Source organism: Caulobacter sp. GW822-FHT07D08, from assembly GCF_058798735.1.
The window spans coordinates 1-55,926 of sequence record NZ_JBXAKU010000011.1; the positions used below are offsets into that span (position 1 = coordinate 1).

At 67.1% G+C, this 55,926-nt stretch carries 51 protein-coding genes, 1 tRNA gene and 1 pseudogene (1 of these 53 only partly in view); 17 read left to right on the plus strand and 36 right to left on the minus strand.

Features of this window, described 5'->3' with window-relative positions; translation table 11 throughout:
* Positions 1–905: 905 nt before the first annotated feature.
* Positions 906–980 (minus strand) — tRNA-Lys (locus AC1RJ9_RS19225).
* 127 nt (positions 981–1,107) lie between these two features.
* Between AC1RJ9_RS19225 and AC1RJ9_RS19230 the strand changes: the two genes are divergently transcribed.
* Positions 1,108–1,845 (plus strand): hypothetical protein, encoded by a 738-nt coding sequence (locus tag AC1RJ9_RS19230; RefSeq protein WP_492839690.1) that lies wholly within the window; start codon positions 1,108–1,110, stop codon positions 1,843–1,845.
* Positions 1,846–1,867: 22 nt separating this feature from the next.
* Here AC1RJ9_RS19230 and tgt read toward each other — a convergent pair whose 3' ends face one another.
* Both tgt and queA read right to left on the minus strand, forming a co-directional pair.
* On the minus strand, positions 1,868–2,986 hold the full coding sequence (tgt, locus tag AC1RJ9_RS19235; protein ID WP_492839699.1) for a tRNA guanosine(34) transglycosylase Tgt: 1,119 nt from the start codon (positions 2,984–2,986) through the stop codon (positions 1,868–1,870).
* Positions 2,983–4,083, minus strand: a complete 1,101-nt coding sequence (gene queA, locus AC1RJ9_RS19240) for a tRNA preQ1(34) S-adenosylmethionine ribosyltransferase-isomerase QueA (protein ID WP_492839689.1) — start codon at positions 4,081–4,083, stop codon at positions 2,983–2,985. Before queA ends, tgt begins: the two co-directional genes overlap by 4 nt.
* A 125-nt stretch (positions 4,084–4,208) precedes the next feature.
* Between queA and AC1RJ9_RS19245 the strand changes: the two genes are divergently transcribed.
* Positions 4,209–5,192 (plus strand): endonuclease/exonuclease/phosphatase family protein, encoded by a 984-nt coding sequence (locus AC1RJ9_RS19245; RefSeq protein ID WP_492839688.1) that lies wholly within the window; start codon positions 4,209–4,211, stop codon positions 5,190–5,192.
* 53 nt (positions 5,193–5,245) lie between these two features.
* Here AC1RJ9_RS19245 and AC1RJ9_RS19250 read toward each other — a convergent pair whose 3' ends face one another.
* From AC1RJ9_RS19250 to gyrA, 6 genes are all read right to left on the minus strand, one after another.
* The gene (locus AC1RJ9_RS19250) at positions 5,246–5,713 is read right to left on the minus strand and encodes a peptidylprolyl isomerase (RefSeq protein WP_492839687.1); all 468 of its coding nucleotides are present in this window, start codon (positions 5,711–5,713) and stop codon (positions 5,246–5,248) included.
* Between the two features lie 93 nt (positions 5,714–5,806).
* Positions 5,807–6,658: a peptidylprolyl isomerase gene (locus AC1RJ9_RS19255; protein WP_492839686.1), complete on the minus strand. Its 852-nt coding sequence runs from the start codon at positions 6,656–6,658 to the stop codon at positions 5,807–5,809.
* Between the two features lies 1 nt (position 6,659).
* On the minus strand, positions 6,660–7,490 hold the full coding sequence (locus tag AC1RJ9_RS19260; RefSeq protein ID WP_492839685.1) for a peptidylprolyl isomerase: 831 nt from the start codon (positions 7,488–7,490) through the stop codon (positions 6,660–6,662).
* Positions 7,491–7,597: 107 nt separating this feature from the next.
* Positions 7,598–8,248: a glutathione S-transferase family protein gene (locus AC1RJ9_RS19265; RefSeq protein ID WP_492839684.1), complete on the minus strand. Its 651-nt coding sequence runs from the start codon at positions 8,246–8,248 to the stop codon at positions 7,598–7,600.
* 81 nt (positions 8,249–8,329) lie between these two features.
* A complete protein-coding gene (coaD, locus tag AC1RJ9_RS19270) occupies positions 8,330–8,821 on the minus strand; it encodes a pantetheine-phosphate adenylyltransferase (protein ID WP_125157476.1) in 492 nt (163 codons plus the stop codon).
* Between the two features lie 30 nt (positions 8,822–8,851).
* A complete protein-coding gene (gyrA, locus tag AC1RJ9_RS19275; RefSeq protein WP_492839683.1) occupies positions 8,852–11,611 on the minus strand; it encodes a DNA gyrase subunit A in 2,760 nt (919 codons plus the stop codon).
* Positions 11,612–11,735: 124 nt separating this feature from the next.
* On the opposite strand from gyrA, the gene sodC reads away from it, so the two are divergent.
* Positions 11,736–12,272, plus strand: coding sequence for a superoxide dismutase[Cu-Zn] (sodC, locus tag AC1RJ9_RS19280; protein ID WP_492839682.1), 537 nt, complete (start codon positions 11,736–11,738; stop codon positions 12,270–12,272).
* A gap of 156 nt (positions 12,273–12,428) precedes the next feature.
* Positions 12,429–12,920: a hypothetical protein gene (locus AC1RJ9_RS19285; protein ID WP_492839681.1), complete on the plus strand. Its 492-nt coding sequence runs from the start codon at positions 12,429–12,431 to the stop codon at positions 12,918–12,920.
* Here AC1RJ9_RS19285 and AC1RJ9_RS19290 read toward each other — a convergent pair.
* Positions 12,910–13,856: pseudogene (locus AC1RJ9_RS19290) on the minus strand (DMT family transporter). The gene AC1RJ9_RS19285 and the pseudogene AC1RJ9_RS19290 overlap by 11 nt on opposite strands.
* Positions 13,853–15,115: an adenosylmethionine--8-amino-7-oxononanoate transaminase gene (locus AC1RJ9_RS19295; protein WP_492839680.1), complete on the minus strand. Its 1,263-nt coding sequence runs from the start codon at positions 15,113–15,115 to the stop codon at positions 13,853–13,855. The pseudogene AC1RJ9_RS19290 and the gene AC1RJ9_RS19295 overlap by 4 nt, the downstream one beginning before the upstream one ends.
* Before the next feature lie 71 nt (positions 15,116–15,186).
* Here AC1RJ9_RS19295 and bioF point away from each other — a divergent pair, with 71 nt between their 5' ends.
* Positions 15,187–16,329: an 8-amino-7-oxononanoate synthase gene (gene bioF, locus AC1RJ9_RS19300; protein WP_492839679.1), complete on the plus strand. Its 1,143-nt coding sequence runs from the start codon at positions 15,187–15,189 to the stop codon at positions 16,327–16,329.
* On the plus strand, positions 16,326–16,982 hold the full coding sequence (gene bioD, locus AC1RJ9_RS19305) for a dethiobiotin synthase (protein ID WP_492839678.1): 657 nt from the start codon (positions 16,326–16,328) through the stop codon (positions 16,980–16,982). Before bioF ends, bioD begins: the two co-directional genes overlap by 4 nt.
* Here the strand turns inward: bioD and AC1RJ9_RS19310 are convergent.
* Positions 16,971–17,927, minus strand: coding sequence for an NAD(P)-dependent oxidoreductase (locus tag AC1RJ9_RS19310; protein ID WP_492839698.1), 957 nt, complete (start codon positions 17,925–17,927; stop codon positions 16,971–16,973). The two genes, bioD and AC1RJ9_RS19310, sit on opposite strands and share 12 nt — an antisense overlap.
* A gap of 11 nt (positions 17,928–17,938) precedes the next feature.
* On the opposite strand from AC1RJ9_RS19310, the gene AC1RJ9_RS19315 reads away from it, so the two are divergent.
* From AC1RJ9_RS19315 to AC1RJ9_RS19325, 3 genes are all read left to right on the plus strand, one after another.
* A complete protein-coding gene (locus tag AC1RJ9_RS19315; RefSeq protein ID WP_492839677.1) occupies positions 17,939–18,838 on the plus strand; it encodes a flagellar motor protein MotB in 900 nt (299 codons plus the stop codon).
* Between the two features lie 102 nt (positions 18,839–18,940).
* The gene (locus tag AC1RJ9_RS19320; RefSeq protein WP_492839676.1) at positions 18,941–19,780 is read left to right on the plus strand and encodes an arginyltransferase; all 840 of its coding nucleotides are present in this window, start codon (positions 18,941–18,943) and stop codon (positions 19,778–19,780) included.
* A gap of 214 nt (positions 19,781–19,994) precedes the next feature.
* Complete coding sequence (locus AC1RJ9_RS19325; protein ID WP_492870916.1) at positions 19,995–21,419, plus strand: methyl-accepting chemotaxis protein; 1,425 nt, start codon at positions 19,995–19,997, stop codon at positions 21,417–21,419.
* A 147-nt stretch (positions 21,420–21,566) separates the two neighbouring features.
* Here the strand turns inward: AC1RJ9_RS19325 and AC1RJ9_RS19330 are convergent, their stop codons facing one another.
* The 4 genes from AC1RJ9_RS19330 to AC1RJ9_RS19345 are packed head-to-tail and all read right to left on the minus strand — an operon-like array spanning position 21,567 to position 25,620.
* Positions 21,567–22,334: an SDR family NAD(P)-dependent oxidoreductase gene (locus AC1RJ9_RS19330; RefSeq protein WP_492839674.1), complete on the minus strand. Its 768-nt coding sequence runs from the start codon at positions 22,332–22,334 to the stop codon at positions 21,567–21,569.
* A gap of 10 nt (positions 22,335–22,344) precedes the next feature.
* Complete coding sequence (locus AC1RJ9_RS19335; RefSeq protein WP_492839673.1) at positions 22,345–23,280, minus strand: NAD(P)H-dependent flavin oxidoreductase; 936 nt, start codon at positions 23,278–23,280, stop codon at positions 22,345–22,347.
* Positions 23,281–23,288: 8 nt separating this feature from the next.
* The gene (locus AC1RJ9_RS19340; RefSeq protein WP_492839672.1) at positions 23,289–24,251 is read right to left on the minus strand and encodes a quinone oxidoreductase family protein; all 963 of its coding nucleotides are present in this window, start codon (positions 24,249–24,251) and stop codon (positions 23,289–23,291) included.
* Between the two features lie 40 nt (positions 24,252–24,291).
* Entirely contained in the window at positions 24,292–25,620 is a 1,329-nt protein-coding gene (locus AC1RJ9_RS19345; protein ID WP_492839671.1) for a serine hydrolase domain-containing protein, read from the minus strand.
* Between the two features lie 202 nt (positions 25,621–25,822).
* On the opposite strand from AC1RJ9_RS19345, the gene AC1RJ9_RS19350 reads away from it, so the two are divergent.
* Positions 25,823–27,262: a hypothetical protein gene (locus AC1RJ9_RS19350; protein ID WP_492839670.1), complete on the plus strand. Its 1,440-nt coding sequence runs from the start codon at positions 25,823–25,825 to the stop codon at positions 27,260–27,262.
* A 61-nt stretch (positions 27,263–27,323) separates the two neighbouring features.
* Here the strand turns inward: AC1RJ9_RS19350 and AC1RJ9_RS19355 are convergent, their stop codons facing one another.
* From AC1RJ9_RS19355 to AC1RJ9_RS19400, 10 genes are all read right to left on the minus strand, one after another.
* Positions 27,324–28,721 carry a serine hydrolase domain-containing protein gene (locus tag AC1RJ9_RS19355; protein WP_492839669.1) on the minus strand — a complete coding sequence of 466 codons (1,398 nt, stop codon included), beginning with the start codon at positions 28,719–28,721 and terminating at the stop codon, positions 27,324–27,326.
* The gene (gene parC / locus AC1RJ9_RS19360; RefSeq protein WP_492839668.1) at positions 28,718–30,997 is read right to left on the minus strand and encodes a DNA topoisomerase IV subunit A; all 2,280 of its coding nucleotides are present in this window, start codon (positions 30,995–30,997) and stop codon (positions 28,718–28,720) included. The genes AC1RJ9_RS19355 and parC overlap by 4 nt, the downstream gene beginning before the upstream one ends.
* 141 nt (positions 30,998–31,138) lie before the next feature.
* On the minus strand, positions 31,139–31,921 hold the full coding sequence (recO, locus tag AC1RJ9_RS19365; protein WP_492839667.1) for a DNA repair protein RecO: 783 nt from the start codon (positions 31,919–31,921) through the stop codon (positions 31,139–31,141).
* Complete coding sequence (locus AC1RJ9_RS19370; protein WP_492839666.1) at positions 31,873–32,724, minus strand: arylamine N-acetyltransferase family protein; 852 nt, start codon at positions 32,722–32,724, stop codon at positions 31,873–31,875. Before AC1RJ9_RS19370 ends, recO begins: the two co-directional genes overlap by 49 nt.
* Positions 32,717–33,691 carry a GTPase Era gene (gene era / locus AC1RJ9_RS19375; RefSeq protein ID WP_492839665.1) on the minus strand — a complete coding sequence of 325 codons (975 nt, stop codon included), beginning with the start codon at positions 33,689–33,691 and terminating at the stop codon, positions 32,717–32,719. The genes AC1RJ9_RS19370 and era overlap by 8 nt, the downstream gene beginning before the upstream one ends.
* Positions 33,692–33,760: 69 nt before the next feature.
* Positions 33,761–34,363, minus strand: coding sequence for a DsbA family protein (locus AC1RJ9_RS19380; protein ID WP_492839664.1), 603 nt, complete (start codon positions 34,361–34,363; stop codon positions 33,761–33,763).
* A gap of 645 nt (positions 34,364–35,008) precedes the next feature.
* Positions 35,009–35,704, minus strand: a complete 696-nt coding sequence (rnc, locus tag AC1RJ9_RS19385; RefSeq protein WP_492839663.1) for a ribonuclease III — start codon at positions 35,702–35,704, stop codon at positions 35,009–35,011.
* A gap of 21 nt (positions 35,705–35,725) precedes the next feature.
* Positions 35,726–36,571, minus strand: coding sequence for a signal peptidase I (gene lepB, locus AC1RJ9_RS19390; protein WP_492839662.1), 846 nt, complete (start codon positions 36,569–36,571; stop codon positions 35,726–35,728).
* Between the two features lie 186 nt (positions 36,572–36,757).
* Positions 36,758–37,159 carry a holo-ACP synthase gene (acpS, locus tag AC1RJ9_RS19395; protein WP_492839661.1) on the minus strand — a complete coding sequence of 134 codons (402 nt, stop codon included), beginning with the start codon at positions 37,157–37,159 and terminating at the stop codon, positions 36,758–36,760.
* A gap of 63 nt (positions 37,160–37,222) precedes the next feature.
* The gene (locus AC1RJ9_RS19400; protein ID WP_492839660.1) at positions 37,223–38,002 is read right to left on the minus strand and encodes a pyridoxine 5'-phosphate synthase; all 780 of its coding nucleotides are present in this window, start codon (positions 38,000–38,002) and stop codon (positions 37,223–37,225) included.
* Between the two features lie 169 nt (positions 38,003–38,171).
* Between AC1RJ9_RS19400 and AC1RJ9_RS19405 the strand changes: the two genes are divergently transcribed.
* A complete protein-coding gene (locus AC1RJ9_RS19405) occupies positions 38,172–39,788 on the plus strand; it encodes a M20 family metallopeptidase (protein ID WP_492839697.1) in 1,617 nt (538 codons plus the stop codon).
* 109 nt (positions 39,789–39,897) lie between these two features.
* Here AC1RJ9_RS19405 and pyrE read toward each other — a convergent pair whose 3' ends face one another.
* Positions 39,898–40,479: an orotate phosphoribosyltransferase gene (gene pyrE, locus AC1RJ9_RS19410; RefSeq protein ID WP_492839659.1), complete on the minus strand. Its 582-nt coding sequence runs from the start codon at positions 40,477–40,479 to the stop codon at positions 39,898–39,900.
* Between the two features lie 81 nt (positions 40,480–40,560).
* On the opposite strand from pyrE, the gene AC1RJ9_RS19415 reads away from it, so the two are divergent.
* On the plus strand, positions 40,561–40,968 hold the full coding sequence (locus AC1RJ9_RS19415; protein WP_492839658.1) for an NUDIX domain-containing protein: 408 nt from the start codon (positions 40,561–40,563) through the stop codon (positions 40,966–40,968).
* Here AC1RJ9_RS19415 and AC1RJ9_RS19420 read toward each other — a convergent pair.
* The 5 genes from AC1RJ9_RS19420 to folK form a co-directional block, all read right to left on the minus strand.
* A complete protein-coding gene (locus tag AC1RJ9_RS19420; protein ID WP_492839657.1) occupies positions 40,965–42,005 on the minus strand; it encodes an alpha/beta hydrolase in 1,041 nt (346 codons plus the stop codon). The genes AC1RJ9_RS19415 and AC1RJ9_RS19420 overlap by 4 nt on opposite strands.
* Positions 42,006–42,075: 70 nt before the next feature.
* Positions 42,076–44,310, minus strand: a complete 2,235-nt coding sequence (locus tag AC1RJ9_RS19425) for a RelA/SpoT family protein (RefSeq protein WP_492839656.1) — start codon at positions 44,308–44,310, stop codon at positions 42,076–42,078.
* A gap of 110 nt (positions 44,311–44,420) precedes the next feature.
* Positions 44,421–44,780: a DNA-directed RNA polymerase subunit omega gene (gene rpoZ, locus AC1RJ9_RS19430; RefSeq protein ID WP_099577049.1), complete on the minus strand. Its 360-nt coding sequence runs from the start codon at positions 44,778–44,780 to the stop codon at positions 44,421–44,423.
* Positions 44,781–44,915: 135 nt separating this feature from the next.
* Complete coding sequence (locus AC1RJ9_RS19435; protein WP_492839655.1) at positions 44,916–46,973, minus strand: M13 family metallopeptidase; 2,058 nt, start codon at positions 46,971–46,973, stop codon at positions 44,916–44,918.
* Between the two features lie 93 nt (positions 46,974–47,066).
* Positions 47,067–47,555, minus strand: coding sequence for a 2-amino-4-hydroxy-6-hydroxymethyldihydropteridine diphosphokinase (gene folK, locus AC1RJ9_RS19440; RefSeq protein WP_492839696.1), 489 nt, complete (start codon positions 47,553–47,555; stop codon positions 47,067–47,069).
* A 48-nt stretch (positions 47,556–47,603) separates the two neighbouring features.
* On the opposite strand from folK, the gene AC1RJ9_RS19445 reads away from it, so the two are divergent.
* Together AC1RJ9_RS19445 and AC1RJ9_RS19450 are read left to right on the plus strand one after the other, a co-directional pair.
* Complete coding sequence (locus tag AC1RJ9_RS19445; protein ID WP_492839654.1) at positions 47,604–48,200, plus strand: LabA-like NYN domain-containing protein; 597 nt, start codon at positions 47,604–47,606, stop codon at positions 48,198–48,200.
* 1 nt (position 48,201) lies between these two features.
* Complete coding sequence (locus tag AC1RJ9_RS19450) at positions 48,202–48,879, plus strand: uracil-DNA glycosylase (RefSeq protein ID WP_492839653.1); 678 nt, start codon at positions 48,202–48,204, stop codon at positions 48,877–48,879.
* Here the strand turns inward: AC1RJ9_RS19450 and AC1RJ9_RS19455 are convergent.
* The 3 genes from AC1RJ9_RS19455 to glpK all read right to left on the minus strand — a co-directional run bounded on the left by AC1RJ9_RS19455 (position 48,876) and on the right by glpK (position 52,603).
* Positions 48,876–50,087 (minus strand): Gfo/Idh/MocA family protein, encoded by a 1,212-nt coding sequence (locus AC1RJ9_RS19455; protein WP_492839695.1) that lies wholly within the window; start codon positions 50,085–50,087, stop codon positions 48,876–48,878. The two genes, AC1RJ9_RS19450 and AC1RJ9_RS19455, sit on opposite strands and share 4 nt — an antisense overlap.
* A complete protein-coding gene (locus AC1RJ9_RS19460) occupies positions 49,994–51,028 on the minus strand; it encodes an SMP-30/gluconolactonase/LRE family protein (RefSeq protein ID WP_492839652.1) in 1,035 nt (344 codons plus the stop codon). Before AC1RJ9_RS19460 ends, AC1RJ9_RS19455 begins: the two co-directional genes overlap by 94 nt.
* Before the next feature lie 84 nt (positions 51,029–51,112).
* Complete coding sequence (glpK, locus tag AC1RJ9_RS19465) at positions 51,113–52,603, minus strand: glycerol kinase GlpK (RefSeq protein ID WP_492839651.1); 1,491 nt, start codon at positions 52,601–52,603, stop codon at positions 51,113–51,115.
* Between the two features lie 162 nt (positions 52,604–52,765).
* Between glpK and AC1RJ9_RS19470 the strand changes: the two genes are divergently transcribed.
* From AC1RJ9_RS19470 to AC1RJ9_RS19480, 3 genes are all read left to right on the plus strand, one after another.
* Positions 52,766–53,854, plus strand: coding sequence for a DUF2336 domain-containing protein (locus AC1RJ9_RS19470; RefSeq protein WP_492839650.1), 1,089 nt, complete (start codon positions 52,766–52,768; stop codon positions 53,852–53,854).
* Between the two features lie 57 nt (positions 53,855–53,911).
* A complete protein-coding gene (locus AC1RJ9_RS19475; RefSeq protein ID WP_492839649.1) occupies positions 53,912–54,694 on the plus strand; it encodes an NAD kinase in 783 nt (260 codons plus the stop codon).
* 104 nt (positions 54,695–54,798) lie between these two features.
* Positions 54,799–55,287 (plus strand): Hpt domain-containing protein, encoded by a 489-nt coding sequence (locus AC1RJ9_RS19480; protein WP_492839648.1) that lies wholly within the window; start codon positions 54,799–54,801, stop codon positions 55,285–55,287.
* On the opposite strand, the gene AC1RJ9_RS19485 is transcribed toward AC1RJ9_RS19480, so the two are convergent.
* Positions 55,284–55,926, minus strand: partial view of a D-arabinono-1,4-lactone oxidase gene (locus tag AC1RJ9_RS19485; protein WP_492839647.1) — the 3' end only. 767 nt of this gene lie beyond the right edge of the window; the window shows 643 of its 1,410 coding nt (coding positions 768–1,410); the start codon falls outside the window, past its right edge — the gene reads right to left on this strand; the stop codon is at positions 55,284–55,286. The two genes, AC1RJ9_RS19480 and AC1RJ9_RS19485, sit on opposite strands and share 4 nt — an antisense overlap.

The following is a 55,926-nucleotide window of genomic DNA, read 5'->3' on the forward strand; positions in this document are numbered from 1 at the left end:
AACGAAGCGCTTCATCTAAGCCCCCGGAGATTAACCTCCGAGAATCATAGCCTAAATCGACGTTTTCACACAGCCTCGACCCTTAGCTGACGCCATAATGGTCCGCTTCGGGACGGGAAGCTCGGGCCGCAGTTAGTGCCCGCGAATGGCCGCCCGCGACCCATCGCGGTCTAGGGCCGCAGTTCATCAGCCTCGCCCGCCCGATTTCAGTTTAGGCCCGCCGTCTCTGACGACGGGCCCGGCGGACGAATTCAGTCGCAAGTGCCGAACACAGAGTCCTCGGAATAGCCGGACCGCTGCCCGAACGACCTCACAGTCCCGTCGCAATAGTAGCGATCCCATCCCACTTCTACTCGCTCCCCAGTCGAGGGAGAATGCCCCGGTGACGCCTCATATAGATACTCATAGTAGATCGTCTCCCGGTAAAAACGGGGAAGCGCGGTCGAAACCGCGGGGATAGAGGAAATGGCCAGAGCGACTATCAGCGAGGCTCGAACGAAGCGCTTCATACGTAGTCTCCTCAATGGGCGGAAGTGCCCCGCCGGAACCTCACCATAGGTTGTGCGCTTTCGCAAACGCGGGGTTGATCTCTTGCGGTTGAGTCGCTTGCGCTGGCGGCCTACGCGCGATCGGGTGTTCCGAGCTAGGCCGCCACGCCGACAGCGGCTTTCCCCCCCTGCCGAAGTTGGGAAGGTCCGCTAGGTGGCGATGCCGCCGAATGTCCGAATGCTGGAGCGATGCTCCCGGCGATGAACGACCCATAGCGGTCATTTATGCGGGCCGCTTAGGAGCGCGCAGGGTCTTCAAACTGTCGGGAAAAAGCGGTGAGAACGGACCGGGGCGTCAACCCCACACTGTCAAACCTCAAATAAGTCACTGTTTTATTTAGTGAATATTCGAAATTTTGGTAGGCCGGGTGGGGTTCGAACCCACGACCATTCGATTAAAAGTCGAATGCTCTACCACTGAGCTACCGGCCCGCTAACGTCCGGCGGGAGCCGGTTGGAAGCGGCGCGGACCATAGGCGGGGGACTTGCGTGTCGCAAGCATGGTTTCGCCGTTTTTCCGATGGATGACGGCAAAGCTGTGGGCGGGTTAGGGTGAATCATGCGTGGAACCTTGCTTTTGGCGGTCTTTTGCGGCGCGGCGCTGGCGGGAACAGTCCATGCGCGCCAGCGACAAGAGGCTCCGCCGCTGTTGGGCGCTGCTCCCCCGCAGCAGGAAACGCCGGTCGAGCCGACCGACGACGGACGAATCAGGTCGACGTCCGAGGCGAACCGGGAGGGCATCTCCGGCGCCATGAGCGCGCCGCTGCGCGATGTGAACATCGTCCGCACCAAGATCCCGCGCGTGCTGCTGGAGGCGATGGACGATCCCTATCAGCGCCCGGCCCGGGCCGACTGCGTCAGCCTGATCGCCCTCGTCACACCGCTCGACAGCGCCCTGGGCGAGGACATCGACCGCAATCCGCCGGTCGACGGCGAGGATCTGATGGATCGGGGACGCAAGGCGGCCGGCCAGGCGGCGCTGGGCGCGCTCGCCAGCACGGCCCAGGACATGATTCCGATGCGCGGCTGGGTGCGGAAACTGACCGGGGCCGAGCGTCACGACCGCCTGGTCCAGAGCGCCATCACCTCGGGCAATGTCCGCCGGGCCTATCTGAAGGGCCTGGGCGAGGCGCGCGGCTGCAATCCGCCGGCCACGCCGCAGCACAGGCCGCCGGCCGCGCCCGTGGTCGTCGATCCGGGCATGCCGCCGCCGCGCGATCCTTACGGCCCGCTCAAACCCCGCTTCCCGATCGTCAAGGAAGAGGCGCCCACGGTTCCGCAAGGCCCCCGAGACTAGGCTCCAGCGCCGAACCGGGCGGCTAGCCTTCGCTCAGGTGGCGGGCGCGGAAGTCGCGGCGGAACTGTTCGAACCGCCCCTCGGCGATCGCGGCGCGCATGGCCGCCGTCAGCGCCTGGAAGAAGGCGATGTTGTGCCAGGACAGCAGCACCTGGCCCAGGATCTCCTCGGCCTTGAACAGGTGGCGCAGATAGGCCTTCGAATAGTCGCGGCTGGCCGGGCAGTCGCTGTCCGGGTCGAGCGGCGTCTCGTCCTCGGCGAACTTGGCGTTCTTCAGGTTGATGGCGCCGTCCCAGGTCCAGGCCTGGCCGTGGCGGCCCGAGCGTGTCGGTAGCACGCAGTCGAACATGTCGACGCCGCGCGCCACGGCCTCGACCAGGTCGATCGGCTTGCCGACCCCCATCAGGTAGCGCGGACGATCCTGCGGCAACAGGCCCGGGGCGTAGTCCAGCACCTCGCACATCGCCTCATGCCCCTCGCCGACCGCCAGGCCGCCGATGGCGTAGCCGTCGAAGCCGATCTCGCGCAGGCGGTCCGACGACTCGCGGCGCAGGTTTTCGAAGGTCGAGCCCTGCTGGATGCCGAACAGCACCTGGCTGTCGCGCGTCCCGAAGGCGTCCTTAGAGCGCTGGGCCCAGCGGGCGGAGAGCTCCATGCCCGTGCGCGCCCTGGCCTCCTCGGCCGGCCAGGCGACGCATTCGTCCAGCTGCATGACGATGTCGCTGCCCAGCAGGTCGGCCTGGATCTCGATCGAGCGCTCGGGGGTCAGCACGTGCTTGGAGCCGTCGACGTGGCTGGAGAAGGTCACCGCCTCCTCGGTCAGCTTGCTGATCCCCGACAGCGACATGACCTGGAAGCCGCCGCTGTCGGTCAGGATCGGCTTGTCCCAGCGCATGAACTTGTGCAGGCCGCCCAGGCGCGCCACCCGCTCGGCCGAGGGCCGCAGCATCAGATGGTAGGTGTTGCCCAGGATGATGTCGGCGCCGGTGTCCTTGACCTGGTCGACGGTCAGGGCCTTGACGGTCGCGGCGGTGCCCACGGGCATGAAGGCGGGCGTGCGGATGTCGCCGCGCGGCGTCTTGAGAACACCCGTACGCGCCTTGCCGTCGGTGGCGTTGATCTCGAAGGGAAACGCCATCAGCGGGCCTCGTCCTTGAACAGCAGGCTGCCATCCCCGTAGGAATAGAAGCGGTAGCCCGTGGATATGGCGTGTTCGTAGGCCGCGCGCATGGTCGCCTGGCCGGCGAAGGCGCTGACCAGCATGAACAGGGTCGACCTGGGCAGGTGGAAGTTGGTCATCAGCACGTCGGCGGCGCGAAAGCGATATCCCGGCGTGATGAAGATGGCCGTCTCGTCGGCGAACGGCCGCACGATCCCGTCCTCGCCAGTGGCGCTCTCCAGCAGGCGCAGGGACGTCGTGCCGACACAGATGATGCGGCCGCCGGCGGCATGAACGGCGTTCAGTGCGTCGGCGACCTGAGCGCTCACCTCGCCGAACTCGGCGTGCATCTTGTGCTCGGAAACCTCGTCGGTCTTGACCGGCAAGAAGGTCCCCGCGCCCACGTGCAGGGTCACGAAGTGCAGCGAGACGCCTTTTTCCTTCAGCCTTTCAAGCAGGTCGGGCGTGAAGTGCAGGCCAGCGGTCGGGGCGGCCACCGAACCGTCCTCGCGAGCATAGACGGTCTGGTAGTCGGCGCGATCGCGCTCGTCCTCGCCCCGCTTGGCGGCGATGTAAGGCGGCAGCGGCATGTCGCCGTGCTTGGCGATGCCTATATCCAGGTCCGGGCCGGAGATGTCGAAGGCCAGCACGACCTCGCCGCCCTCGTGCTTTTCGGCGACGGTGGCGTCGAGACGATCACCCTCGCAGGCGCGGTCTTCCTGGGAACCGAACGCCACACGGTCGCCGACCTTCAGCCGCTTGCCCGGGCGCATGAAAGCGCTCCAGCGGCTGGGCGAGACACGGCGGTGCAGAGTCGCCTCGACGGCCACGGGCGTGCCGTCGGCGCCGCCGGTCGTCCGGCCTTCGCGCAGGCCGGACAGACGCGCGGGGATCACGCGAGTGTCGTTGAAGACCAGGGCGTCGCCAGGGCGCAGGAAGTCGGGCAATTCGCGGACAATGTGGTCGGCGAGCTCTTCCCCCGGACGGACCACCAGCAGGCGCGCGGCGTCACGCGGCTCGGCCGGACGCAGGGCGATATGGTTCTCGGGCAGGTCGAAATCGAAGTCGGAAAGGCGCATGGGCGGGCTTCAAGCGCACGATGGATCGACAAGGTCAAGACATACGCGATTTCGAACACGGCTTCTTCTACCCTTCCGGCGCGTAGGGCGAGGCATCCATGGCAGAGCCGTGCTATGGGCGACCCATGCGCCTGATCGTTCAGCTTCTCAGCCTTCTCGTCCGCGGCACGGCCTTGATGTTGGGCCTCGTCGGCCTGGGTTTCGCGGGCGCGTGCCTGGGCGGCGCCTGGAGCGATCGGCTGGACGCCTTCACCCATGCCGCCCCGCTGTGGCTGATGATGGGCGTCGGCGCGGTGGTGCTGGGCGGGATCTTCGCGCGCGGCGGCGAGCGCTGGGTGATGCTCGGTCTGGGTGTGGCGACGCTGCTAGCCTGCTCGGTGCTGATGCTGCCCGAGCTGTGGGCTTCGTGGCGCTTCAAGCCGGCGACCCCGGCCGCGAGCGACCTGAAGATCGTGCAGTTCAACATCTGGCACGATAACAAGACGCCCGAAAAGAGCCTCGCCTGGGTCATGGCCCAGGACGCCGACGTCGTGATCGTCGAGGAAGGCGCCGGCGACGCCTGGCCCGCCATCCAGGCGCTGAAGACCGCTTACCCGTTCGCCTCGTGCGACAAGGTCTCCAAGTGCGAGACCTGGATCTTCTCGCGCAAGAAGATGATCGCGCGTGGCGGCATGCCGACGGATCGCCCCTATCTCTCGGGCGCCTGGGCCACCCTGGCCGACGCCAAGGGACCGTTCACGGTCGTGGGCGTCCACTACACATGGCCCGTACCGGCCGGCATCCAGCAGAGCCAGAGCCGCAAGCTGGTCAGGTTCGCCTCCGACTTCGACAAGAAGAGCACGATCATCACGGGGGACTTCAACTCGACACCCTGGTCGTTCACCCTGAAACGTCAGGACAAGGCCCTGGGCCTGCGCCGCTGGACCCGCGCCATGCCCTCGTGGCCGGCCAGCAAGTTCTCGCGGGTCATGGTCGCCCCCGCCCCGTTCCTGCCCATCGATCATGTCTATGCCGGCAGCGATTGGTACGCGGTGAATGTCGAGCGCGGCCCGGCCCTGGGTTCCGACCACCGGCCTATCCTGATCACCCTGCGCCGCGGCCCGAAATAGAAACGGCCCCGGACGGGGTCCGAGGCCGTTTCTTCAGGTTCTGCAAGCGGGCCTTAGGCGTCCGCGGCGATCTTGGCGCTGATGATCTTGCCTGGGGCGCGCGGCGGCTCACCCTTCGGCAGGGCGTCGACATGTTCCATGCCTTCAACCACTTGGCCCCAGACGGTGTATTGCTTGTCCAGGAAGGTGGCGTCGTCGAACACGATGAAGAACTGGCTGTTGGCCGAGTCCGGGTTCGGGGTGCGGGCCATCGAGACCACGCCGCGCACGTGCGGCTCGTCATTGAACTCGGCCTTCAGGTCCGGCTTGTCCGAACCGCCGCGGCCGGTGCCCGACGGATCGCCGCCTTGGGCCATGAAGCCCGGGATCACGCGGTGGAAGACGACGCCGTCATAGAAACCTTCGCGCACCAGCTCCTTGATCCGCGCCACGTGGCCCGGGGCCAGGTCGGGACGAAGCTTGATCGTGACCGGACCGCTCTCGAGGGTCAGGATCAGGGTGTTTTCGAGATCGGCCGACATGGTCTTCCCTTGGATGACAAGTGTTGTGAACGCGCTTCTAGCGCGGTTCACGCCCACCTGTGAACCAAGTTGAGCCCAGAAACCGGTAAGGCCTCAGCGAACCTCGACCGGAAGATCGATGTCGCAGACCGAGAAATCGGCGCCTTTCAGCGCGCGAAGACGTTTGGTCTCGGCGGCGAACCAGGCGCCCTTCGGGTCGATCACCCGCACCTGGGGCCGCTGGCTTTCGGGAATGTCCGACAGCAGACGAACCTTCTGCATCTGGTCCTGCGGGGCCGGAACGGGCTCACCGGTCTTGATGGCGCGCACGGCGTCGAGGCCGCTGATCACGCGGCCGAAGGCGGTGTAGCGCTTATCCAGCGACGGATAGGGCTGGCGCATCAGGAAGAACTGGCTGTTGGCCGAGTTGTTGTCCTCGTCGCGGGCCATGCCGATCACGCCGGGACAGTAGGTTCCCCAGGCCGAGACCTTCTTGTCGGCGGTCATGTCGCTCCAGGTCCAGGCCTGGCTGACGACCGGCAGCGATTTCAGGTAGCCAACCTCCAGGCCCGCCGGCGCGGCCATCGCCACGAATGGCGTCTCGCCGCCGCGGCGGAAGGTGAATTCGGCCTTCAGGTTCGGCTTGTCGGAGCCGCCCTCGCCCGTATTGGTCGGGTCGCCCGTCTGGGCCATGAACTTGTCGATGACCCGGAAGAAGGTGCGGCCGTCATAGACGCCCGCCCGGGTCAGTTCCTGCAGGCGCGCCACGTGGTTCGGAGCGACATCCGGGACCAGTTCGACCAGCACACGCCCTTTGTTGGTGTCGATCACCATAACCGTGTCCGGAGCCGGCATCCGCCAGTCCTGCTCGGAAGGCTTGGCCGAAGCCGAGGGCGTCGCCGCCAGGGCCGGACCGGTGATCGCCGCCAGGCAGAGCCCGGCCAGGAGCGTGCGCGAGAAGATCATGTCACTTAATTTGCACGGGGACGTCGACGTCGCAATTGGTGAAGCTAGGGCCCATCTCGGCCTGGCGCTTGGTCACCAGAGCCTTGAAGGCGGCGCCACGGGTATCCATTACCTGGATCGAAGGACGCTTGTCGGCCGGCAGGTCGGCCAGCATCTTCACGCTGATCATCTTGTCCTGCGGATCCGGCACAGGCTCGCCGGCCTTGATGCTGCGCACGACGTCCAGGCCCGACAGCACCCGACCGAAGGCGGTGTAGGTCTTGTCCAGCGAGGCGTTGGGCTGGCGCATGAAGAAGAACTGGCTGTTGGCGCTGTTGGGATCGCCGGCGCGAGCCATGCCAAGCACGCCCGAGCAGAAGTTCCCCCAGCTGGCCACCTTGCGGTCGGCGGTCATCACGGCCAGGGCCGAGTTCTGGCTGGACACCGGCATCGCGCCGATCCAGCCCAGTTCGCCGCTGCCGACCTTGAAGCCCGCGCCCAGCGGCTGGTCCATGCCGCGGCGGAAGGTGAACTCGGCCGTCAGGTTGGGCAGGTCCGAGCCGCCCTCGCCCGTATTCTTGGGGTCACCCGTCTGGGCCATGAAGTCGCTGATAACCCTGAAGAAGGTCAGGCCGTCATAGAAGCCGCTCTTTACCAGGCCACGCACGCGCTCGACATGGTTGGGCGCGGCGATCGGATCGAGCTCGGCGATGATCCGCCCCTTGTTGGTCTCGACGACGATCACGTTGTTCGGATCAGGCGTGCGCCAGTCGGCGGTCTGGGCCGAGGCCGCCGAAACAGAGGCCGTCGTAGCGACAAGCGCCAGGGCGGCGGCGGTCATGGCGAGCTTCATAGAAATCCCCGAACAGAATAGTCGGGGGTCGGCGTAGAACGCCACGGTCGCCCCGACAAGTGCGGCGACTGTTCAACCGCACGATTCCGGCCGGAACGGGGCGACGACTACGCTTCCGACGCGGCCTTGAAGACCGCCAATTGGTCGTCGAAGGCGCGTTGAAAGGCGGGACGGGCCTCGGCCCGCGCGACATAGGCCAAGAGGCTCGGATAGTCGTTCAGGATCCCGGACGCGCCCAGACGGCGAAGCACCACCACCATCATCAGGTCGCCGGCGCTGAAGTCGCCGTCCAGCCAGTCGGCGTCGCCGAGACGATTGGCGAGCTGGTCCAGACGTGTGCGAACGGCCTGTTCCAGCATCGGTTGGCGCGCCTCGAACCAGGGCTTGTCGCGCTCCAGGATCGTGGCCATGCCGAACTCCACGATCGGCGGTTGCACGGTGCTGGCCGCGGCGAACATCCAGGTCAACGCCCGCGCCCGGGCGTTGGCGTCGTCCGGCAGCAAGCCGGCATGGCGCTCGGCGATGTGGAAGACGATAGCGCCGGATTCGAACAGGACCAGATCGCCGTCCTCATAGGTCGGAATCTGGCCGAAGGGCTGCACCGCCAGATGGTCGGGCGCCTTCATCTGGGGAAAGGTGACCAGGCGGACGTCGTAGGGCTGGCCCACTTCCTCCAGCGCCCAGCGGACCGCCATGTCGCGCGCCAGGCCTCTGCCGCGATCGGGCGATTGCTTGAAGGCGGTGATGGTCGGGCTCATGAGGCGGCCTCCGGGCTGTCGCTGTCCCGAGGAACGAACGGCCGGGCGGCGTTCCGACACCGCCCGGCCGAAAATCGTCGATCAGGCCCTGCCGACCTTGGCCAGCAGTTGCTCGGCCACGCCCGCCGGCACGAACTTGGTGATATCGCCGCCCAGGGCCGCGATCTCCTTGACCAGACGCGAGGCGATCGCCTGGTGGCGCGGGTCGGCCATCAGGAAGACGGTCTCGATCTCGCGATCCAGCTGCTGGTTCATCGCCGTCATCTGGAATTCGTATTCGAAGTCAGCCACGGCCCGCAGGCCGCGCACGATCATCTGAGCATGCACGTCGCGGGCGAAGTGCATCAGCAGGCTCTCGAACGGCCGGACCTCGATCTGGGCGATCTTAGTCAGGTGCGCCGTTTCCTTCTCCAGGATGGCGACCCGCTCATCCAGCGAGAACAGCGGCCCCTTGCCGATGTTCACCGCCACGCCGATCACCAGCTTGTCGACCAGCTTCACGGCCCGACCGATGATGTCGAGGTGACCGTTGGTGACCGGATCGAAGGTCCCCGGATAAAGCCCAACCCGCATGCAGCCCCCTTACTCTAAGGGTTCGAGGGTTTACAGGGTCTCATCCGCCCCGCTGTCCTCGCCCTGGTTGTCGTCTCCGCCGGAATCGGCAAGGCGCTCGACGCTGACGACATGCTCGTCCTGCGCGGTGCGGAAGATGGTTACGCCCTGAGTATTCCGCGCTGCAACACGAATTTGCGAGACCGGCACCCGGATAAGCTGACCCTGGTCGGTCACCAGCAGGATCTGGTCGCTCTCATCGATCGGGAACGAACCCACCAAACGGCCGCCACGCTTGCTGAGATCCTGCGCGGCCAGACCCTGGCCGCCGCGGCCGGTGCGGCGGAAGTCATAGGCGCTGGTGCGCTTGCCGAAGCCTTCCGACGACACGGTCAGCAGGATTTCCTCGGCCGCGCCCAGTTCGGCGATGCGTTCCGGCGTCAGGGAGGCTTCCCCGACCTCGTCCTCGCCGTCCTCGACCGGCGCCGAGGCGTCTTCCCCTTCGTCGCCGTCGGCGGCGCGCAGCATGGCGCGCTGGTGCTTGAGATAGGCGGCGCGTTCGGCGGGTGTGGCGTCGACGCTACGCAGGACGGCCATCGAGATGACGGTGTCGTCGCCGGCCAGCTTAACGCCGCGCACGCCGGTCGAATCGCGGCTGGCGAACACGCGCACCTCGTCGACCGAGAAGCGGATGCAGCGTCCGGCCGCCGTGGTCAGCAGCACGTCCTGGTCGCTGTTGCAGACGGCGACGCCGACGATGCCGTCGCCTTCGTCCAGCTTCATGGCGATCTTGCCGTTGCGGCGGACGTCCACGAAGTCGCTGAGCTTGTTGCGGCGCACGCTGCCCGAACGGGTGGCGAACATCACGTCCAGGCCGCCCCAGGTGGCCTCGTCCTCCGGCAGGGTCAGGATCGAGGTGATCGTCTCGCCCGGTTCGATTGGCAGCAGGTTGACGAACGCCTTGCCGCGCGAGTTGGCGGCGCCTTGCGGCAGGCGCCACACCTTCATCTTGTAGACCTTGCCGCCCGAGGTGAAGAACAGCAGCGGCGCGTGGGTCGAGGCCGAGAACACGCGCGTGACGGCGTCCTCGGTCTTGGTCGCCATACCCGACTTGCCTTTGCCGCCCCGGTGCTGGGTGCGGTAGTTCGCCAGCGGCGTGCGCTTGACGTAGCCGCTCATGGTGACGGTGATGACCATGTCCTCGCGGACGATCAGGTCCTCGTCTTCCATGTCGGCGTCGCCGTCGACGATCTGGCAGCGGCGCGGAATGGCGAACTTCTCGCGGACCTCGACCAGTTCCTCGCGGACCACGGCCATGATGTTGGCGCGGTCGGACAGCAAATCGAGATAGCCGCGGATGGCTTCGGCCAGGGCGGTGGCTTCGTTGCCGATTTCCTCGCGGCCCAGACCCGTCAGGCGCGACAGCGTCAAAGCCAGGATGGCGCGGGCCTGCTCGTCGGTCAGGCGGATCAGGCCGCCATCTTCCTGCAGGGTGCGAGGATCCGCGATCAGCTCGACCAGGGGCAGCATGTCGCCGGCCGGCCACGCCTTGGCCACCAGGCGTTCGCGAGCCTCGGTCGGGTCCTTGGACGAGCGGATGATGTGAATGAACTCGTCGATATTGGCGACGGCGATGGTCAGGCCGACCAGCACGTGGCCACGATCACGGGCCTTGCCCAGTTCGAACTTCGTCCGACGGACGACGACTTCCTCGCGGAAAGTGACGAACAGCTGCAGCAGCTTGTGCAGGCCCATCTGCTCGGGGCGGCCGCGGTTCAGGGCCAGCATGTTGACGCCGAACGAGCTCTGCAGCGCCGTGAAGCGGTACAGCTGGTTCAGGATCACCTCGCCCGAGGCGTCGCGCTTCAGCTCGACCACGATGCGCATCCCGTCGCGGTTCGACTCGTCGCGGATGTCGGCGACGCCCTCGATCCGCTTATCGCGGACCATTTCGGCGATGTACTCGACGAGGTTGGACTTGTTCACCTGATAGGGAATGGCGGTGATGACGATGGCTTCGCGGCCGGCGCGGATCTCTTCCACCGTGGCTAGGCCGCGCATGATGACCGAGCCACGGCCCGTCAGCAGCGCCTGGCGCGGGCCCGCGCGACCGATGATCTCGCCGCCGGTCGGGAAGTCGGGACCAGGCACCAGGTCCAGCAGTTGGTCGGTGGTGACGTCCGGCTCGTCGATCAGCAGCAGGCAGGCGTCGATGATTTCGCCGAGGTTGTGCGGCGGGATGTTGGTCGCCATGCCGACGGCGATGCCGCCCGCGCCATTGACCAGCAGGTTCGGGATCCGCGACGGCAGGACGGTCGGTTCCTGCTCCTTGCCGTCGTAGTTGTCGGCGAAGTCGACCGTGTCCTTGTCCAGGTCGGCCAGCAGCGACATGGCCGGCGGGGCCATGCGGCATTCCGTGTAACGCATGGCGGCGGGCATATCGCCGTCGACCGAACCGAAGTTGCCCTGACCGTCGATCAGCACCAGGCCCATCGAGAAGGACTGGGTCATGCGGACCAGGGTGAAGTAGATCGAGGCGTCGCCGTGCGGGTGATACTTACCCATCACGTCACCGACCACGCGGGCGGACTTGACGTACGGACGGTCCGGAGTCTGACCCTGCTCATGCATCGAGAACAGCACGCGGCGGTGCACGGGCTTTAGACCATCGCGCGCGTCCGGCAGGGCGCGGCTGACAATCACGCTCATCGCATAGTCGAGATACGAACGACGTAGTTCGTCTTCGATGTTGATGGGCGCTACGTCCCCGCCCGAAGCATCAGGGGGGAGAGTTTTTTGATCGTCGCTCAAGGGGATTTTTCGCCGTCAGAATCGGACACGGAACCGTCGAAAACAGTTAGCATTCAGATGGGGAAGGCGCCACCTTTCCGGGCGCTGCATCCCGCCCGTTTGCTTGAATCCGAAGGAAAAACGCATGATCCGCCTCCCCGCCGCGACCACCCTCGCCCTCGCCGCTCTGATCGCCGCTTCGTCCGGCGTCGGCGCCGCTTGGGCCCAGACCGCCGCGACCGCCGTGGTGAAGACCGGTGACGGCAAGGACGCCGGCGTGGTCACGCTGACCGAGGCCCCGCACGGGGTGCTGCTGAAGCTGGAACTGAAGGGCCTGACTCCGGGCTGGCATGCGGTGCACTTCCACGAAAAAGGCGACTGCGGCGCGCCGGACTTCAAGTCGGCCGGCGCTCACGTCCACACGTCCGCCACTACGGTGCACGGCCTGCTGAACCCGGACGCCAACGACAGCGGCGACCTGCCGAACGTCTTCGCCAACGCCGACGGCTCGGCGACGGCCGAGGCCTACTCCCCCCTGGTGTCGCTGAAGGGCGCCGGCGGCCGCCCCGCCTTGCTGGACACCGACGGCTCGTCGATCGTCGTCCACGCCAGCCCGGACGACCACAAGAGCCAACCGATCGGCGGCGCCGGCGCGCGCGCGGCTTGCGGCGTGTTCAAGTAAAGCTGTAGAGCGTGGCAGCCGAAAGTGTGAGCGGTTTCGGCGCCTGCCACGCTCTAAGTACTTGAGATAGAGCCTGTTTATCCGTTTCTGATGCTTCCATCAGAAACGGACAGGCTCTAGGCTTCCGCCACGGTTCTATTCGTGGCGGGAAATCCCATGCGTATCTGGCGGCTGTCGCTTCTCGCCGTTCTGCTGGCCGCGACGGCCGCCTGCCACGACTCCAGGACGTCCAAGGAGGCCAAGCCGGCGGAAAAAGCGGCCGCCGCCACGCCCTCGCCATCGACACAGCTCGTCTCGCTGGCCTGGAGGCCGACGAATGGCGACCAGAACCTCCAGTCCTTCGAGCTTCAACTGACGGGGGCCGAGATCGTTTCGGTCTGCAACAAGCCGCCCGGCTGGATCGTCGAAGGCTCGGGCGACAAGATCAAAGGCTATGCGACGGTCGGCGCGGGCTTCGTCGGCGTCGAGCATCTGGACGACCTCGACGGCCTTTTCCTGATCAAGACCCATGCCGGCGAGACGCTAGGCGTCAGCGGCAAGCTGCTGACGGGTGTCTATGCCGACGACGGCGGCCAGAGCGAGATCGCGGCGACATCGGCGCTCCTGAGGCGCGAACCCGCCGCCGAATGTCCACCCCCTAAGGGCTAGCGCTTTCGACCAGGGCCTCGGCGGCTTTGGCGCGCTTCTCGGTCAGGGCCACCAGGGCCACGCCGACCATGGTCGCGCCGCCGCCGATCAGCAGCTGGGTCGTCAGCTTGTCGCCCAGGAAGAGCACGCCGATCGAGCACGAGACCAACGGCGTCAGCAGGAAGTATGGCGTAACCCGCCCGGCCTCGCGGCGCTGGACCAGCCAGAACAGCAGGGCGCTGGCCCCGATGGTCGAGACCACGCCGGCGAACAGCACGCACAGCCAGGCGATCGGCGGCGCGGTCTGCATCCTTGCGACCTGGTTCGTCTCGAACAGGGCCGACAGGATCAGCAGCACGGGCGCGGCGACCAGCGCCGTCATGCCCTGCAGCTTCAACGGCTTGATCCCCGGCGTCTTGCGCACCAGCACAGTAGCCACGGCCCAGCAGGCGCTGGAGAAAACGATCAGCAGGATCGCCGGCAGGTCTCCCGCCCCGTGCGGATCCAGGCTCATCCACGCCACGCCGATGAACGCCACCGCCAGGCCCGCCACGGCCGGCGGCCGCATGGTCTCGCCCAGCATCCGCCAGGCGAAGATGGCGGTGAACGGGATCCAGAGCTGGCTGGCCACGACCAGCGGACTCAGAGCGTCGGCCATGCTGAAGGCGATATAGATCACGCCGAAATGGATCGGCCCCGTCAGCAGTACGATGGTCAGCAGCTTCCTCGGCTCGGGAAACGGCGGCTTGATGAACGGGAACAGGAAGGCCAGCGCCGAGGCGAACCTCAGCCCCCCCATCAGCATCGGCGGCAGGTAGTGCGTCGCCACCTTGGCGGCGGCGTTGTTGATCCCCCAGGTCAGGATGATCCCCAGGATGGCGAGATATTCCAGACCGGTCAGTGGGGACGACTTGGAGGACATGAGGGGCTTGGACCAGACCAGGCCCTCCGGGTCAATAAACGCCGACCACCTCGTGGATGGCCGAGGTCAACCGCTCGATATCCCCGTCCGGCGTGGTGAAGGCCGGCGTGAGATAGACGACCTTGCCCATCGGCCGGATCCAGACGCCCAGCTCGGCGAAGCGCGCGCAGAGATCACCGACCGCCACGGGCGCATCGAACTCGACGACGCCGATCGCCCCCAGAATCCGGACATCGACGACGCCACGCTTCGCTCGGCAAGGCTCCAGCCCGTCGGCCAAGGCCGTGGAAACCCGCGCCACATTGGCCGCCCAGGTCCCATCCTCGAACAGGTCCAGCGAGGCGTTGGCCGCCGCGCAGGCCAGCGGATTGGCCATGTAGGTCGGGCCGTGCATCAGGGCCGCGCCCGGATCGTCGGACCAGAAGGCTGCGAACACCTTGCGCGACGCCACCGCCGCCGACAGCGGCAAAGTTCCGCCGGTCAGCGCCTTGGAGAGGGTGACGATGTCCGGCTCGATCCCCGCCGCCTGCATGGCGAACAGGGTCCCGGTTCGGCCAAAGCCCGTGAATATCTCGTCGAAGATCAGCAGCACGCCGTGCTTGTCAGCCAGCCGACGCAGGGTCCGCAGCACGTTCGGCGAATGCAGCAACATGCCGCCCGCGCCCTGGACCAACGGCTCGACCAGGATCGCCGCGATCTCGTGGCCACGCCGGGCCAGCAGGGCGTCGAGCGTCGCCTCGCTGGCCGCATCGCGCGGCAGGTCGGCGATCACCTGCTCGGGCATGACGCCGGCGAACAGGCTGTGCATCCCCTCCTCCGGGTCGCAGACCGTCATCGTCGCCAAGGTGTCGCCGTGATAGCCGCCCCGGAAGGCCAGGAACTTGGTGCGACCTCGAACGCCGCGATTGATCTGGAACTGCAGCGCCATCTTCATGGCGATCTCGACCGAGACCGAGCCGCTTTCGGCGAAGAATACGTGGTCCAGCTCGCCCGGCAGCAGCCGGGCCAGCCGCGCCGCTAGCCGATAGGCCGGCTCGTGCGCCAGCCCCCCGAACATCACGTGCGGCATGATCTCGATCTGCGCTCGCAACGCGTCGGCGATGTGCGGGTGGTTGTAGCCGTGGCAGGCCGTCCACCAGGAGGCCAAGCCGTCGACCAGCTCTCGCCCATCGGCCAGCACCAGCCGCGAGCCCCGCGTGGCCACCACCGGCAGCGGCGGTCGCGCCGTCTTCATCTGGCAGTACGGACGCCAGACGTGCGGCGCGCCAGCGGTCAGCCAGGCTGGATCGGACATGACGGTTTCCGTTTGCGGACTCGGGGCGCTCTGCCTATTCCCGCCCACCAGCCACGGCAAAGGGAAACGACATGCAAAGCCTCGACGCCTTCGCTGGCGAGAAGCTGGCCGCCCTGGACGCCAAGAGCCTGCGCCGCCGCCTCAAGCCCACCCGCCGCCATGACGGCGCCGTGGTCGAGCGCGATGGCAAGCGGCTGATCTCGTTCTCGTGCAATGACTATCTGGGCCTGTCGCACCATCCTCTCGTTCGCGCGGCGGCGGCCGAAGCGGCGCTGAACTACGGCGCCGGCGCGGCGGCCTCCCGCCTGGTGACCGGCGATCATCCGCTGCTGAGTGATCTGGAAAAGCGCCTGGCCCGCTTGAAGGGAACGGAGGCCGCCTGCGTGTTCGGCTCGGGCTATCTGGCCAATACCGGCACGATCCCGACCCTGGTCGGTCCCGGCGACGCGGTTTTCGTCGACGCCCTGGCCCACGCCTGCATCTGGAGCGGCGCGCAGCTGTCCGGCGCCAGGATCGTCAAGTTCGCCCACAACGACGTCGAGGATCTGGCGCGCCTGCTGAAAGCCGAACGCCCGCTGGCCCGCCATGCCCTGGTCGCCACCGACGGCGTGTTCTCGATGGACGGCGACATCGCGCCGCTCGATCAGTTGTCCGCGCTGTGCGCCGAGCACGACGCCTGGCTGCTGAGCGACGACGCCCACGGAGTCGGGGTGTTGGCGCAAGGCCGAGGTTCGGCCGCTCTGTTCCCGGATGCGGACATCCCCTTGCAGATGGGAACCCTGTCAAAGGCCCTGGGCTCTTACGGCGGCTATGTCTGCGGCTCTCAGGCGGTGATCGATCTGCTGAAGACCCGCGCCCGCACGCTGGTCTACGCCACGGGCCTGCCGCCGGCCTCGGCCGCCGCGGCCCTGGCGGCGCTGGACCTCATCGAAGCCGAGCCCGAACTGACCGAGCGGCCATTGGCCAAGGCGCGCCTGTTCACCCGCCGCCTCGGCCTGCCCGATGCCCAGAGCCCGATTGTGCCGGTGATCATGGGCGGCGCCGAGGCCGCCCTCACCGCCTCGACCGCGCTGGAGGCGCGGGGCTTCCTGGTCGTCGCCATCCGCCCGCCGACAGTGCCGGAGGGTACGGCCCGCCTGCGCGTGGCCTTCAGCGCCGAGCACGACGACGCCGACGTAATCCGCCTGGCCGACGCCGTGGCGGCGCTGCGATGAAAGCCCTTTTTGTCGCCGGAACGGGAACCGACCTCGGCAAGACCCATGTCGCGTGCGCCCTGCTCCGGGCCGCTCGGACACGCGGCCTCCGCGTCGACGCCTTCAAGCCCGTCGTCAGCGGCTTCGATCCCGAAGCGCCCGAGACCAGCGATCCCGCCCGTCTCGCCATCGCGATCGGCCGTCCCGAGGCCTGGGCCGAGATCTCGCCCCGCCGCTATCGCGCACCGCTGGCCCCGAACCTGGCGGCGAGATTGGAGGACGACACCCTGGTCATGGCCGACCTGGTCGCCGACTGCCGAACCTGGCTGGACGGCCGCGACACCGACCTTGCCCTCGTCGAAGGCGCTGGCGGGGTGATGTCACCGATGACCGACGACGCCACAAATCTCGACCTGATGGTCGCGCTAGGCTTGCCCGTCCTGCTGGTCGCCGGCAGCTATCTTGGCACGGCCAGCCACCTGTTGACGGCTCTGGAGGTGCTGCGGGCGCGGGATCTGACGGTAACCGCGATCGTGGTCAGCGAGAGCCTCGACGCCCCCGACCTCGATCAGACCGTCGAGATGACGCGGGTCTTTGAGCAGACCGCCCCGATCGTGGTCGCGCCGCGCGATCCGGACTGGAGCGCGGCCGAACTCGCCGACCTACTTCTCTAGCCGCGCGACCAGGCTGGACGTGTCCCAGCGGTTGCCGCCCATGGCCTGCACCTCGGCGTAGAACTGGTCGATCAGGGCGGTGGCCGGCAGTTGGGCGCCGTTCGAGCGGGCTTCGTCCAGGGCGATGCCGAGGTCCTTGCGCATCCAGTCGACCGCGAAGCCGAAGTCGAACTTGCCTTCGGACATGGTCGGCCAACGGTTCTCCATCTGCCAAGACTGGGCCGCGCCCTTGGAGATGGCGGCCAGCACGTCCTCGGTCGGCAGGCCCGAGCGTTTGGCGAAGTGCAGCGCCTCGGCCACGCCCTGGACGACGCCGGCGATGGCGATCTGGTTGCACATCTTGGTCAGCTGTCCCGAACCGACCTCGCCCATCCGGCGCACGGCCTTGGCGTACACCCCGATCACCGGCAGCACGCGGTCATAAGACGCCTGGTCGGCGCCCACCATGATGGTCAGCTGGCCGTTCTCGGCGCCCGCCTGGCCACCGGAAACCGGTGCGTCGACGAAGGCGCAGCCGCGCGTCGCCAGCAGTTCGGCCATTTCGCGAGCGACCTTGGCCGAGGTGGTGGTGTGGTCGACAACCGTCACGCCTTTCTCGAGCGCCGGAAGGGCCTGCGCCACGACGTCGCGGAGGTCGTCGTCATTGCCGACGCACAGCAGCACCACCTCGGCGCCGGCCACGGCCTCGGGAATGATCTCAAAGGCCGCGCCGCCGTGCTTTTCCGCCCATTTGCGGGTCTTTTCGGCGGTGCGATTGTAGACGGCGACCTCGTGGCCGGCGGCCTTCAGGTGGCCCGCCATCGGAAAGCCCATCACACCCAGACCGATAAACGCCGTCTTCATGCCGCTGCTCCACTTATAGAGGCTGGGATTACGCGCCCGACGGCGGCTTCGGCAACCCCATCTTAACGTCCTTTGGGCACGTTGCGGCGCATGGTTAAGCAGGCTTAAGCACGATGGCGGTCAACAGCGAACAGCCGATCATCATCAAGAAGATCAAGAAGGGCGGCGGCGCCGGGCACCACGGCGGCGCCTGGAAGGTCGCCTATGCGGACTTCGTGACGGCCATGATGGCCTTCTTCCTGCTGATGTGGCTGCTGAACACGACCAGCCCCGAGCAGAAGCAGGGCATCGCCGACTATTTCGCGCCGGCCTCGATCTCGTCCACGACCAGCGGGTCGGGCGGCATCCTGGGCGGCACCTCGCTGGGCGACGACGGCGCCAAGGCCGACGGCAAGTTGTCGGTCATTCAGCAAATGGCGCCCGAAGCCCCCGACAATGTCAGCAAGGATGGCCAGAGCTCGGAACAGGCCTCCCTCGCCTCCGCCAGCGAGCAGGCCCTGCGCGACGCCCTGGCCAAGAAGGAACAGGACGCCTTCGCCTCGGCCGCCCAGTCCCTGCGCCAGTCGCTGCAGGACATGCCCGAACTGGCCGAGCTGTCGAAACAGATCATGATCGACCAGACCCCGGAAGGCCTGCGCATCCAGCTGGTCGACCAGGAAGGCCGGTCGATGTTCAAGGAAAACTCCCGCGAGCCGAACGACCGCGCCAGGATCCTGCTGCGCGCCGTGGCCAAGGTGATCAACCAACTGCCCAACCGCGTGACCATCTCGGGCCACACCAGCGCCAACGCCTATGGCAAGAAGCAAGACGGCGACTGGGCGCTCTCGGCCGCGCGCGCCGACGCCTCGCGCGTGGTGCTGCGCGGCGCCGGGGTCGACGACGACCGGATCTATCAGGTGTCGGGCAAGGCCAATTCCGAACCGCTGTACGCCGACGACCCGACCTTGGCGGGTAACCGACGCATCTCGATCATCCTGCTGCGTGAAAAGCCGGTCCTGCCGGACAACCTGTGACCGTTCGACGCGCAAGCGCTCCGTGAAGCTTGCGCAACTGAACTCTATGCCCCCTAATCCCGTTCTGGGCGGCAGACGCGCTGAAGGGGACAGGGCCTACAAGTGACGCAGCATTTTCCGACGCGACAGCTTCGGTTCTTTCTGACGGCGCCCACGCCTTGCCCGTACCTGCCCGGCCGCGAGGAACGGAAGGTGTTCGCCCACCTGCCCCTGTCCGACGGCCCGACGGTCAATGACAGCCTGACTCAGGTCGGCTTCCGTCGCTCGCAGAACATCGCCTACCGTCCCGCTTGCGAGACCTGCCGCGCCTGCCAGTCGGCTCGCGCGCCCGCCGCCGACTACGTGCTGTCGCGTTCGGAGCGGAAGGTCCTGAACCGTAACGACGACCTCGAGCGCCACTTGGTCGAGGCCGAGGCGACTCTGGAGCAGTTCGAACTGCTGCGCCGCTATTTGCTGGCTCGCCACGCCGACGGCGGCATGGCCGAGATGACCTGGCCCGATTACGTGGCCATGGTCGAGGACACCGCCGTCCGCACCCACCTGATCGAATATCGCCGCAAGTCACAGGACCGCGGCCCGGGCGACCTGATCGCCTGCGTGCTGGTCGACGTGCTCGCCGACGGCCTGTCGCTGGTCTACAGCTTCTACAATCCCGATCTCGACCGTCGGAGCCTGGGCTCCTTCGTCATCCTGGACCACATCGTCCAAGCTCAGCAGGGCGGCCTGCCCTACGTCTATCTGGGCTACTGGGTCCCGGGCAGCGAGAAGATGGCCTACAAGGCGCGCTATTCGCCGCTGGAAATCCTGAAGCCCGGCGGCTGGTCGCTGATGTCGGCCCGCGAACGCGGCGCTCGTCCGCCCAGTTCGCGACCCAACTCACATGACACCTGCGACCTCGACCTCAGCGACGCCGAGCCGGCTTCGCTGGACGACCTGCCGTAGCGGAACGTTTCCGAAGACACCTCGGAATACACGTCTTCCAACGGCAATAACCTCAAGACACGCAAAAGTGGAACGCGTGAACTTGGCAAGAATGTCAAAAGATCGCGGTCAGATGAATTGAATCTGCACCTTGGTTAACACCCAAGAAACCACTTCATCCCAAATTTAGTGAAACGCTTCGGTGAACGCGGCGACAGTTAGGGGGATGTGGATTATGTTTTTCTCGGAACGCAAGACGGGCGAGATCAATCTCCTCAAGAAGCAACTGGCGGACCTGAAGGAACGATCCGAACTGCTGGATCAGGCCTGTGGCATCGGCCTGTGGGAAGCCGTGCTGCATGACGCCGACGCCCTGCACCCCAAGAGCGTCTGGACCTGGTCGCCGGAATTTCGCCGGCTGATCGGCTACACCAGCGAGGCCGACTTTCCGAATGTCTGCCGCTCCTGGTCGGACAGGCTGCACCCCGACGATGTGGAACCCACGTTCGCCGCCTTCGCCGCCCACCTGACCGACAAGACCGGCGCCGCGCGATACAATGTCACCTATCGCCTGATGACCCGGCAAGGCGTCTATCGCTGGTACCGCGCTACCGGTGGGTGCATTCACACAGAAGGCGGCCTGATCCGCGCATGCGGCTCGCTGACCGATATTCACGAGCAGACGCTGATCGAGCAAAAGGCGCGCGACGAAGCCGCCGAGAACCAAATCGCGCTGGACGCCCTGGCGGACGGCCTGAAGGCCCTGGCCGAGGGAGACCTGACCCACAAGATCGATGCGGCCTTCTCGGCCAGGGCCCAGCCGGTCAAGGACAATTTCAACCACTCCGTAAGCCGCCTGCGCGACGCGCTCGTCAACATCGCCTCGACCGCGGGCTCCATCCGGGGAGGCTCGGCCGAAATCGCCAGCGCGTCTGACGACCTGTCGCATCGCACGGAGCAGCAGGCCGCCAGTCTGGAAGAGACCGCCGCGGCCCTCGACCAGATCACCTCGACGGTCAATCGCAGCGCGGAGGGCGCCATCCAGGCCTCGAACGCCGCCGCCTCGGCGAAAATCGACGCCGAGCGTTCGGGCGAAGTGGTGCGCGACGCGGTCGCGGCCATGGGGGAGATCGAACAGAGCTCGGGGCAGATCACCCAGATCATCGGCGTTATCGACGAGATCGCCTTCCAGACCAACCTTCTGGCCCTGAACGCCGGGGTCGAAGCGGCCCGTGCGGGCGAGGCCGGCCGGGGCTTCGCGGTCGTGGCGCAAGAGGTGCGGGCCTTGGCTCAACGCTCGGCCGACGCCGCCAAGGAGATCAAGACGCTGATCGCCAGCAGCACCGCCCAGGTCGAGCGCGGCGTGAAGCTGGTCGGTCAGACCGGCGAGGCCCTCAGCGGCATCGTCGGCAAGGTGACCGAGATCACCGACCAGATCACCGAAATCGCCCGCTCGTCGCGCGAACAGGCCACCGGTCTCAACCAGGTCAACACCGCGGTCAATCAAATGGACCAAGTCACCCAGCAGAACGCCGCGATGGTCGAGGAAGCCACCGCCGCGGCCAGCAATCTGCGCGGCGAGGCCAATGAATTGACGCGGCTGGTCGGCCGTTTCCGCATCGGAGACGACCAGAACCCGTCGGTCGCCCGGGCGGCCTAGCCTCCGCCATAGCCCCCAGGTCCCGGAAGCCTCGCGAAGGCTCTCCCGGGATCTGGGGCCAGCGCGGCGCGGTTGGTCTCAAGTCCAGCGCGGCCGCTTCGCCCCGGCCGGTAGACCGGCCTTGGCGTTTCTGACTGAATGGACCTCCTAACGCGCGAAGCTGACCCCGCCGTCCACCGTGACGGCGCCGCCCATCACATAGTCCCCGGCCCGCGAGGCCAGGTAGATGGCCGCGCCGGCCATGTCCTCTTCCGAACCGATACGGCCGGCCGGGATGGCCTTCGACACCGCGTCGGCGTGGTCGCGGGCGACCTTGTTCATGTCCGAGGCGAAGGCGCCGGGCGCGATGGCGCTGACGGCGATGTTGTCGGCCGCCAGGCGCAGGGCCATGCGCTTGGTCATGTGCAGCAGGCCGGCCTTGGACGCGCCGTAGGGATAGGTCTCTTCCTTGCTCACCGACTGGCCGTCGATCGAGCAGATGTTGATGACCTTGGCGACGCGATCCTTGGCGGCGGCGCGCAGCGGGCCGATCAGGGCCTGGGTCAGGAAGAACGGCGTCTTCATGTTGAGGTCGACGGTCTTGTCCCAGCCGCTTTCCGGGAACTCGTCGAAGGCCGCGCCCCAGGCCGCGCCGGCGTTGTTGACCAGGATGTCGAGCTTTTCCTCGCGTTCCTTGATCCGGTCGGCCAGGCCCTGAATGCCTTCCATGGTCGAGATGTCGCCCGGCAGGGAGACGCAATCACCGTACTGGCTGAGTTCCTCGGCCGTCGCGTCGCAGGCGGCGGCCTTGCGGGCGGTGATATACACGCGCTTGGCGCCGTAGGTCAGGAAGCCCTTGACGATCATCGCGCCGATGCCGCGCGAACCGCCGGTAACCAGGGCCACGCGGCCCTCGAGGGAAAACAGGTCTTGCATTTTGTAGCTCCTAGAAGGCGCGGGCGGCGGCCAAAGCCCCCAGCCGGCCAGTGATGTCGTGGAATTGGGCGACGGTCTCGTCGATGATCTGTTGGGCGGTCTTGATCTCGTCGATCAGACCCACGGTCTGGCCGGCCAAGGCGGGCGCGGCCTCCATGTCACCGCCGAAATAGACGTCGAGGATGTTCTTCAGCACATCGGGCGGCATGACCCCCGCGTCGTAGATCTCTTTGGTAAGGTCGGACTTGATGGCGCGGATGCAGGGGCTGGCCTTTTTGTTCAGCACCCAGGTGCCGGTTTCCTTGGCCCCGGTGATCGCCGCCTTGTAGTTGGCGTGGACCGGGCTCTCGGCCGAACTGACGAAGCGAGTGCCCATCTGAACCGCCTCGGCGCCTAGGGCGAACGCCGCCGCCATGCCGCGCCCATCGCAGATGCCGCCGGCGGCGACGATGGGCACGTCGACCCGCGCGCGGATCGCTTGTAGCAGGACCAGGGTCGACACCTCCTCCGGATTCTTGAAGCCGCCGCCCTCGGCGCCCTCGACCACCAGGCCGTCGACGCCCGCCTCGACGCATTTGACCGCCGCGTCCACCGTCGGCACGGCGTGGTAGACGACGATGCCGGCGTCCTTCAGCGGTCCGACGAACTTGGCCGGGCTGCCGGCCGAGGTGGTGACGAACTTGACCCCGCTCTCGCAGACAAAGCGCAGCATGGCGTCGTCGCGCAGAAACATGATCGGCAGGTTCACTCCGAACGGCAGGCCGCTGGCCGCCATCTTGGTGATCTCGGCCTTGCAGGTCTCGGTCTCGCCGGACGAAGTCTCGATGACGCCAAGCCCGCCAGCCCTGGAGACAGCCGAGGCTAGCGGAAAGCGAGCGATCCAGCCCATCGGAGCCTGGATGATTGGATATTTCGCGCCCGTATGGGCCAGGACACGGTTGGTCATTCTGGCCATCAGGGGATCAGCAGCACGCGGCCGACAGCCTGGCGGCTCTCGATATAGGCATGGGCGGCGGCGGCTTCGGACAGCGGGAAGGTCTTGTCGATCACGACCTCCAGCTCGCCCTTGGCGGCGCGGTCGATCATTTCCTGGATCATGTCGTGGACGCGGTCGGTCATGATCTCCGCGCCCAGAAAGACGCCGGTCAGCGATCGATTTCCGCCCATCAACGACGACACGTCCACCTTCATGGGCTCGCGCCCGGCGTTGCCGACCAGCGAGATGCGTCCACGATAACCCAGCGCGCCGAGGCTGCCTTGCAAGGTCGCGCCGCCGACCGGGTCGACCACCAGATCGACGCCCTTGCCGCCGGTCAGCTTCATCACCTGCTCGACCAGGTCGTCACGGCGGTAGTTGACGCCGTGATCCATGCCGAACGCCTTCAGGCGTTCCAGCCGCTCGTCGCTGGAGGCCGAGGCCAGCACCGTCGCGCCGGCCTGCTTGGCCAGTTGGATAGCGGCCAGGCCCACGGCGCCCGCTCCGGCCTGGACCAGGACGGTTTCGCCCGCCTTCAGACGGCCCGCGCCGAACAGGCACTCGTGCGCCGTGCCGAACGGCACCGGAATGGCCGAAGCCTTCTGGATGTCGAAGCCGTCGGGGATCGGCCAGGCGTTGCGGGCCGGAACGGCGCGCAGCTCGGCGTGCGAGCCGAAGGCGTTCACGGTGACCACCCTCGTCCCGACCTTCAGGTGAGAGACCTCGGCGCCGACCTCGATGATCTCGCCGGCGGCCTGGTAGCCCACGATGTGCGGGCTGCCCGCCATCTGGCCGCCGCCGCGATTGAGGGTGTCGCCGCCCTCGATGCTGACCGCCTCGACGCGGATCACCACGCCCTGCGGATGGCAGACGGGGTCGGGAACGTCCTCGTAGCGAAAGACGTCCGGCGCCCCTGTCTCATAATAGACGGCGGCCTTCATGGCGTTCTCCCTGTTGTTGTTCTTGGCTCTTGAAGGAGCGTTATTTCTTAGGGTCGATCAGGGCGTCGTAGACCAGCTTGGCGCTGTCATCGTCGATGTCCTTGATGGTCGGATCGCCGCCCTTGTTGAGGATGTGGATCATGCCCAGGAAGAAGAGGTCATTGGTCGGGTCGATCCAGAACCAGGTGCCGGCCGCGCCGCCCCAGCTGTAGGTCCCCTGCCCGTACGGACCGGCCTTGGCGCTATCCATCACGATCGCGAAGTCGAGCCCAAAGCCTTTGCCCTTGGCCGCGTTGAACGGCGGGTCGTCCGAATTCATGATCGTGTCGCTGAGCATATTGGTCCGCATCAGCTTGACGGTCTCGGGCTTGATGATGCGATGGCCCTCCAGCTCGCCGCCGTTCAGCAGCATCTGGGCGAAGCGGGCGTAGTCGGCGTTGGTCGAGACCAGGCCGCCGCCGCCCGAGGCCAAGGCCGGCGGCTTGGTGATATCCAGCACCATGAAGCCGGTCGCGGGAACCAGCTTCTGTTCCTTGGGTCCCCAGACATAGAGCGAAGCCAGGCGATCCATCTTCTCCGGCGGCAGCCAGAAGGCGGTGTCGACCATCTTCAGCGGCGTAAAGATCCGCTTCCGCATGAAGTCGCCAAGCGACATGCCGCTCAACTTCTCGACGATCAGCCCCTGGATGTCGACCGAGACGCTGTACTTCCAGCGCGTGCCCGGTTGGGCCACCAGCGGCAGGGCGGCGACCTTCTGGACGAACTCCTGGCTCGACTTGGCGCCCAGCACGCCGGTCGAGACATAGGCCTTGTCGATGGGATTGTCGGGGACCAGGCCGTAGGCGAAGCCGCCCGAGTGGCTCATGATCTCGCGCAGGGTCGGCGGACGGTCGGCGGGCACGGTGTCGAACGAGCCGTCCGCGTTGACGCCCTTGAAGACGCGCAGGCTCGCGAACTCGGGGATGTACTTGCTGACCGGGTCGTCCAGCTTCCACTTGCCCTCCTCGTAGAGGATCATCATGGCCACGCCGGTGACGGGCTTGGACTGCGAATAGATCCGGAAGACGGTGTCCTTGGTCATCGGTGGGCCGTCGAAGCCCTTCTTGCCGTGGACCTCGTAGTTCACGACCTTGCCGTGACGGACCAGCATGGTGGTGACGCCCGGCAGGTGGCCGGTGTCGACCAAGTTCTGCATGTGGGCGTCCAGCTTCTTCAGGCCTTCGGCCGAGAAGCCGACGCTTTCCGGCGCGGCGGGGGCGATGGCGGGCGTGCTGTACGCCGCCCCCAGGGGAGCAGCCAGAGTCGCGGTGGAGCCGCCGCCTAGCAGCGTCGCGGCCAGCGCGGCCGCGATGAACTTCCGAAACGCCAAGGCGTCCTCCCCGAACAGATGTTTGACGCGACCTTAGAGCGGGCGCATCCGCGTTGAAACCCGCTTTTTCAACGTCCGGATGACAGGCGATCCGTCACGCCCAAGGTTAAGGTTATTTCATGAAGAACCGGGTTGTTCGAACGTCGTTCATGTATATTTTTTACTGCACGAGGGATTACGATATTTTAAGGCGACGCTGGCGATGGCCACCCTGGACAACCTGATCACGATCTACCGCAATATCCATCGCTTGCCGACGCAGGCGGAGCTTCCCCTTTCGGCCTCGACACAGCTGACCATGATGGCGCAAGGCATCGACGCCGACAGAGGCGGCATGGTCGGGGACCTCTGGAGCTATGCCTCCGCTGTGCGCTGGATCCAGGACAGCGCCAAGTCCACGACCGAGGTGGCGGTGATGGCTTACGGTTTCCTTGCCGACATAAGCCTGGGCACGCAGGGGCTGGACTATCTGCTCTCGCCGGTCGGCGGGAATGCGAACAATCTGAACAGCGCCTATTACGCGCAGTTCAATCTCGTGAACCGCTACATCAATTTCGCGATCAACCTGGCCAAGTTCGGTGAAGGTCGGGAGAACTTCATCAAGAGCTACGGCGAAAATGGAACAATGTATTCGACGTTCCAGAAGGCCTATCTGAAGCTCTTCGGCGTCGAGCGCACCTATGACGAGATTCTGACTTATCTCGACGCGGAGGTGCCGAACGGTCGCGGAGGGACCTACACCCGGGGCGAATATTTCGCCGAATTGGGCGGCGACGGCGGTAACGGCATCGGGACGCGCGCGGCCATGGTCGGCGCGCTGATGGCCGAGGCCATGACAAGCAGCCAGGGCCCGTACGCGGACGCCGTCCGCGCCTTTCTCGCCGACGTCGCAATAGACGGTAAGACGAACCCGCTGTCGGTGTTCTTCTCGGTCTACGGCAAGGGCGGACACCACGCGGCCGGCGGCCCCGACGACCCGGGACTGCCCGGCGAAAGCGCGCGTTTCGCCCACGACTGGAACGTCGACGTCTACAACCGGGAGCCGGACGACAACACCCACGTCCTGGCCAGCGACGGCAACGACGTCATCAAGCCGATCATCACCGATGGCCCCGGCGGACTGGACGCGGGCAAGCACATCAACACCGGAGGCGGCAACGACATCGTCTTTGTCGACAACGGGATCATGCGCGGACATATCGACACGGGAACCGGCAATGACCAGATCTTTGTCGAGAAGTTGGACGGCGGCGTCACCACCGGCTCGGGTTACGACTCCGTGGACATCGGCGGCTTCGCCGGCCTGCACCTGGTGAACGGCAAGGTCACCGACATCGCCGTGATCGACGACTTCAAGAAGGGCTTCGATATCCTCAGCTTCCCGGGCCTGGTCGGGCCAGGCGAGAAGAAACAGCTCTACTTCGTCGCCAACGCCACCTTCGACGACGCGCTGAACGCCTATGCGAGCATCACGGCCGCCAACAGCAACACTGTCTTCGAGTGGAACGGCGACACCTATGTCTTCCACCAGAACGGCGTCACCGGCGTCGATGCGGGGGATGGCCTGATCAAGCTGGCTGGCGTCACCGGCCTTGTGGTCGGCGGCGTCACTCAAGCGGTCGATATCCTGTTCGCGGCTTAGTTTTCAGCTCACCAAGCCGCAAACAAGCTCCCTCCGCCCCGCGGAGGGAGCTTTCCTGCTTCTAACGGGCGGTAGTCGCCCTGGCGGAGGGTCTGGCGGGCTGCTGCCCCAGCGCGATCTCCGTCGGGCGTTCGATCGCCTGGTACACCAGGGCGCGCGACTGGGCGTCCAAACCGGGACCGACGCCGCCAAGCCGCTGGATCATGCCGACGAAGAACAGGTCGTTGGCCGGGTCGATCCAGAACCAGGTGCCGGCGCTGCCGCCCCAGCTGACCGTCCCCGGCCCTACAGGCGCGCCCGAGGCGGCTGGATCGACGGCCACGGCCATGTCGATGCCGTAGCCCATGCCGGCCGCGAACGGGAACGGCTTGGGTCCGGGGTTGAGCACGCCTGTCGTGCCGTTGGTCGTGACCACGAAGCCGGGCGGCAGATGGTTCTGGGTCATCAGCGCCACGGTTTCGGGCTTGAGAATCCGCACGCCGTCCAGCACGCCCTTGTTCAGGATCATCTGGGCGAAGCGGGCGAAGTCGCCGGCGGTCGAGACGAGGCCGCCCCCGCCCAACGGCGCGGCCGGCGGCTTGCTGACGTCGCGCCAGGCGCCTTCCATGGCCGGCGCCAGCGCACCCGTCGCCGGATCTCCGTCATAGAGCGCGGCCAGGCGGGGCTGCTTCTGGGCCGGCACGTAGAAGGCGGTGTCCTTCATCTTCAACGGCGCGAAGATGTGCTCCTCCATGAAGACCGGCAGGGTCTCGCCCGACAGCTTCTCGACGATGTAGCCCTGGATGTCGGCCGCCACGCTGTAGCGCCACAATCGCCCTGGCTCGGAGAACAGCGGCAGGCCCGAGACCTTCTGAACCAGCTCGCTCAGCGAGCCGGACTGTAACACGCCAGCGCGGTAGTAGGCTTGGTCGGCCGGACTGCCGGGATCGTCGGCGATACCGTAGGCGAAGCCGGCTGTATGGGTCATCAGCTCGCGCATGGTCGGCGGGCGGGTGATCGGCGCCAGGATGGGCTGGCCCGCCGCGTCGACGCCCGTGGCGATGCGGAGATTGGCGAACTCCGGCACGAACTTGCTGATCGGGTCGTCCAGGTTCCACAGACCCTGTTCGTACAGGATCATCATCGCCACGCCGGTGACCGGTTTGGTCTCCGAGCGGATGCGGAAGATGGCGTTGATCGGCATCGGCTCGCCGCCCAGGGCGCGATGGCCGAAGGCCCTGGCGTGGACGACGCGGCCGTGGCGGGCCAGCAGGGTCACGCCGCCGGCGATCTGGCCGCGGTCGACCATGGCCTGCATGTGATCGTCGAGCTTCTTCAGCCGCTCGGCGCTGAAGCCCTGCTCTTCCGGCTTGCCCCTCGGCAGGGGCAAGGCCAGGGCCGGGGTCGCGGCGACGGCCGCGCAACCGAAGACGCTGGCCAGCAAGCTCAGCGCGCGGCGACGCAGCCGTCCCCTGCTCATTTCGGCTTGAACCGCTTGTTGGTCGCGAAGCCCTTGGGCGCCAGCTTGCCGGCTCCGGCCCGGCGACCGATCCATTCCTTCCACTCCGCCCAGTCGCGGCGGCGGCCGGCGGTGTCGATCCAGTAGGCGCCGGTCTCGGCGTTGAACGACAGGCCGTCGCGCAAACCGCCCTCGCGATAGGCCTGCAGCTTGACGCCCTTGCCGCGCGGCATTTCCGGCAGCTCCTCGATCGGGAAGATCAGGATCTTGCCGTTGTCGCCGATCACCGCGAACTGATCGCCCACGGCTTCCAGGCAGAAGGCCGCGCCGGCGGCGTCGACATTCAGGACCTGCTTGCCGGCCTTGCGGTTCGCGAGCGCTTCTTCCTCGGGCATCAGGAAGCCGTAGCCCAGCTTCGAGGCCAGAATGCGTTTGCGGCCGGCCTTGAACGGGAAGACGTCGATGATCTTCACCTTGTCGTCCAGCTCGATCATCATTCGCACCGGCTCGCCATGGCCCCGCGCGCTGGGAAGCTTATCGCAGCCCAGGGTGAAGAAGCGGCCGTCGCTTGAGAAGATCAGCAGCTTGTCGGTGGTCTCGGCCGGGACCAGGAAGCCCAGCTTGTCGCCGTCCTTGAACTTCAGCTCGGACGGATCCTCGACCTTGCCCTTGGCGGCGCGGATCCAGCCGCGCTCCGACAGGATGATGGTGATCTGTTCACGGACGATCATCGCCTCGATGGCGGCGTCGGCGTCGACGACCGGCGCGTCGGCGAAGATCGAACGGCCGATGACGCCCGTCGCTCGACCGGCCTTGTCCAGCGGATGCTTGATCTTCAGCAGCGTGGCGCGGACATCCGACAGGCCCTTGCCGACCAGCTTCCACTGCTTGGCCTCGCTGGCCAGCATGGCCAGGATGCCGTCGCGTTCCTCGACCAGCTCGGCGTGCTCGCGGCGGATCTCCATCTCCTCCAGCTTGGCCAGCTGGCGCAGGCGGGTGTTGAGGATGGCGTCGGCCTGGATATCCGAGAGCCCGAAGGTCTCGATCAGCTTTTCCTTCGGCTTGTCCTCGTAGCGGACGATCCGAATGACCTCGTCGAGATTGAGGTAGGCGATCAGCAGGCCGTCCAGGATGTGCAGACGGGCTTCGATCTTGGCCAGGCGGTGACGGGCCCGGCGGGTCAGCACTTCGCGGCGGTGGGCCAGGAAGGCCATCAGCGCCGGCTTGATGCCCATCACGCCCGGCGTGCCACGCGCGTCCAGCACGTTGATGTTGACCGGGAAGCGAGCCTCCAGCGCCGAGAGCTTGAACAGGCTCTCCATCAGCACTTCGGGTTCGACGTTCTTGGACTTCGGCTCCAGCACCAGACGAATGTCTTCGGCGCTCTCGTCGCGGACGTCGCCCAGCAGGGCGGCCTTCTTGCTCTCGATCAGATCGGCCAGCTGCTCGACCAGATCGGACTTCTTCACCTGGTAGGGGATCTCGGTGACGACGATCTGGTACGTGCCGCGACCGGTGTCCTCCTTCTCCCACTTGGCCCGCACCCGCACGCCGCCGCGACCGGTCTCGTAGGTTTCCAGCAGGGAGGCGCGGGGCTCGACGATGACGCCGCCGGTCGGGAAGTCGGGTCCTGGGACCTTTTCGAGGATGTCCTCGGTCGTCGCGTCGGGATTGGCCAGCAGCAGTTGGCAGGCGTCGATCAGCTCGGCGGCGTTGTGCGGCGGGATCGAGGTGGCCATGCCGACCGCGATGCCCGACGAGCCGTTGGCCAGCAGGTTCGGGAAGCCCGACGGCAGAACGTAAGGCTCCTCGTCCTGGCCGTCATAGGTCGGCTTGAAGTCGACCGCGTCCTCGTCGATGCCGTCCAGCAGAAGCGTCGCCGCTTCCGTCATCTTGCACTCGGTGTAGCGCATGGCCGCGGCGCTATCGCCGTCGATATTGCCGAAGTTGCCCTGCCCCTCGACCAGCGGGATGCGCTGGCTGAACTCCTGGGCCAGGCGCACCAGGGCGTCGTAGATCGACTGGTCGCCGTGCGGGTGGAAGTTACCCATGACCTCACCGACCACCTTGGCGCACTTGCGCGCCGCGGCGTCGGGGTTCAGGCGCATGTTGCTCATCGCGTACAGCACGCGACGGTGCACGGGCTTGAGGCCATCGCGCACGTCGGGCAGCGCCCGCGAGCCGATGGTCGAGAGCGCATAGGCCAGATAGCGGCGCGACAGGGCTTCCGTCAGCGGCTCGTCGAGGATGCGGTCGCCGTCGTCAGGACCGCCGGGAGGAAGGACAGGCTTGTTCATCGAGGGGATTCGTTACTCCGGGTAGCGATCCTAGCAGACATCGCCGCGATGATTCGACCGGTTAGGCCTGAACGATCCCCGGTTTTCCGGCTTCCAGCGCGGAGGGCGACCGAATTCGCGCGGAAAGCGTCGGAACGGCGCTCACAGTCGGCCGGCCTCCGTCAGGCGATCGATCAGCCACATGCGCGGCGCGGGCAGCGGCCGGTTCAGCGGGCCGAAGACGAACTGTTCGAGAAAGTGACCGGTGATGTCCAGGCCCGCCTTCACATCGCCCTCGGCCAGGCCGCCCTGCGAGGACAGCATGAACGGCGGCAGCGGCAGCAGCTTGTCGTGGTACGGCGCCCCCGCCCCTCGGCTGACGGCGCGACCGGTGCGCGGGCTGACATAGACCAGATCGTCGAAGCTGCCCGTGGCGGCGCACTTGGAGAGATCCAGGCCAAAGCCCAGTTCCTGCAAGAGGCCCGCCTCGTAGCGCACATAGACGGCCGGCCAGATGTCGGGGATCTCCAGCACGCGGATCAGGGCTTCCAGCGCATGGAAGGCGCCCGGATGGGCCTCGCGCTCCGGCAGGGCCGACGCGGCGATCGCGGCTGCGGACGACAGGCCCGCCAGCGCCAGGCTGTCGTCGAACAGGCTGGAAGGCCCCTCGCCCATCGGCTCCAGCGTGGCCGAGCCCAGTTGGTCCGCGACCCGGGCGCGATAGCGGGCGATGACCCGCGCGCCCGGCTGCAGGAAGGGCTTCATCCGCCGCGAGGCCGCGCCGGCCACGTGGGCGGCGAACTTGCCGTGACCTTCCGTCAAGAGCTCGACGATGGCCCCCGTCTCGCCGTGCGAGCGGGCCGAGAGGACGTAGGCTTCGTCCTCCCATTCGGTGGTCAAGCGGGGGTCCCCCAGGCGACGACCTTCTCCAGCACGTCGCGCCATTCAGGCTCGACCGGCAGGCCGATGACGTCGCGCAGGGTCGCTTCCAGTTCGTCGACGGTGAGGTCCCGCTGCTCGACCACCGCGCCGGTGACGTCGCGATGGGTGAAGCGGTTGTTCTTCAGGGCGTAGCGGGCGGTCGGCGTCGTGCGCCCCACCGTCATGCTCCAGGTGAAGTGCGAGCTGGGGTGCGTGTAGGTGAAGTAGTTTCCTGGCTCGTAGTCGACGTCTTCCCAGGGGCCCAGCGCCACCTGATAAAGCGGCGCCCAAGTCCCCGACAGATTGGCTAGCACCAGCCGCTCGCCGCCCATCTCCGGCGCGGCGGTCTCGATGCGGAACGGACCGTTGGGGGTCTGTTGCACGGCGTTCGAGAACAGATCCAGCGGCGCCGTCAGCACGCAGCCGCCGAAGCCGCTGTCGGCGAGCCAGGCGACGCCGTCGACCATGACCTTCAGCACCATGTGCGAGCGGGCCCGCATCGGAGCGTCAGCCGGTTTCATCCACCAGACGCGAGCCATCAAGCCTTGAACTTCGAAGCCCAACGCCTCCAGCACGCGCTTCAAGAGACCATTCTGCTCGTAGCAGTAGCCGCCCCGTCCGGCCCCGATCAGCTTGGCGTCGACATCGGCCGGAACGATGCTGATCCCGCGTCCCAAGAGGACGTCGAGATTCTCGAACGGGATGGCGTCCGGGTGCTTCAGCGTGAGGGCGCGCAGCGTCGCCAGGGTCGGCTCGCGCGGACCGTCGTAGCCGATGCGCCGGAAGTAGGCGTCCAGATCGACGGCCGCCGCGGGCGCGTCAAACATCGAAATCCAGTCCGATATCGCTGAACAGGCCCCGCTCCTCGGCCCAGTTCTCCTTGACCTTCACGTGCAGGAACAGGTGAACCTTGCGGTCGAGGATGTCGCACAGCTCCTCGCGCGAGGCCTGGCCGATCCACTTCAGGGTCTGTCCGCCCTTGCCGATCACGATGATCCTCTGGCCTTCGCGCTCGACCAGGATGGTCTGCTCGATGCGCACCGAGCCGTCCTTGCGCTCCTCGAACGCCGTGGTCTCGACCATGGCGGCGTAGGGCAGTTCATCGTGGACGCGGAGGTAGACCTTCTCGCGGGTGATCTCCGACGCCAGCAGGCGCGCCGGCAGGTCGGCGGTCTGGTCCGCCGGATAGAGCCACGGCCCTTCCGGCATCATCGAGACCAGCTTGGCGGTCAGGTCCTCGACGCCGGCGCCGGTCGCGGCGCTGATCATGAAGACGTCGGTGTAGACGCCGGTGTCGAAGAATTCCTTGGCCACCTGCAGCAGGGTGTCGCGCTTGACGCCGTCGATCTTGTTCAGGGCCAGGATGACTTTGCGGTTCGCGGCCTTCAGGCCCTCGATGATGGTCTGGACGTCCTGGACCGAGCGGTATTCGCCGGGCGTGGCCTTGTCTTCGCGGCTGGCCAGTTCGGCCTGAACGTCGACCAGGTGGACGGTGGCCTCGGCGTCTTCCGAGCCGGCCCAGGCCGCGCGGACCATGGCGCGGTCCAGGCGACGGCGCGGGCTGAAGATCCCGGGGGTGTCGACGAGCACGATCTGGGTGTCGCCCGCGATGGCGACGCCGCGCACGGGGAAGCGAGTGGTCTGGACTTTCTGGGTCACGATCGAGACCTTGGCCCCGACCATGCGGTTGACCAAGGTGGACTTGCCGGCGTTCGGCGCGCCGATGATCGCCGCGAAACCGGCGCGAGTCTGAGCGGGTGTTTGGGCGGGTGTTTGGGAGGTGGTGTCAGTCATTGCGCGTGCGTGTAGCACAGCGAGGCCGGAATTCCTCCCCCTGTACGCCGCGCATGACCAACGCCGCTGTCAGTGGCCGGAATTCTCGATAGCCGCGTCGATCTCGGCCAGCGAGTGGTAGCCCGGCTCCATCTTGCGGCCGTTGATCTCGAAGGTCGGGGTGGCGTTGATGTCGTGCTCCTTGGCGTTCTTCTCGACCCGCTCGTTCAGGGCCTTGATCGCCGCCTCGTCGGTGACGCACTTGTTGAACTGCTCCTCGTTCATGCCGACCGACTTGGCGATGTCCAACAGGGTCTCGCGCGGCGTCTCGAAGACGCCCGGCTGGCTGGCGAAGATCGCTTCGTTGACCTGGAAGTACTTGTCCTTGCCGGCGCAGCGGGCCAGCAGGAACCCGGCCGAAGCCACCGTGACTTCAGAGCCGCCGCCGACCAGCATCTCGCGGAACACGTAGTGGACCTTCCCGGTATCGATGTACTTGGACTTGAAGGCCGGAAAGACTTCCGTGTCCCAGCGCGCGCAGATCGGACAGCCGACCGAGGCGTATTCGACCACCGTCACCTTGGCGTCCTTGTTCCCCAGGCTCATGTCGTCGGGCAACGCCTGGAAGGACTGGCCCTTGCCGCAGGCGGCCAGGCCGAGGGTCAGCAGCAGGGCGACGGCGAGACGGCGCATGGGGAAGTTCTCCGGGAATCGCGGACGCGAGACAGCATGAGAGAGCGCGAGCGGGGCGGGGGTCAACCTCCGGTGAACGAGGGTCGCACGTCGGCCACTTCACGCGGCCAGCCGCTGAAGTTCGTGAAAGGGACGCGGAGCGCCGGGCCACGCCCGGAGGATGATTGAGTAGATACCGTTTCGACGAAGCCAGAGCGCTCCGCGTGGTCCGTTATCCGGAAGCCTTCGAGAGCGCGGGGTTTTAACCCGCTCCCGATGTTTGGGCCTCCGACGGGCGGGCCAGGGCGACGACCCTAGTCCCGGACGCACGGGCGATTTCAGCCCGGGCCTGTCGCGCTCGCCGAACCCTCGCCGCCAGAGCTTCGCCCCATGTTTCAGGGAACCCGCCGCCGGATCGGTCGCGAAGGCGTCTCCGAAGAGACCCCGACGAGCGCGTCCCGCTCAACCACCCCTGACAGCCGTCACGATCGCCGGCCGGACGTCCCTTCCAAGCCGTCAGGTGAGATCATTGTCGGGCAGGATTCAGCGCGGATCATTCAGCGGCGCGAAAAATCGACAAGTGATTGATTTCGTGGTGTTCAGTGTCGCGAACGCCGGGGATAGAGCGCTTCCAATCCCCTCTCCGCGAGAGAGGGGCGGGACGCCCTACTCCGCCCCTTCGCGCTCCAGCAGAGCCTTGGCGGCGGCCTTCTCGGCTTCCTGGCGCGACTTGCCCTTGGCGATGGCGGGGTCGACGCCCTTGACCGTCACCTCGACCGTGAACACCGGCGCGTGGTCCGGACCCGTACGGTCCAGGACGCGGTAGGTCGGCAGCGGACGGCCCTTGCCCTGGGCCCATTCCTGCAGCGCGGTCTTGGGATCGCGCGGACGCCCCTCGCCGGCCCTGTCGAACTCGTCGGCCCACAGGTCGAGGAACACCTTGCGGGCCGCATCCAGGCCGCCGTCCTGGTAGAGGGCGGCCATCAGGGCTTCGGCGCCGCCGGCCAGGATCGAGTCGGTCTCGCGACCGCCGATCTTGCTGGACGAGGCCGACAAGCGCAGGGCCGGCCCCAGTTCGGCCTTGCGGGCGACGCGGGCGCAGGTCTCGCGGCTGACAATGGCGTTCAGGCGCGGCGCGAGCTCGCCTTCCTTGGCCCTCGGATAACGATCGGCCAGGGCCTCGGCGGCCAGCAGGCCCAGCACGCGGTCGCCGATGAACTCCAGCACCTCGTTGTCGCGGACCTTCTTGGCCCCATCCCCGACGCTGGCGTGCGTCAGGGCGCGTTCGAGCAGTTCGCGGTCGTTGAACCGATGGCCGATCCGGCGCTCGAGGTCGCCGACGGCGGCGACCCGTCTATCCATGGCTTGCAGGTCCCTTGGGGTTCACTTCAGCACGTGGAAGAAGCGGCTGGGACGCGCGTTCAGGAACCACGTCCACGGCTTGAACAGGCTGGCCTCGGCGTTCCACGACAGCAGGATGATCTGGGCGCGGCCGACCAGGTTCTCGGCGGGCACGAAGCCGACGCCGATCTCGTCACCGATATATTGGTCCAGTTCGTAGTCCCACTTGCAGGCGCTCTCGGCATACGGCGAGACGCCCGGGTCGAACCGGCTGTCGGCCGAGTTGTCGCGGTTGTCGCCCATGAAGAAGTAGCAGCCGGCCGGCACGGTATAGACGCCGGTGTTGTCGCCGCGGCTGTCGGGACCGAAGTCCTGGGTGTTGTACTGGCGGCCTTCCGGGTTGGTCTCCTGGAAGCGCTGGACCTGCTGGGTGAAGCCATAGCCGGTGTCGACCAGGGCCGGGGCCTGTTCCTTGCGCGGCAGGGCCTTGCCGTTGATGAACACCTGGCCGCCGCGGATCTGGACCTTGTCGCCCGGCAGGCCGATCAGGCGCTTGATGTAGTCCGTGCGGTTGTCGCGCGGCAGCTTGAAGACGATGATGTCGCCGCGCGTCGGCGCGTGGCCCAGGATGCGGCCCTTGATGATCGGCGGGCTGAACGGGATCGAGTGCTTGCTCCAGCCGTAGCTGAACTTCGACACGATGATGTAGTCGCCCTGATAGAGGTTGGGCTCCATCGAGGCCGACGGAATGGTGAACGGCTGGAACAGCAGGACCCGCAGCACCAGGGCGATGCCCAGGGCGTAGGCGACGGTCTTGATGATTTCGATGAACTCGGCGACGACGCCCTTCTGTTCGGGCGGCGTAAGGTCGTCGGCGGCGTCGGTCATGCGGGCGCGGAGCTCTTCGAAGATGATTGACCGGCGAACCGGTTCGGCTTTGCTAGACGGGCTTGCCCCCATGAGCAAGAGTTGGAGGGGCAAGTGGCCGGGCCGTTAGCCGTCCTTCATGGCGACGGTTGGGCCGTTTCGTCAAACGGTCTCGGGCGCCACGCGAGTTGGTCGGAGGCGAGTGCGTCAGGCCTTGGGCAGGGCCTCGATGATCACGAAGGCCTGGGCGTAAGGGTGGTCGTCGGTCAGGGAGAGGTGGATCACCGCCTCCATGCCCTCTGGGGTCAGTTCCTTCAACCGCTCCAGCGCGCCGCCGGTCAGCGCCATGGTCGGCTTGCCCGACGGCAGGTTGACCACGCCCATGCCGGCCAGGTGCACGCCGCGCTTCAGGCCCGTGCCCAGGGCCTTGGAGCAGGCCTCCTTGGCCGCGAAGCGTTTGGCGTAGCTGGAGGCGCGGTCGGGCTTGCGCTCGGACCGCCGACGCTCGATCTCGGTGAAGACCTTGTTGGTGAAGCGTTCGCCGAAGCGCTCGAGCGACTTTTCGATCCGTCGGATATCGCAGAGGTCCGAGCCGATGCCGATGATCACGCGGCCTGCTCCGCTTCCACCGAGCGCGTTTCGCGCTCGGCATCTTTTAGTTGTCGAGCATCCTTACGCAAAACCGGCCTCCACTTTCGCGGGATGCTCGACCCGGGCGGCGTCCATCAACAGGCGCATCCGCTGGATGGCCTGCGGCAGGCCGACGAAGATCGCCTCGCCGATCAGGAAGTGGCCGATGTTCAGCTCGGCGATCTCCGGTATCGCGGCGATCGGCTTGACGGTGGCGTAGTCGATGCCGTGGCCGGCGTGGACTTCGAGACCGAGGCTCGCGGCCAGGGTCGCGCCCCGCTTCAGCCGTTCGAGAATGGCTTCGGCGCGCTCGATGTGGCCCTCGCGATAGGCGTCGCAATAGGCGCCGGTGTGCAGCTCGATGACCTGGGCGCCGGCGGCGGCCGAGGCGCGGATGTGCTCGGGGTCGGCTTCGATGAACAGCGACACCCGGGCCCCGACCGTGCGCAGGCGGGCGGTGGCGTCGGTGATGCGGTTCTGGCCCTTGATCACATCCAGGCCGCCCTCGGTGGTCACCTCCTCGCGGCGCTCGGGCACCAGGCAGGCGGCGTGCGGGCGCGCCCCGATGGCGATGCCGACCATCTCGTCGGTCACGGCCATTTCGAAGTTCAGCGGCTTGCCGCGCTTGTGGCAGAGGTCGGTCAGCACGGCGATGTCGGCGTCACTGATGTGGCGGCGATCCTCGCGCAGGTGGGCGGTGATGCCGTCGGCGCCGGCGGCCAGGGCCAACTCCGCCGCGCGCACGGGCTCGGGATAGGACGAACCGCGCGCGTTCCGGATCGTGGCCACGTGGTCGATATTGACGCCCAGTCGCAAGCTCATCCGCTCTTCCTGCTGAAACCAAGGACTCAAGGACTCGAGGCGAAATCTATAAGCCCAGCCGCCCGCCTGTGCAGGTGGGAATTTCGCGGGCCGGCGCCAGGGCTGGCGCATGGACAAAGCCGCGCGGGCGCCTGATCGTATACGCTCTACCTTTGGGAGGGGCGTGATGATTTCGAACAAGACCTGGCTCGCCGCGACGGCGGGCGTTCTGGCTGTCGCCATGGCCAGCGGCGCAGGCGCCGCCGACGTCTCGGCCGGCAAGCTCAAGAGCCTGAAGGCCGAAGCCGTGGCCGGCGTCGAGAGCCGCGCCAAGCTGGCCCAGGTGATGAACGACGAGATCTTCTCGTTCGGCGAACTGGGCTTCCAGGAGGTCGAGACTTCGGCCTACATCACCAAGGTGCTGGAGCAGAACGGATTCACCATCAAGCGCGGCGTCTCGGGCATCCCGACGGCCTGGACCGCGACCTGGACGAACGGGACCGGCGGCCCGACCATCGCCTTCGGCAGCGACATCGACTGCATCCCCAAGGCCTCGCAGAAGCCGGGCGTGCCCTGGCACGATCCGATCGTTCCGGGCGCGCCGGGCCATGGCGAAGGCCACAATTCCGGCCAGGCCCTGAACGTCGTCGCCGCCCTGGCGGTCAAGGACGTGATGACCAAGCAGAACATCGCCGGGACTCTGGTTCTGTGGCCCGGCGTGGCCGAGGAGCTGGTGGCCGGCAAGGCCTACATGGTCCGCGACGGCGTGTTCAAAGGCGTCGACGCCACCATCTTCACCCACGTCGGCTCGAACCTGCAGACCGCCTGGGGCCAGCCCTCGGGCACCGGCCTGGTTTCCATCAAGTACAATTTCCATGGCGAGTCCGCCCACTCGGCCGGCGCGCCCTGGCGCGGCCGCAGCGCCCTGGACGCCGTCGAACTGATGGACATGGGCTGGAACATGCGCCGCGAGCATCTCAAGCCCGAGCAGCGTTCGCACTATGTGATCACCGACGGCGGCGACCAGCCCAACGTCGTGCCGTCCGAGGCCACCGTCTGGTACTATTTCCGCGAACAGACCTTCGACGCGATCAAGAAGAACTGGGACATCGGCAACCGGATCGCCAAGGCGGCGGCCGACATGACCGACACGAAGATGGACTACGCCATCGTCGGCACGGCCGCCCCGCGCCACTTCAACAAGCCGATCGCCGAGGCCGCCCAGAAGAACATCGACGCCGTCGGCCTGCCCAAATGGACCGACGACGAGCAGGCCTTCGCCAAGGCGGTGCAGAAGAACGTCGGCTCGACCAAGCAGGAAGGCCTCGACGTCAAGCTGAAGGGCTTGAAACCGCCGGAGGAGAAACCGGAAAGCGGCGGCTCGGACGACATCGGCGACATCTCGTGGATCATGCCCACGATCACCATCAACTATCCGTCGAACATCCCCGACCTGCCGGGCCACCACTGGGCCAACGCCATCTCGATGGCCACGCCGATCGCCCACAAGGGCGTGGTGGCCGGCTCGAAGGTGGTGGCGATGACGGCGCTGGACCTCTTGACCCAGCCCAAGCTCTTGGCCGAGGCCAAGACCTACTTCACCGACGTCCAGACCAAGACGCAGAAGTACGTGCCAATGCTGGCCGCGACCGACAAGCCGCAGACCCAGATCAACGCCAACATCATGGCGACCTTCCGGCCCGAGATGAAGAAGTACTACTACGACCCCGACAAGTACGGGACCTATCTGGAACAGCTGGGCATCGCCTGGCCGGTCAAGCAGCTGACGCCGCCGACCGCGAACTGATCCGCCGAGGCGCGTCCTCGCCCTTCGATAGGCTCAGGGTGAGGACGGATGCCGAAGCCCGAGTAGAAAACCTCACCCTGAGCTTGTCGAAGGGCGAGGTTTCCGCGCCTCAGCGCAGCCGGCGGCTGCCGGGATCCTCGATGGGGATCGCGGCCAGCTCCGGCGGCAGGGCGTCGGCCGGATAGGCCGGGACTTCCAGGCTGCACAGCGAGACCAGCGGCACGCCGACATCGACCTTGCCGCCCGAGCGGTCGACGATGCAGGCAGCGGCCACGACGTCGCCGCCGGCGTCCTGGATGGCCTGGATGCACTCGCGCGACGACAGGCCGGTGGTGACGATGTCCTCGACCATCACGACCTTCTGGCCGGGCTCGAGGTGGAAGCCGCGGCGGAACTTGAAGCTGCCGCCCTCGCGCTCGACATAGATCGACGGCACGTTCAGGTGACGGGCGGTCTCGTAGCCGGGGATGATGCCGCCGACGGCCGGCGAGACGGCGACGTCGACCGCGCCGACCGTGGCGAGGATCTTCTCAGCCAGGGCCTTGCAGAGCCGCTCGCAGCGTTCGGGGCGCATGAACACCAGGTTCTTCTGCAGGAAGACCGGGCTGTGCAGGCCGGAGGACAGCACGAAGTGGCCTTCGCGCAGGGCTCCCGCGGCGCGGAATTCGTCGAGGACGTCATCGTTGGTCATGAGCGCTGCGTATAGCCCAGAAGCCTGAGTCTTCAAGCGCCGGCTTGCCTCGCGGCCGCGTTTCAGGCTTTACCGCCACTCATGACCGAAGAAGTTCAACGTCCTCGCGTCGGCTGTGGCGCCGCCATCCTCGACAACCAGGGCCGGCTGCTGCTGGTCAAGCGCGTGAAGAACCCCGAGGCCGATCACTGGGGCGTGCCCGGCGGCAAGCTGGACTGGGGCGAAGCCGCCAAGACCTGCGCAGAGCGCGAGATCAACGAGGAACTGGGCGTCACCATCAAGGCCGGCCGCGTCCTGGCCGTCACCGACATGGTCGCCCCCGACTATCACTGGGTGGCCATCACCTATGCGGTCGAGAGCTTCGAGGGTGAGCCCGCGATCCAGGAAGCCCACGCCATCCACGAATGGGGCTGGTTCCCGCTGGACGCCCTGCCCTCGCCGATGACGGCGGGCACGCGTGACGCGGTGGCGGCGCTGAAGGCCCGCTAAGCCAGCTCCTTCGCGATCCGCCACGCCCGCAGCGGCAGCATATAGTCCCGGTTGCCGATCGCCTCGGCGTCCATGCCCGCCAGCACCGCGCCGATATCGAAGGTCATGGCGCGGCTGCGCGCATAGTAGCTGTGCTGGATCAGGGCGTCGGCGTCGCCGGCCACGTTGCGGCAGTCGACCAGCACCACCTTCTTGGGCAGCATGTCGATCAGCCGCGGGCCGTCCGAGCCCAACCGATCCGGATTGCCCTTGGTCTTGTCCGAGATCACCAGCGCCCGGTCGGACGGATTGAAATAGACGGTCACCTGCCGGCCGATCTTCGGCAGCGGCTTCAGCTTGCTGTCCTGCTCGAAGGTGTCGTCGTCCTCGTCGGGCGCGGCCAGCAGGATCTGGTCGAAGATTCGCACCAGCCCGTCGGCGTTCTTGGCGAGCACCGCCTGCAGGCCTTGGCGCAGGACATAGGCGCCCATGCTGTGGGCCATCAGGTGGATGCTGCGATCGCAGCGATCCTGGTTACGGAGCTGCTCCAGAAAGTCCTTCAGCTTCAGATAGGTCCGCGCCAGGGCCGGTCCGGACGCCCGCGCGTCCTCCCGATCGCTGTAGTAGGACATGAACGGCACCGCCTCGCCGTCCGAGGGCCAGCTGAACACCACCACGTTCACCGGTCGGCCGTCGTCGGTCGCCCCGGCCCGGATCCGCACATCGCGCGCCAGTCGCGCGCCGGCCTCGATCGCGCCGTTGAACGTGACGTTGAAGCCGTGGATGAAGACGAGCGTGTCCTGGCCGTCCAACATGGCCTTGCGGACGTCGTCCAGGAACCGGCCGCCGCCGGTCTTGGTCACGTCGGTCTCGCCCTTCATGTCCGGATAGACGAATACCGACCCGCCCTGCAGCGTCTCGACGCCCTCCCGGAAGTCGACATAGCCGAACCGCAGCGCCGCCACCCCGTCGGGATTGAAGCGCGGTCCGAAGACCAGCTTCTTGTTGTCGGGCTGCTCGTTGCGATTGGTCGCGAAATAGACGCGCACAGCACCCATGGTCGCCTCCCCGGTCTTGACCAGGACGATGCGCCCTTAACGGGAATTCGGCAACCGTTCAGCTTGGAGCTTAGCCGCGCGTCCGATCCACGGTCTCGACCGAAGGACACGCCCGCAGCGCGGCCTGGATGTTGGTCAGGTGCTTGGCGTCACGGACCTCGACGTCGATGTCGGTGTCGAAGAAGTCGCTCTGCCGGTGGTGCATCCGCAGATTGACGATGTTGCCGCCGGCCTCGCCGATAATCGTGCAGACCAGGCCCAGCACGCCGGGCGCGTTCTGGATGGTGGCGTGCAGGCGGGTCAGCGAGATGGTCGAGCGCTCGGCCTCGGGCGTCCAGTTCAGGTCGCGCCACAGCTCCTCGCGGTCCTCGTATTCGGCCAGGCGCGGGCAGTCGATGGTGTGGACGTCCAGGCCCCCATCCTCGTTGTTGGCGCCGTCCTCGCGCAGGATGCCGACGATGCGGTCGCCCGGCACCGGGCTGCAGCAGTGGGCGAAGTGCAGCGAGACGCCCGGGGTCAGGCCGCCGCCGCGCACATAGAGCGTCGCGCCCTGGCCGCCTTCGATCTTGCGGCGAGCCGTGGCGGCCTCGCGCTCGGAATCCTTCATGCCTGGATAGGCCGTCTCCAGCACCTGGCTGGGCGAGACCCGACCCCGCCCGACCGCGTCGAACAGCGCCTCGTCGCTCTCCAGGGCGAAGCGCTCCAGGATAGGCCGCAGCGAGACGTCCTTCAGCTTCTTGCCAGCGCGCTCGAAGACCTGCTCCAGCGACGCCTTGCCCAGGCGCAGGAACTCTTCCTTCTCGGTCTGGCGGATATGACGCCGAATGGCGGATCTCGCCCGGCCCGTGACCGTCAGCGAGCGCCAGTCCGGCGGCACCACGGGCTTGGAGCCCCGCACCACCTCGACCACGTCGCCATTGACCAGCGGCGTGCGCAGCGGCTTCAGCTCGCCGTTGATCTTCACGCCGATGCAGGTGTCGCCGACGCTGGTGTGGACGGCATAGGCGAAGTCCAGCGGCATCGCGCCCCGCGGCAGACTGACCAGCTTGCCCTTGGGGGTGAAGACGAACACCTGGTCGAGGAACATCTCAAGCTTGGCGTGCTCGACCAGTTCTTCGCTATCCCCACCGTGCTCCAGCACCTGGACCAGCTGGCGCAGGTTAGCCAGCGGATCGCGACCGCCGGCGGCTTCCATGCCTTCCAGGTCGAGACCGTACGAGGCGTCCTTGTAGCGGAAGTGGGCGGCGACGCCCTCTTCGTTGACGCGGTCCATGGCCTCGGTGCGGATCTGCATCTCGATGCGCATCCCGCGCGGGCCCACGACCGTGGTGTGCAGCGAGCGGTAGTTGTTCCGCTTCGGCGTCGAGATGTAGTCCTTGAAGCGGTCGGGCACGCTGGACCAGGCCCGGTGCACGACACCGAGAGCGCGGTAGCAGTCTTCCTCGCTGTCGACGATCACGCGGAACGCATAGATGTCCGACATCTGCGAGAAGCCGATCGACTTGCGTTGCAGCTTGCGCCAGATCGAATAGGGCGACTTCTCGCGGCCGAAGACGCGGGCCGGCAGGGTCGACGACTCCAGGCGCGCGGCGATTTCCTGGCTGACCAGGGCCACCGCCCCGCCCTGCTCTTCGCGCAAGGCGTCCAGACGGCGGATGATGGCGTCGCGGGCGACCGGATTGGTGTGCTGGAAGGACAGCTCCTCCAGCTCCACGCAGATCCTGTGACAGCCGATGTTGCGGGCCAGCGGCGCGTAGATGTCGCGCGTCTCGCGGGCGATCCGCTCGCGTTTCGCCTGGTTCTTGATGAAATGAAGCGTCCGCATGTTGTGCAGACGGTCGGCCAGCTTGACCAGCAGGACGCGGACGTCCTTGGAGATGGCCAGGATGAATTTGCGCAGGTTCTCGGCCTGGCGCATGTGCTCGGCCTGCAGCTCGAGCTTGCTGAGCTTGGTGACGCCCTCGACCAGCTCGGCGATCTCGTCGCCGAACAGCTTGGCGATCTCTTCCTTGGTGACCGGGGTGTCCTCGATCACGTCGTGCAGCAGGGCCGTGACGATGGTCGCGGTGTCCAGCCGGTATTCGGTCAGGATGCCCGCCACCTCGATCGGGTGGGCGTAGTAGGGGTCGCCGCTGGCCCGGGTCTGCGAGCCGTGCATCCGCATGGCGTAGACATAGGCGCGATTGAGCAGGGCCTCGTCGGCCGTCGGGTCGTAGGCGTGGACCCGCTCGATCAGCTCATATTGGCGGAGGAATTTTGGGCGAGGCTTCGGAGCCTCGGCCGTCGTCGCCGCGGGGGGAGCCACAGACGAAGACGCGCCCGATTCCCCTCCAGAAGATGGGGCGTCGGGCGCGCGTTCGGAAAGAGCGGTCGAAGTGGCCGCTCGCAGGGTTAGAGGGTCTGCGCCTTCGGGGCTCAGTACCGCTCCTCCTGACCGCCGTCGCGGTCGCTCTGCAGGGCGCGAACCAGTTCCAGTTCGCTCATCTGCATGTGGCTCGGATCGGCCAGCAGGGCCAGGGTCTCGGCCTCTTCCTCGGCCTCGGTGTGCTCATCGACGCGTTGCAGCGTGCTGATGAGGTGTTCCTTCAGGCCTTCGTGGTCGATGACATCGTCCGCGATCTCGCGCAGGGCGACGACCGGGTTCTTGTCGTTGTCACGGTCGACCATCAGGGCGGCGCCGGCCGAGATGGCGCGGGCGCGGTGCGCGGAGAGCAGAACCAGCGAGAAGCGGTTCGGAACCTTCTCGACGCAATCTTCGACGGTGACGCGGGCCATGAGTTCCTCGGGCTGCCGATTAGCTATCGCAAAATAGGCTTGTGAGCGGCGACACGCAACGCCGCGCACGATTATCCTGCTTTCGCGAGGGGGCGCTTATGCCCCCTTCGCGAGTCAATGTCTACCCTATCAGATCTACCAGACCTTCACGCGCTTTTCGGGCGGCAGGTAGAGGGCATCGCCCGGCTTCACGCCGAACGCCGCGTACCAGTCGTCGATGTTGCGCACCGTCGAGGCGCGGTACTGGTCCGGGGCGTGACCGTCGGTGATCAGTTGCTGGCGCAGGGCCGCCGGGCGGTCGTAGCCGAGCCAGCTCTGGGCGAAGGCCAGGAAGAAGCGCTGATCGCCGGTCATGCCGTCGATCACCGGCGCGGGCTTGCCGCCCAGCGAGGCGTGGTAGGCGTCCAGCGCCGCGCCCAGGCCGGCGACGTCGGCGATGTTCTCGCTGAGCGTCTGCTTGCCGTTCACCGCCAGGTCCGGGAACGGCTTGTAGGCATCAAACTGGTCCGCAAGCGCCGCGCCGGCCTTCTGGAAGTGGTCGAAGTCGGCCGGCGTCCACCAGTTGCGCAGGCGCCCCTGGCTGTCGAACTGCGCGCCCTGGTCGTCGAAGCTGTGGCTGATCTCGTGGCCGATCGTGGCCCCGGTCGCGCCGTAGTTGGCGGCCGCGTCATTGGCCAGGTCGAAGTTCGGCGGAGCCAGGATGGCGGCCGGGAAGTTCAGGGCGTTCAGCATCGGCAGGTTCACGGCGTTGACCGTCTGCGGCGTCATCACCCACTCGCCGCGATCGACCGGCTGGCCCAGCTTGGCGAGGTCGGTGGCGTAGTCGAAGGCTTCCGCCCGCTGCAGGTTGCCGTAGGCGTCGCCCCGGACCACCGCATAGGCCGAATAGTCGCGCCAGGCATCCGGATAGCCGACGCCGACCTTCAGAACGGCCACCTTCCTGCGGGCCTCGGCCTTGGTCGCCGGGTCCATCCAGCCCAGGCCGTCGATGCGCTTCTCGAAGGCGACCTTCATGTTGTCGACCATGGCCGTTACTTCGGCTTTCGCCTGGGCCGAGAAGTACTTGTCGGCATAGAGCTTGCCGACCGCCTCGCCGAGCACGGCGTTGGTCGAGCCGACGGCCCGCTTCCAGCGCGGCGACAGCTGCGGCGTGCCCTGCAGGCCCTGGCCGTAGAAGGCGAAACGCTCGTCGACGAAGGCCTTGGGCAGGACGTTGCTGTAGTGGTCCATCAGGTGGAAGGTCAGATAGTCCTTCCAGGTCTCCAGCGAGACGCCGGCGACGGCCTGCCCGAGGCCGGTGACCATGGTCGGGTGCCAGACGATGAAGCGCGGCTGGTTCGACAGCTTGGCGGCGGCGAAGAAGGCGGTCCAGTCCAGGCCCGGGGCCTTGGCCGCGAAGTCGGCCGGGGTCCAGCTGTTGTTGGCCTTCTGGACGTCGGCGCTGTCGGCGCGCGTGCCCGAGGCCCGGGCCAGCTCGGTTTCCAGCGCCACGATCGCCTTGGCCTTGGCGGCCGCGTTGGCGACGCCGCCCAGGGTCAGGATCTTCTCGACGTGAGCCAGGTACTTGGTCCGCGCCTCGACCATCGAGGCCTTGTCCGAGACGTAGTATTCTCGGTCGGGCATGCCCAGGCCGCCCTGCAGCAGGAACGGCGCGTACTTGCTGGTGTCGTCGAACGACGGCGAGACCCACAGGCCCAGCACGTTGTCGGTGTAGAAGTCGGTGGCGTTCAGGGCGTCGACGTCGGCGCGGATGTTGCCGCCCAGCACCTGGGCCAGCTGCGTCTTGTCCTTGATGGCGGCGATGCGGGCCAGGTCGGCCTTCAGCGGCGTCAGGCCCTTGGCCTCGATGCCCGCCTCGTCCATGTAGCTGGCGTAGTAGTCGCCGACCTTCTTGCCGTCGCCGGCCCCGCCCTTGGCGGCGTCCTGGATCAGGTCGACCGTGCGCTTGTTGGCCTCCTCGACCATCACCGCGGTGATGCCGTAGCTGCTGCGGTCGGCGGGGATCGGGTGGGCCTTGACCCACTTGTCGTTGGCGTAGGTCCAGAAGTCGTCGCCCGGCTTGATGGACTTTTCGATCGAGGTCAGGTCGACGCCGCTTTTGGCCGCCATTTGGGCCTGAGCAAAGGCGGCCGGAGCGGCGGTCAGCAGCGCGCACGCGGCGGCGCAGGCGAGCAGCGAACGAGTCAGGGTCATGTGCGAGGTCCAGATGAGCGTGCGGGACGCTTTGCAGGGAATGGGGCGCGGAAATTTGACCGGACTATGGGCGCCGCTTCATCCGACCGGGAATTAAACTTTGGCAATGGAGCGCGCGTCGCGACCGATGCTGGCGTTGGCCGCCAGCCGGAAGGCCGGCTCGCCGCTGACGGGGTGGACCCAGGCCGAGGCCAGCTCGGCCAGCGGCCCCATCACGAACAGCCGATCGTGGGCGCGCGGATGCGGCACGACGAGATCGCCGTCCAACACCGTCCGGCCGTGAGCGATGAGATCAAGGTCCAGGGTGCGCGGGGCGTTGGCGGCTCCCCTCGCCCTTCCGAATCGTTCCTCGACCCCGTGAAGCGCCGCCAGGGTGTCGGTGGGCGAGAGGTCGGTGGTGACGATGGCCACGCCGTTCAGGTACTCGGGTCCCGCCGGATCGGGCCAGGCCGCCGAGGTCCACCAGGTCGAGCGCGCCACCACCGTCAGCCCGACGTCCGGCAAGGCGGCCAGCGCGGCTTCCAACAGCGCCTCGCGACTCGTATAGGGTCCGGGCAGATTGCTGCCGAGCGCCACGATCACGGCCTCGTCCAAGTCATTTCGAGCGACCTGATTTTTCAAGGGATTACCGTGACCTTCTATCCGACCGACCGCCTGGCGCTGTTCATCGACGGGGCCAATCTCTATTCCGCCGCCAGGGCCCTGGGCTTCGACATCGACTACCGCAAGCTGCTCGACGAGTTCAAAAAGCGCGGCGTCCTGATCCGAGCCTACTACTATACCGCGATCGCCGAGAACGACGATTATTCGCCGATCCGGCCGCTCGTGGACTGGCTGGACTACAACGGCTTCACCCTGGTGACCAAGCCGGCCCGCGAGTTCACCGACAGCCAGGGCCGCAAGCGCTGGCGCGGCGACATGGACATCGAGATCGCGGTCGACATGCTGCAGATCGCCGAAACGGCCGACCACCTGGTGCTGTTCTCCGGCGACGGTGATTTCCGCGCCGTGGTCGAGGCCGTTCAGCGCAAGGGCCGCCGGGTCACCGTGGTCTCGACCATGAAGAGCCAGCCGCCGATGACCAGCGACGACCTGCGCCGTCAGGCCGACAATTTCGTCGACCTCGCCGACCTGGGGAACATCATCGGCCGCCCGCAACGGGTCCAGCCGCGCCCGGTCTCGGACAGCCGCACGCCGGCCGAACGCGAAGCCGACGACGAGTATTGAGATGAGCCAGCGTTCCAACATCGTCGGCGAGGCCGTCCCCAACCCCGCCGAGCCGCCGCGCGACTGCCCGCTGTGTCCGCGCCTGGTGGCCTATCGCCGCGAGAACCAGGACCTCTATCCCGACTGGTTCAACGGCCCCGCCCCCTCGTTCGGCGACAAGGACGCGCGTCTGCTGGTCGCGGGCCTCGCCCCCGGCCGCAAGGGCGCCAACCGCACCGGCCGGCCGTTCACCGGCGACTATGCCGGGACCCTGCTCTACGACACGATGATCAAGTTCGGCTTCGCCACCGGCAAGTTCGAGGCGCGCCCCGATGACTCGCTTCAGCTGGTCGGCGCGGCCGTGACCAACGCCGTCCGCTGCGCCCCGCCCGGCAACAAGCCCGAGACGTCCGAAGAGAACAACTGCCGCCCGTTCCTCACCGCGCGGCTGGAAATGTTCCCGAACCTGAAGGCCATCATAACCCTGGGCGACGTCTCGCGGCGCAATGTGCTCAAGGCCCTGGGCCTGAAGGCTTCGGCCGGCGTTCCTGGCCATGGCTCGGAGTTCCAGGCCGGCCCCTATCGGATCTTCAACAGCTATCACTGCTCGCGGCTCAACACGAACACCGGCCGCCTGACGACGCCGATGTTCGAGGACCTGTTCGCGCGGGTGAAGGCTTATCTGGACGAGACGGCCTAAACCTTCACCGTCCGCCCCTCGCGCGCCGCGCGGTAGATGGCCTCGATCAGGCGCATGTCCTTGAGGCCTTCCCCGCCCGGAACGATCGGCTCGCGGCCGGTGAGGATGCACTCGGACAGGTGGTCCAACTGGGCCGAGAACTGGTTCGTCGCTTGCGGGGCCGGCTCGCGCGGGCCGGTCTGGCCGTTCAACTGGGCGCGCATGGCCTGGCCCTGGTAGCTGGTGGCCGGCTCGATCTCGACCCAGCCCTTGGGCCCCGAGACGCGGTAGCGGTTGACATTGGTCGTGTAGGTCGAATTGCAGTTGGCCACCGCGCCCGACGGGAACAGCAGCTGGAAGCTGATGATATCCTCCACCTCCTTGAAGCGGATGTTGGAGCGGTCGGTGGACTCCATCGCGTTGACGGCCACGGGCTCCTCGCCGGCCAGGTAGCGGGCGGCGTTGAGGCTGTAGATGCCGATGTCCATCAGGCTGCCGCCGCCGGACAGGGCCCGCTTCAGCCGCCACTGGGTCGGATCGCCGATCGTGAAGCCGTGGTCGGCGACGATGGTCCGCACCGGCCCGAAGGCCCCGTCCCGCGAAAGCTTGATGGCCTCGATATTGTGGGCCTGGAAGCGGCTGCGATAGCCGATCATCAGCTTGCGGCCAGCCTGTTTGCAGGCGGCGATCATCGCCTCGGCATCGGCCGAGGTCGTCGCCATCGGCTTCTCGCACATGACGTGCTTGCCGGCCTTGGCCGCCCGCTCGGTGAAGACCCGGTGCAGGCTGTTGGGCGTGATGACGTAGACGATGTCGACGTCGGGATTGTCGGCGATCCTGTCGAAGGTCTCGTAGCTGTAGCGATGGCTCTCCGGGATCCCGTACTGCTCGCCGAACGTCTTCAGCTTCTCGGGCGTGCCGCTGACCAGGGCCACCAGCTTGGAATGCTCGCACTCGGCGAAGCGGGGCATGATGATCTTGGTGGCGTAGTAGCCCAGGCCCAGGATCGCGTAGCCCAGCTTGCGCCCGGGCTCGGCGGCCCTGGCCTCAAGAGATGGGGCGGTTAGCGGCAGCGTGGCGGCGAGACCAGCCGCCAGGAACGTTCTTTTGCTGATCTCGTCCATGTCGCTCTCTCCTACCAGGCCAGGCCGGAAGTCTTGGTGCGCACGCGCGCCACAATGTGATTTGAGGTCAGGAACAGCGTCTTGCCGTCCTCGCCGAACGCGCAGTTGGCGGCCGGCCCGCCGGTCTCGATGACGCCCAGCAGCTTGGCTTCCGGCGTCAGGATCATGATCCCGCCCGGCCCGCTGGCGAACAGGTTGCCCTTGGCGTCGACCTTCATGCCGTCGGGAAGCCCGGGTCCGCCGGCCTTGAGCAGTTCCGCAGCGTCGAAGAACACTTTTGACGACTTGGGCAGGCCGTCCGCGCCCAGCTCATAGGCCATGATCACCGGGCGCTTGGGGTCCGAGATCGAGACGTAGAGTCGCTTGCCGTCCGGCGACAGGCCGACGCCGTTCGGGAACGACAGCGTATCGTCGACCAGCGCCACATCGCCATTGGGACGCAGCAGGTAGACGCCGTTGAACGCCAGCTCCTTGGCCGGCGAAGCGTCCAGGCCGTCCAGGCCGTAGGGCGGATCCGTGAAGTAGAGCGAGCCCTTCAGCGGCCCGTCGCGGACCTCCACCAGGTCGTTGGGGCTGTTGAATTTCTTGCCCTTGTAGGCGCCGGCCAGGACAGTCTTCTTCTTGGTCGCCAGATCCACCTTGGCTAGGCCGCGATTGCCGCAGTCGGCGATCACCAGGTCGCCGGCCAGGGTGATGATCGCGCCGTTCGAGCCGGCCTCGCGAAAGATCTTGGTCGGCGGGCCGTCATAGCCGGACGGCTTGAGGAACTCGGTCTTCCCGGTCTTGGGCGTCCATCGGTACATGACGTTGCCGGGCACGTCCGAGAACAGCAGCGACTTGCTTTCCCAATGCCAGGCGGGCCCCTCGGCCCAGGTGATCCCATCGGCGATCTGCTCGATCGGCGCTTTGGCGTCGAGGATCGCGTCCAGCGCCGGCGAGAGGCGGCGGATCTTGCCGACCTTCGGATAGGCGGGCGAAGCGGCCAGGGCCTGACCGCCAGCGATCAGGGCGGCTCCGGCGCCCAGCACGGCGCGACGGGTGGTCATGGCGATCTCCGCTTCTTTTTGTCAGATAGTTATGAGGCGACGCAAATGTTACCGCAACCAACGTTCGACTAAAGTCGCACAAACCTAAAGCCTCACCCTGGGCACCGCATCCAGCCAGCGGGCGTAGGCGGCCTCGCGCTCGTGGTCCTTGATCGACGGCGACAGGGTCTCGGCGGCCGGGCTGGCTTCGGCGGCTTCCTCGACCGAGGCGTAGAGCCCCGCGCCCACCCCGGCGAACAGGGCCGCGCCCAGGGCCGTGGTCTCCTGGTAGCTGGCGCGGCGCACCGACATTCCGGTCAGGTCGGCAAGCCGCTGCGAGAACCAGGCGCTTTTGGACATGCCGCCGTCGATGCGCAGCTGCGCCGCGTCTCCGAAAGCCGAGGGCGCGTCGGCGCGCATGGCCTCGATCAGGTCGCGGCTCTGCAAGGCGCAGGCGTCGAAGGTCGCCGCGGCGATCTCCGGCAGGCCGGCGTCGCGGGTGAGGCCGAAGATGCCGCCCCGCGCCTTGGCGTCCCACCAGGGCGCGCCCAGGCCGGTGAAGGCCGGCACCACCACGACGCCGTGATCGGCCTTGGCCGCCCGGGCCAGGGCCTCGGCCGCGCGCGGGCCGCCAGTGACGCCCAGCCCCTCCCCCAGCCACTGGATGGCCGCCCCGGCCACGAAGATCGAGCCTTCCAGGGCGTAGGTGGTCCTGCCTCCGACCCGCGCCGCCACGGTGGTCAGCAGGCGCGAGCGCGAGATCGGGCGGTCCTCGCCGGTGTTGATCAGCATGAAGCAGCCGGTGCCGTAGGTGGCCTTCATCTGGCCCGGCGCGACGCAGCCCTGCCCCATCAGCGCCGCCTGCTGGTCGCCGGCCACGCCGCGGATCGGAACGGGTCGCCCCAGCAGCTCGGCGCTCGTCTCGCCATAGTCGTCCACACAGTCCAGCACCCTGGGCAGCAGCGGCGCGGGGACCTTGAACAGATCCAGCATCTCGGCCGACCAGTCCTGGGCGCCGATGTCGAACAGCAGGGTGCGCGAGGCGTTGGTGGCGTCGGTGGCGTGCACCGCCCCGCCCGTCAGCCGCCAGATCACCCAGCAGTCCATGGTGCCGCACAGCAAGCCGCCCGCCTCGGCCCGAGCTCGCGCGCCCGGAACCCTGTCGAGAATCCAGGCGATCTTGGTGGCCGAGAAGTAGGGATCCAGCAGCAGCCCCGTGACCTCGGTGACGCGCGGCTCGTGGCCCGCCGTCTTCAGCGTGGCGCAGACCTCGGCCGTGCGGCGGTCCTGCCAGACGACGGCCGGATGGATCGGACGGCCGGTGGCGCGGTCCCAGACCACCACCGTCTCGCGCTGGTTGGTGATGCCGATGGCGGCGATGGCGTCCGCCCTGCCCGAGTTTTCGGCCACCTCGCGCAGCACCGCCACGCAGGCGGCGTAGATCTCCTCGGCGTCGTGCTCGACCCAGCCGTCGCGCGGATAGCTCTGGCGCAGCGGACGCGAGGCCTCGCCCAGGGACTGGCCCGCCCGGTCGAACAGGATGGCCCGGGTGCTGGTCGTGCCCTGGTCCAAGGCCAGGATCAGGTCTTGAGTCACATGTCCTCCGCTCACGCTTGCGACATCTCGACACGATATTGGCGCGCCGGTGTTCTTGCCCTGTTTAAGCATGTTTTCATTTGGGGGCCGCAAGGTCATCCTGATCGGGTCTTCCGGATTCGAAGGAGGCGGGCCATCCAAGCCGTCGAGATCGCATCGCTCATGAAGCTGGCTCGCAGTCGCGAGCCTGGCGATCGTGAACGTTTGCTCACCGGGATCATCGATCTCTGCGAGGCCGGTCAGGCCAGCGGCGAGCCGACCGACCCCGATATCCAGGCCCTGCTCAATTCCATCTTCATGACCCTGGTGGTCGAGGCCGAGCGCGACATCCGCCACCGGCTGTCCGAACGCCTGGCCGACGCCGACTGGGCCCCGTCGGCCCTGATCAACATCATGGCGCTGGACGAAATCGACATCGCCCGCCCGATCATCGCCCGCAGCCCGGTGCTGCAGGATCACGATCTGATCCGCCTGCTGGTTCAGGCGACGCTGGAACACCAGATCGAGATCGCCCGCCGTCCGCACCTGCAGGCGCAGGTGGTCGAAGCGATCATCAGCCGCGACGAACCGGCCGTGCTGACCGCCCTGGCCGCGAACGACACCGCCCAGATCTCACCCGACGCCATGAGCCGGCTGGTGAACCGCTCGCGCGAGGTCGTCGCCCTGCGTTCGCCCCTGGCCCGGCACCCGAAGCTTTCCGCCGATCTGGCCGAGCAACTCTATCTGCTGGTCGGCCGGGCCTTGCGCGAAGCCCTGATGACCCGGTTCCATCTGGATCCGACCAAGATGCAGGCCGCCGTCGACGAGGCCCTGCACGCGGCCCATCGCGGTGATTCCAACAGCGAGGAGGTCGGCCTCGTCGAGGTCGACGAGGATCGCGAGGAGATGGAGCGCTCGCTGATCGAGAAGCTCGATTCCGCCGGCCAGCTACGCCCCGGCTACTTGCTGCGCGTGCTGCGCGAGGGTCGGCTGCAGCTGTTCGTCATGGCCCTGGCCCGCCTGGGCAAGTTCGAGTCCGCCCAGATCCGCCGCGCCATCGACAGCGGCCGCCCCGAACTTCTGGCCCTCGCCTGCTCGGCCGTGGGCATCGACCGCAGCGTCTTCCCGACCATACTGGAGCACGTCCGCCAGCTGAACGGCGGCCGTCCGGGTGGCGGTGACGAGGGCGTGCGCCGCGCCGCCAGCGCCTTTGGCCCTTTCACGCCCGACATCGCCGGCATGGCCTTCCGCCAGGCCGTCGGTCAGGTCTGATCCTGGCGGCCCCATCGGTCGTTTGACAAGCTCGCGGGCTTCCCGCCACTTGGCCGCATGTACCAAGCGCAACCCTTCGTGACTCGCCTGTCCTTCAAGGCCAGCGACCGACCCGAAGCTCAGGAAGCGCGGGAACGGCTGATGGCCCGCTATGGCGATGTCGGCGACCAGAACGCCCAGGTCATCGTGGCGCTGGGCGGCGACGGCTTCATGCTGGAGACCCTGCACGAGGCGATCGCCAGCCAGACGCCGATCTACGGCATGAACCGCGGCTCGGTCGGCTTCCTGATGAACGAGTACAGCGAGGACGACCTGCTGGAGCGGATCAACGCCGCCGAGCGCGCGGTCATCCATCCGCTGGCCATGGTCGCCATCGATTCGCGCCGGACCCAGCACCGGGCCCTGGCGATCAACGAGGTCTCGCTGCTGCGCCAGACCCGCCAGACCGCCAAGCTGCGCATCTCGATCGACGGCAAGGTGCGGATGGGCGAACTGGTCTGCGACGGGGCCCTGCTGGCCACCCCGGCCGGCTCGACGGCCTACAATCTCTCGGCCCACGGCCCGATCATCCCGATCGACGGCCAGGTCCTGGCCCTGACGCCGATCAGCGCCTTCCGCCCCCGTCGCTGGCGCGGAGCCCTGCTGCCGCAGTCCTCGCGGGTCACCTTCGAGATCCTGGAAGCCGACAAGCGCCCCGTCAGCGCGGTGGCCGACAACTTCGAGGTTCGCGACGTGCTGGAGGTGCACATCTCCGAAGATCGCGGCACCTCGCTGTCGATGCTTTTCGACGCCGGTCGCAGCCTCGAGGAAAGAGTTCTGGCCGAGCAGTTCTCTGCTTAAGTCTGGGGCCTGAGACGTTGGGTCGCAGAAAGTGGCGTCTCATCTAATATTAACGCCTGCTATGTTACTGGATAGCCAACTATCCGCCGCTGGGGGAGGCGCCCGTGACGAATAAGACCGCTGAAGTGATCCAGGTGCCGAACATGCTCAAGCTCAAGGTGGGCGGTCGGGGCGGCATAGATATGGCCGCCATCGCCAAGGCCGAGGCCGCTCTGAAGAGCCTCTCCGGCAATTTCGCCCAATGGCTGAACGACGAAATCGTCAAGCTGGAGGCCGCCCGCCAGGGCGTCCGCGCCGAGGGCCTCAACGCCCAGACGGTCGAGACCCTCTATCTCCGCGCTCACGACCTGAAGGGCTTGGGCGCCACCTACGAATTCCCGCTGATCACCCGCCTGGCCGCGTCGCTCTGCAAGCTGATCGACGATCCGGACACCCGCCTGTCGGCGCCGATGTTCCTGGTCGACGCCCATATCGACGCGATCAAGGCCTGCGTGCGCGACGACATCAAGGTCGACACCCACCCGGTCGGCAAGGCCCTGGTCACCGAGCTGGAAGCCCGCGTCGCTGAATATCTCGGGACCGCCGCGGCCTAATAGCCGAGGCCGAACAGGCCCTTCAGATACGGATTGAGCATCCGGCCGTCCGGATCCAGCTCCCGCCTGACCGCCAGGAAGTCCTTCCAACGTGGATAGATCGCCTCCAGCTGGCCGCCGTTCAGCGTATGCAGCTTGCCCCAGTGCGGCCGGCCGTCGTAGCGGCGGAAGATGGGCTCGATCAATTCGTACAGGAACGTGAAGTCGTCGCGGTAGTAGGCGTGCACCGCCACCGAGCCGCGCGGACCGCCCTGGAACGGCGACAGCCAGGCGTCATCCGGCGCGATGCGGCGCGCCTCGATCGGGAAGAAGACGTCCGGGCGCTCCTTCTCGATGGTCCGCACGACCTCGGCCAGCGCCTTCAGCTGGTGCTCCACGGGAAGATGGAACTCCATCTCGTTGAAGCGCACCGGCCGTTCGGTCGACAGCAGCTTCCAGCCCTCGTCGACGGCGGTCTCGGGCTTGGCGGTCGACAGCAGCGCGTGGGCGGCCGCCTTGCGCAGCGGCGTGGCGAAGCCCAGCAGGTTGCGCAGCCCCCGCAGCGCCTGCAGGAACTCGGTGTCCTGGTCCGGACCGCGCGGCAGGGCCGGATCGTCGGTCTCGTCGTGGCTGATATTGGCCGCCAGCCCCGTGAACGGC

What these genes read in the sequence shown, in the direction of transcription:
- era (WP_492839665.1), bottom strand. Translation starts at nt 33,691, where the DNA reads ATGACTGACACCACCTCCCAAACACCCGCCCAAACACCCGCTCAGACT.
- AC1RJ9_RS19335 (WP_492839673.1), bottom strand. Translation starts at nt 23,280, where the DNA reads ATGACCAACCGTGTCCTGGCCCATACGGGCGCGAAATATCCAATCATC.
- AC1RJ9_RS19380 (WP_492839664.1), bottom strand. Translation starts at nt 34,363, where the DNA reads ATGCGCCGTCTCGCCGTCGCCCTGCTGCTGACCCTCGGCCTGGCCGCC.
- AC1RJ9_RS19470 (WP_492839650.1), top strand. Translation starts at nt 52,766, where the DNA reads ATGAAGCTGGCTCGCAGTCGCGAGCCTGGCGATCGTGAACGTTTGCTC.
- AC1RJ9_RS19355 (WP_492839669.1), bottom strand. Translation starts at nt 28,721, where the DNA reads ATGAGCAGGGGACGGCTGCGTCGCCGCGCGCTGAGCTTGCTGGCCAGC.
- AC1RJ9_RS19265 (WP_492839684.1), bottom strand. Translation starts at nt 8,248, where the DNA reads ATGAGCCCGACCATCACCGCCTTCAAGCAATCGCCCGATCGCGGCAGA.
- AC1RJ9_RS19325 (WP_492870916.1), top strand. Translation starts at nt 19,995, where the DNA reads ATGTTTTTCTCGGAACGCAAGACGGGCGAGATCAATCTCCTCAAGAAG.
- AC1RJ9_RS19340 (WP_492839672.1), bottom strand. Translation starts at nt 24,251, where the DNA reads ATGAAGGCCGCCGTCTATTATGAGACAGGGGCGCCGGACGTCTTTCGC.
- bioD (WP_492839678.1), top strand. Translation starts at nt 16,326, where the DNA reads ATGAAAGCCCTTTTTGTCGCCGGAACGGGAACCGACCTCGGCAAGACC.
- AC1RJ9_RS19435 (WP_492839655.1), bottom strand. Translation starts at nt 46,973, where the DNA reads ATGACCCTGACTCGTTCGCTGCTCGCCTGCGCCGCCGCGTGCGCGCTG.
- AC1RJ9_RS19450 (WP_492839653.1), top strand. Translation starts at nt 48,202, where the DNA reads ATGAGCCAGCGTTCCAACATCGTCGGCGAGGCCGTCCCCAACCCCGCC.
- AC1RJ9_RS19295 (WP_492839680.1), bottom strand. Translation starts at nt 15,115, where the DNA reads ATGTCCGATCCAGCCTGGCTGACCGCTGGCGCGCCGCACGTCTGGCGT.
- AC1RJ9_RS19350 (WP_492839670.1), top strand. Translation starts at nt 25,823, where the DNA reads ATGGCCACCCTGGACAACCTGATCACGATCTACCGCAATATCCATCGC.
- AC1RJ9_RS19370 (WP_492839666.1), bottom strand. Translation starts at nt 32,724, where the DNA reads ATGTTTGACGCGCCCGCGGCGGCCGTCGATCTGGACGCCTACTTCCGG.
- queA (WP_492839689.1), bottom strand. Translation starts at nt 4,083, where the DNA reads ATGCGCCTTTCCGACTTCGATTTCGACCTGCCCGAGAACCATATCGCC.
- AC1RJ9_RS19285 (WP_492839681.1), top strand. Translation starts at nt 12,429, where the DNA reads ATGCGTATCTGGCGGCTGTCGCTTCTCGCCGTTCTGCTGGCCGCGACG.
- AC1RJ9_RS19230 (WP_492839690.1), top strand. Translation starts at nt 1,108, where the DNA reads ATGCGTGGAACCTTGCTTTTGGCGGTCTTTTGCGGCGCGGCGCTGGCG.
- AC1RJ9_RS19255 (WP_492839686.1), bottom strand. Translation starts at nt 6,658, where the DNA reads ATGATCTTCTCGCGCACGCTCCTGGCCGGGCTCTGCCTGGCGGCGATC.
- sodC (WP_492839682.1), top strand. Translation starts at nt 11,736, where the DNA reads ATGATCCGCCTCCCCGCCGCGACCACCCTCGCCCTCGCCGCTCTGATC.
- AC1RJ9_RS19330 (WP_492839674.1), bottom strand. Translation starts at nt 22,334, where the DNA reads ATGCAAGACCTGTTTTCCCTCGAGGGCCGCGTGGCCCTGGTTACCGGC.
- AC1RJ9_RS19475 (WP_492839649.1), top strand. Translation starts at nt 53,912, where the DNA reads ATGTACCAAGCGCAACCCTTCGTGACTCGCCTGTCCTTCAAGGCCAGC.
- pyrE (WP_492839659.1), bottom strand. Translation starts at nt 40,479, where the DNA reads ATGACCAACGATGACGTCCTCGACGAATTCCGCGCCGCGGGAGCCCTG.
- lepB (WP_492839662.1), bottom strand. Translation starts at nt 36,571, where the DNA reads ATGACCGACGCCGCCGACGACCTTACGCCGCCCGAACAGAAGGGCGTC.
- AC1RJ9_RS19245 (WP_492839688.1), top strand. Translation starts at nt 4,209, where the DNA reads ATGCGCCTGATCGTTCAGCTTCTCAGCCTTCTCGTCCGCGGCACGGCC.
- AC1RJ9_RS19400 (WP_492839660.1), bottom strand. Translation starts at nt 38,002, where the DNA reads ATGAGCTTGCGACTGGGCGTCAATATCGACCACGTGGCCACGATCCGG.
- AC1RJ9_RS19260 (WP_492839685.1), bottom strand. Translation starts at nt 7,490, where the DNA reads ATGAAGCTCGCCATGACCGCCGCCGCCCTGGCGCTTGTCGCTACGACG.
- coaD (WP_125157476.1), bottom strand. Translation starts at nt 8,821, where the DNA reads ATGCGGGTTGGGCTTTATCCGGGGACCTTCGATCCGGTCACCAACGGT.
- bioF (WP_492839679.1), top strand. Translation starts at nt 15,187, where the DNA reads ATGCAAAGCCTCGACGCCTTCGCTGGCGAGAAGCTGGCCGCCCTGGAC.
- recO (WP_492839667.1), bottom strand. Translation starts at nt 31,921, where the DNA reads ATGGCGCGACGTGCTGGAGAAGGTCGTCGCCTGGGGGACCCCCGCTTG.
- AC1RJ9_RS19420 (WP_492839657.1), bottom strand. Translation starts at nt 42,005, where the DNA reads ATGGGTGCTGTGCGCGTCTATTTCGCGACCAATCGCAACGAGCAGCCC.
- AC1RJ9_RS19250 (WP_492839687.1), bottom strand. Translation starts at nt 5,713, where the DNA reads ATGTCGGCCGATCTCGAAAACACCCTGATCCTGACCCTCGAGAGCGGT.
- parC (WP_492839668.1), bottom strand. Translation starts at nt 30,997, where the DNA reads ATGAACAAGCCTGTCCTTCCTCCCGGCGGTCCTGACGACGGCGACCGC.
- rpoZ (WP_099577049.1), bottom strand. Translation starts at nt 44,780, where the DNA reads ATGGCCCGCGTCACCGTCGAAGATTGCGTCGAGAAGGTTCCGAACCGC.
- AC1RJ9_RS19460 (WP_492839652.1), bottom strand. Translation starts at nt 51,028, where the DNA reads ATGACCACCCGTCGCGCCGTGCTGGGCGCCGGAGCCGCCCTGATCGCT.
- AC1RJ9_RS19315 (WP_492839677.1), top strand. Translation starts at nt 17,939, where the DNA reads ATGGCGGTCAACAGCGAACAGCCGATCATCATCAAGAAGATCAAGAAG.
- rnc (WP_492839663.1), bottom strand. Translation starts at nt 35,704, where the DNA reads ATGGATAGACGGGTCGCCGCCGTCGGCGACCTCGAGCGCCGGATCGGC.
- AC1RJ9_RS19415 (WP_492839658.1), top strand. Translation starts at nt 40,561, where the DNA reads ATGACCGAAGAAGTTCAACGTCCTCGCGTCGGCTGTGGCGCCGCCATC.